Source organism: Streptomyces sp. NPDC020965 (assembly GCF_044333555.1).
GTDB lineage: Bacteria > Actinomycetota > Actinomycetes > Streptomycetales > Streptomycetaceae > Streptomyces.
Genome location: NZ_JBIRRE010000003.1, coordinates 284,272 through 340,939, shown reverse-complemented (window position 1 = coordinate 340,939; position 56,668 = coordinate 284,272). Strand labels below are relative to the sequence as shown.

General features: G+C 70.5%; 53 protein-coding genes (2 of these 53 running past the window's edge). 22 read left to right on the top strand and 31 right to left on the bottom strand.

The features are described from left to right. From tgmB to ACH4S7_RS11995, 3 genes are all read right to left on the bottom strand, one after another. Positions 1 to 291 carry the 5' end (the start) of an ATP-grasp ribosomal peptide maturase gene (tgmB, locus tag ACH4S7_RS12005; protein WP_398521014.1) on the bottom strand. 681 nt of this gene lie to the left of the window's left edge, so the window shows 291 of its 972 coding nt (coding positions 1-291); it begins with the start codon at positions 289 to 291; its stop codon lies beyond the left edge, outside the window. Next, complete coding sequence (locus tag ACH4S7_RS12000; RefSeq protein WP_398521013.1) at positions 291 to 467, bottom strand: hypothetical protein; 177 nt, start codon at positions 465 to 467, stop codon at positions 291 to 293. The genes tgmB and ACH4S7_RS12000 overlap by 1 nt, the downstream gene beginning before the upstream one ends. A gap of 561 nt (positions 468 to 1,028) precedes the next feature. Further along, entirely contained in the window at positions 1,029 to 1,208 is a 180-nt protein-coding gene (locus ACH4S7_RS11995) for a hypothetical protein (RefSeq protein WP_398521012.1), read from the bottom strand. A 409-nt stretch (positions 1,209 to 1,617) separates the two neighbouring features. Between ACH4S7_RS11995 and ACH4S7_RS11990 the strand changes: the two genes are divergently transcribed. The 5 genes from ACH4S7_RS11990 to ACH4S7_RS11970 all read left to right on the top strand — a co-directional run bounded on the left by ACH4S7_RS11990 (position 1,618) and on the right by ACH4S7_RS11970 (position 5,794). Continuing rightward, a complete protein-coding gene (locus ACH4S7_RS11990; RefSeq protein WP_398521011.1) occupies positions 1,618 to 2,862 on the top strand; it encodes a helix-turn-helix domain-containing protein in 1,245 nt (414 codons plus the stop codon). Between the two features lies 1 nt (position 2,863). Then, the gene (locus ACH4S7_RS11985) at positions 2,864 to 3,181 is read left to right on the top strand and encodes a 4a-hydroxytetrahydrobiopterin dehydratase (protein ID WP_398521010.1); all 318 of its coding nucleotides are present in this window, start codon (positions 2,864 to 2,866) and stop codon (positions 3,179 to 3,181) included. A gap of 365 nt (positions 3,182 to 3,546) precedes the next feature. Beyond that, a complete protein-coding gene (locus ACH4S7_RS11980) occupies positions 3,547 to 4,449 on the top strand; it encodes a MerR family transcriptional regulator (protein ID WP_398521009.1) in 903 nt (300 codons plus the stop codon). A 64-nt stretch (positions 4,450 to 4,513) separates the two neighbouring features. Then, positions 4,514 to 4,888: a VOC family protein gene (locus ACH4S7_RS11975; protein ID WP_398521008.1), complete on the top strand. Its 375-nt coding sequence runs from the start codon at positions 4,514 to 4,516 to the stop codon at positions 4,886 to 4,888. Positions 4,889 to 5,191: 303 nt separating this feature from the next. Continuing rightward, a complete protein-coding gene (locus ACH4S7_RS11970) occupies positions 5,192 to 5,794 on the top strand; it encodes a 2'-5' RNA ligase family protein (RefSeq protein WP_398521007.1) in 603 nt (200 codons plus the stop codon). A 127-nt stretch (positions 5,795 to 5,921) separates the two neighbouring features. On the opposite strand, the gene ACH4S7_RS11965 is transcribed toward ACH4S7_RS11970, so the two are convergent. Next, positions 5,922 to 6,383 carry a hypothetical protein gene (locus ACH4S7_RS11965; protein ID WP_398521006.1) on the bottom strand — a complete coding sequence of 154 codons (462 nt, stop codon included), beginning with the start codon at positions 6,381 to 6,383 and terminating at the stop codon, positions 5,922 to 5,924. A gap of 51 nt (positions 6,384 to 6,434) precedes the next feature. After that, complete coding sequence (locus ACH4S7_RS11960) at positions 6,435 to 7,760, bottom strand: hypothetical protein (RefSeq protein WP_398521005.1); 1,326 nt, start codon at positions 7,758 to 7,760, stop codon at positions 6,435 to 6,437. Positions 7,761 to 8,025: 265 nt separating this feature from the next. Between ACH4S7_RS11960 and ACH4S7_RS11955 the strand changes: the two genes are divergently transcribed. Beyond that, a complete protein-coding gene (locus tag ACH4S7_RS11955) occupies positions 8,026 to 9,429 on the top strand; it encodes a chloride channel protein (RefSeq protein ID WP_398521004.1) in 1,404 nt (467 codons plus the stop codon). 287 nt (positions 9,430 to 9,716) lie between these two features. Beyond that, on the top strand, positions 9,717 to 10,817 hold the full coding sequence (locus tag ACH4S7_RS11950; protein ID WP_398521359.1) for a magnesium and cobalt transport protein CorA: 1,101 nt from the start codon (positions 9,717 to 9,719) through the stop codon (positions 10,815 to 10,817). 67 nt (positions 10,818 to 10,884) lie between these two features. On the opposite strand, the gene ACH4S7_RS11945 is transcribed toward ACH4S7_RS11950, so the two are convergent. Further along, positions 10,885 to 11,091, bottom strand: coding sequence for a hypothetical protein (locus ACH4S7_RS11945; RefSeq protein WP_398521003.1), 207 nt, complete (start codon positions 11,089 to 11,091; stop codon positions 10,885 to 10,887). A 924-nt stretch (positions 11,092 to 12,015) separates the two neighbouring features. On the opposite strand from ACH4S7_RS11945, the gene ACH4S7_RS11940 reads away from it, so the two are divergent. The 6 genes from ACH4S7_RS11940 to ACH4S7_RS11915 all read left to right on the top strand — a co-directional run bounded on the left by ACH4S7_RS11940 (position 12,016) and on the right by ACH4S7_RS11915 (position 19,170). Continuing rightward, positions 12,016 to 12,204, top strand: coding sequence for a hypothetical protein (locus ACH4S7_RS11940; RefSeq protein ID WP_398521002.1), 189 nt, complete (start codon positions 12,016 to 12,018; stop codon positions 12,202 to 12,204). 85 nt (positions 12,205 to 12,289) lie between these two features. Further along, a complete protein-coding gene (locus ACH4S7_RS11935; protein WP_398521001.1) occupies positions 12,290 to 12,499 on the top strand; it encodes a hypothetical protein in 210 nt (69 codons plus the stop codon). Between the two features lie 96 nt (positions 12,500 to 12,595). Further along, positions 12,596 to 13,384 (top strand): hypothetical protein, encoded by a 789-nt coding sequence (locus ACH4S7_RS11930; protein ID WP_398521000.1) that lies wholly within the window; start codon positions 12,596 to 12,598, stop codon positions 13,382 to 13,384. A 276-nt stretch (positions 13,385 to 13,660) separates the two neighbouring features. Further along, on the top strand, positions 13,661 to 14,752 hold the full coding sequence (locus tag ACH4S7_RS11925; protein WP_398520999.1) for an LLM class flavin-dependent oxidoreductase: 1,092 nt from the start codon (positions 13,661 to 13,663) through the stop codon (positions 14,750 to 14,752). A gap of 2 nt (positions 14,753 to 14,754) precedes the next feature. Beyond that, positions 14,755 to 15,441, top strand: coding sequence for an FMN reductase (locus ACH4S7_RS11920; protein WP_398520998.1), 687 nt, complete (start codon positions 14,755 to 14,757; stop codon positions 15,439 to 15,441). Positions 15,442 to 15,603: 162 nt separating this feature from the next. Beyond that, positions 15,604 to 19,170 (top strand): ATP-binding protein, encoded by a 3,567-nt coding sequence (locus tag ACH4S7_RS11915; RefSeq protein WP_398520997.1) that lies wholly within the window; start codon positions 15,604 to 15,606, stop codon positions 19,168 to 19,170. A gap of 46 nt (positions 19,171 to 19,216) precedes the next feature. On the opposite strand, the gene ACH4S7_RS11910 is transcribed toward ACH4S7_RS11915, so the two are convergent. From ACH4S7_RS11910 to ACH4S7_RS11890, 5 genes are all read right to left on the bottom strand, one after another. Next, positions 19,217 to 20,494, bottom strand: coding sequence for a MerR family transcriptional regulator (locus tag ACH4S7_RS11910; RefSeq protein WP_398520996.1), 1,278 nt, complete (start codon positions 20,492 to 20,494; stop codon positions 19,217 to 19,219). Between the two features lie 152 nt (positions 20,495 to 20,646). Continuing rightward, on the bottom strand, positions 20,647 to 21,504 hold the full coding sequence (locus ACH4S7_RS11905; protein WP_398520995.1) for an ABC transporter permease: 858 nt from the start codon (positions 21,502 to 21,504) through the stop codon (positions 20,647 to 20,649). Next, complete coding sequence (locus ACH4S7_RS11900; protein WP_398520994.1) at positions 21,501 to 22,469, bottom strand: ATP-binding cassette domain-containing protein; 969 nt, start codon at positions 22,467 to 22,469, stop codon at positions 21,501 to 21,503. The genes ACH4S7_RS11905 and ACH4S7_RS11900 overlap by 4 nt, the downstream gene beginning before the upstream one ends. 303 nt (positions 22,470 to 22,772) lie before the next feature. Beyond that, positions 22,773 to 23,345 carry an NADPH-dependent FMN reductase gene (locus tag ACH4S7_RS11895; protein ID WP_398520993.1) on the bottom strand — a complete coding sequence of 191 codons (573 nt, stop codon included), beginning with the start codon at positions 23,343 to 23,345 and terminating at the stop codon, positions 22,773 to 22,775. A gap of 403 nt (positions 23,346 to 23,748) precedes the next feature. Next, a complete protein-coding gene (locus ACH4S7_RS11890) occupies positions 23,749 to 25,026 on the bottom strand; it encodes a dienelactone hydrolase family protein (RefSeq protein WP_398520992.1) in 1,278 nt (425 codons plus the stop codon). Between the two features lie 264 nt (positions 25,027 to 25,290). Between ACH4S7_RS11890 and ACH4S7_RS11885 the strand changes: the two genes are divergently transcribed. Beyond that, complete coding sequence (locus ACH4S7_RS11885) at positions 25,291 to 26,058, top strand: ABC transporter ATP-binding protein (RefSeq protein WP_398520991.1); 768 nt, start codon at positions 25,291 to 25,293, stop codon at positions 26,056 to 26,058. Continuing rightward, on the top strand, positions 26,055 to 28,523 hold the full coding sequence (locus ACH4S7_RS11880; RefSeq protein ID WP_398520990.1) for an FtsX-like permease family protein: 2,469 nt from the start codon (positions 26,055 to 26,057) through the stop codon (positions 28,521 to 28,523). The genes ACH4S7_RS11885 and ACH4S7_RS11880 overlap by 4 nt, the downstream gene beginning before the upstream one ends. Positions 28,524 to 28,650: 127 nt before the next feature. Here ACH4S7_RS11880 and ACH4S7_RS11875 read toward each other — a convergent pair whose 3' ends face one another. Both ACH4S7_RS11875 and ACH4S7_RS11870 read right to left on the bottom strand, forming a co-directional pair. Beyond that, entirely contained in the window at positions 28,651 to 29,292 is a 642-nt protein-coding gene (locus ACH4S7_RS11875) for a response regulator (protein ID WP_398520989.1), read from the bottom strand. Continuing rightward, the gene (locus ACH4S7_RS11870; protein WP_398520988.1) at positions 29,280 to 30,434 is read right to left on the bottom strand and encodes a sensor histidine kinase; all 1,155 of its coding nucleotides are present in this window, start codon (positions 30,432 to 30,434) and stop codon (positions 29,280 to 29,282) included. Before ACH4S7_RS11870 ends, ACH4S7_RS11875 begins: the two co-directional genes overlap by 13 nt. A gap of 385 nt (positions 30,435 to 30,819) precedes the next feature. Here ACH4S7_RS11870 and ACH4S7_RS11865 point away from each other — a divergent pair, with 385 nt between their 5' ends. Then, positions 30,820 to 32,286 carry an oxygenase MpaB family protein gene (locus ACH4S7_RS11865; protein WP_398520987.1) on the top strand — a complete coding sequence of 489 codons (1,467 nt, stop codon included), beginning with the start codon at positions 30,820 to 30,822 and terminating at the stop codon, positions 32,284 to 32,286. A 188-nt stretch (positions 32,287 to 32,474) separates the two neighbouring features. Here ACH4S7_RS11865 and ACH4S7_RS11860 read toward each other — a convergent pair whose 3' ends face one another. The 3 genes from ACH4S7_RS11860 to ACH4S7_RS11850 form a co-directional block, all read right to left on the bottom strand. Then, on the bottom strand, positions 32,475 to 32,912 hold the full coding sequence (locus ACH4S7_RS11860) for an SHOCT domain-containing protein (RefSeq protein WP_398520986.1): 438 nt from the start codon (positions 32,910 to 32,912) through the stop codon (positions 32,475 to 32,477). Positions 32,913 to 32,955: 43 nt separating this feature from the next. Continuing rightward, positions 32,956 to 33,555, bottom strand: coding sequence for a hypothetical protein (locus ACH4S7_RS11855; protein ID WP_398520985.1), 600 nt, complete (start codon positions 33,553 to 33,555; stop codon positions 32,956 to 32,958). Between the two features lie 113 nt (positions 33,556 to 33,668). Continuing rightward, positions 33,669 to 34,652: an alpha/beta fold hydrolase gene (locus tag ACH4S7_RS11850; RefSeq protein WP_398520984.1), complete on the bottom strand. Its 984-nt coding sequence runs from the start codon at positions 34,650 to 34,652 to the stop codon at positions 33,669 to 33,671. Between the two features lie 404 nt (positions 34,653 to 35,056). Between ACH4S7_RS11850 and ACH4S7_RS11845 the strand changes: the two genes are divergently transcribed. After that, positions 35,057 to 35,221 carry a hypothetical protein gene (locus ACH4S7_RS11845; RefSeq protein ID WP_398520983.1) on the top strand — a complete coding sequence of 55 codons (165 nt, stop codon included), beginning with the start codon at positions 35,057 to 35,059 and terminating at the stop codon, positions 35,219 to 35,221. 335 nt (positions 35,222 to 35,556) lie between these two features. Beyond that, on the top strand, positions 35,557 to 36,705 hold the full coding sequence (locus ACH4S7_RS11840; protein ID WP_398520982.1) for a hypothetical protein: 1,149 nt from the start codon (positions 35,557 to 35,559) through the stop codon (positions 36,703 to 36,705). 130 nt (positions 36,706 to 36,835) lie between these two features. Here the strand turns inward: ACH4S7_RS11840 and ACH4S7_RS11835 are convergent, their stop codons facing one another. From ACH4S7_RS11835 to ACH4S7_RS11825, 3 genes are all read right to left on the bottom strand, one after another. After that, positions 36,836 to 37,162, bottom strand: coding sequence for a hypothetical protein (locus tag ACH4S7_RS11835; RefSeq protein ID WP_398520981.1), 327 nt, complete (start codon positions 37,160 to 37,162; stop codon positions 36,836 to 36,838). 866 nt (positions 37,163 to 38,028) lie between these two features. Then, complete coding sequence (locus ACH4S7_RS11830; protein ID WP_398519435.1) at positions 38,029 to 38,418, bottom strand: hypothetical protein; 390 nt, start codon at positions 38,416 to 38,418, stop codon at positions 38,029 to 38,031. Further along, complete coding sequence (locus ACH4S7_RS11825) at positions 38,415 to 38,648, bottom strand: hypothetical protein (protein ID WP_398520980.1); 234 nt, start codon at positions 38,646 to 38,648, stop codon at positions 38,415 to 38,417. The genes ACH4S7_RS11830 and ACH4S7_RS11825 overlap by 4 nt, the downstream gene beginning before the upstream one ends. A 141-nt stretch (positions 38,649 to 38,789) precedes the next feature. Between ACH4S7_RS11825 and ACH4S7_RS11820 the strand changes: the two genes are divergently transcribed. The 4 genes from ACH4S7_RS11820 (at position 38,790) to ACH4S7_RS11805 (ending at position 43,157) form a co-directional block, all read left to right on the top strand. Next, positions 38,790 to 40,139 carry a tetratricopeptide repeat protein gene (locus ACH4S7_RS11820; RefSeq protein ID WP_398520979.1) on the top strand — a complete coding sequence of 450 codons (1,350 nt, stop codon included), beginning with the start codon at positions 38,790 to 38,792 and terminating at the stop codon, positions 40,137 to 40,139. A 191-nt stretch (positions 40,140 to 40,330) separates the two neighbouring features. Beyond that, complete coding sequence (locus ACH4S7_RS11815; RefSeq protein ID WP_398520978.1) at positions 40,331 to 40,519, top strand: hypothetical protein; 189 nt, start codon at positions 40,331 to 40,333, stop codon at positions 40,517 to 40,519. Between the two features lie 262 nt (positions 40,520 to 40,781). Then, positions 40,782 to 42,242, top strand: coding sequence for an IS21-like element helper ATPase IstB (istB, locus tag ACH4S7_RS11810; protein ID WP_398520977.1), 1,461 nt, complete (start codon positions 40,782 to 40,784; stop codon positions 42,240 to 42,242). A 333-nt stretch (positions 42,243 to 42,575) separates the two neighbouring features. Next, positions 42,576 to 43,157, top strand: a complete 582-nt coding sequence (locus tag ACH4S7_RS11805) for a restriction endonuclease (protein ID WP_398521358.1) — start codon at positions 42,576 to 42,578, stop codon at positions 43,155 to 43,157. Between the two features lie 177 nt (positions 43,158 to 43,334). On the opposite strand, the gene ACH4S7_RS11800 is transcribed toward ACH4S7_RS11805, so the two are convergent. The 12 genes from ACH4S7_RS11800 to ACH4S7_RS11745 all read right to left on the bottom strand — a co-directional run. Next, positions 43,335 to 44,324: a hypothetical protein gene (locus tag ACH4S7_RS11800; RefSeq protein ID WP_398520976.1), complete on the bottom strand. Its 990-nt coding sequence runs from the start codon at positions 44,322 to 44,324 to the stop codon at positions 43,335 to 43,337. Next, positions 44,321 to 46,621, bottom strand: a complete 2,301-nt coding sequence (locus ACH4S7_RS11795) for a hypothetical protein (protein ID WP_398520975.1) — start codon at positions 46,619 to 46,621, stop codon at positions 44,321 to 44,323. Before ACH4S7_RS11795 ends, ACH4S7_RS11800 begins: the two co-directional genes overlap by 4 nt. Next, on the bottom strand, positions 46,621 to 47,634 hold the full coding sequence (locus ACH4S7_RS11790; protein ID WP_398520974.1) for a hypothetical protein: 1,014 nt from the start codon (positions 47,632 to 47,634) through the stop codon (positions 46,621 to 46,623). Before ACH4S7_RS11790 ends, ACH4S7_RS11795 begins: the two co-directional genes overlap by 1 nt. A gap of 217 nt (positions 47,635 to 47,851) precedes the next feature. Beyond that, a complete protein-coding gene (locus ACH4S7_RS11785) occupies positions 47,852 to 48,553 on the bottom strand; it encodes a Crp/Fnr family transcriptional regulator (protein ID WP_398520973.1) in 702 nt (233 codons plus the stop codon). Between the two features lie 136 nt (positions 48,554 to 48,689). Continuing rightward, a complete protein-coding gene (locus ACH4S7_RS11780) occupies positions 48,690 to 49,325 on the bottom strand; it encodes an HAD family hydrolase (RefSeq protein WP_398520972.1) in 636 nt (211 codons plus the stop codon). A gap of 142 nt (positions 49,326 to 49,467) precedes the next feature. Continuing rightward, positions 49,468 to 50,625, bottom strand: coding sequence for a serine hydrolase domain-containing protein (locus tag ACH4S7_RS11775; RefSeq protein WP_398520971.1), 1,158 nt, complete (start codon positions 50,623 to 50,625; stop codon positions 49,468 to 49,470). Positions 50,626 to 50,891: 266 nt separating this feature from the next. Beyond that, positions 50,892 to 51,626 (bottom strand): DJ-1/PfpI family protein, encoded by a 735-nt coding sequence (locus ACH4S7_RS11770; protein WP_398520970.1) that lies wholly within the window; start codon positions 51,624 to 51,626, stop codon positions 50,892 to 50,894. A gap of 200 nt (positions 51,627 to 51,826) precedes the next feature. After that, positions 51,827 to 52,915, bottom strand: coding sequence for a DUF5937 family protein (locus ACH4S7_RS11765; RefSeq protein ID WP_398520969.1), 1,089 nt, complete (start codon positions 52,913 to 52,915; stop codon positions 51,827 to 51,829). Between the two features lie 36 nt (positions 52,916 to 52,951). Next, positions 52,952 to 54,484, bottom strand: coding sequence for an amidohydrolase (locus ACH4S7_RS11760; protein WP_398520968.1), 1,533 nt, complete (start codon positions 54,482 to 54,484; stop codon positions 52,952 to 52,954). A gap of 269 nt (positions 54,485 to 54,753) precedes the next feature. After that, positions 54,754 to 55,116 carry a MerR family transcriptional regulator gene (locus ACH4S7_RS11755; protein ID WP_398520967.1) on the bottom strand — a complete coding sequence of 121 codons (363 nt, stop codon included), beginning with the start codon at positions 55,114 to 55,116 and terminating at the stop codon, positions 54,754 to 54,756. Positions 55,117 to 55,819: 703 nt separating this feature from the next. Beyond that, complete coding sequence (locus ACH4S7_RS11750) at positions 55,820 to 56,128, bottom strand: SCO5918 family protein (RefSeq protein WP_398520966.1); 309 nt, start codon at positions 56,126 to 56,128, stop codon at positions 55,820 to 55,822. A gap of 288 nt (positions 56,129 to 56,416) precedes the next feature. Next, a protein-coding gene (locus ACH4S7_RS11745) for a DEAD/DEAH box helicase (protein WP_398520965.1) crosses the window boundary here: on the bottom strand, positions 56,417 to 56,668 show its 3' end. The gene runs 1,386 nt beyond the window's last position; the window shows 252 of its 1,638 coding nt (coding positions 1,387-1,638); its start codon lies off the right edge, out of view; its stop codon occupies positions 56,417 to 56,419.

Genomic DNA, 56,668 nt, shown 5'->3' with positions numbered 1-56,668 from the left:
AGCGGCGGCAAACCGCCGCTCAGGGAGGCTCATCTCCTCGGGGAACACAAATGCACCAGGGGCCCGGCAGTACACGGCCGTCACATCGGCCAACGGTGCTGTACGTCGACTGGTGCGTAACTCCCCCGACCAGGTGTGCTCCTGGTCGATGCGGGCGGACATCTCCAAATGCTCTGGAAAGTCCGCCGTGTCCATGCGGAATACCTCCACACCACGCTCGGCCAGGATCTGGACGATCCGGTCCGTCGGTGTGTCGTCGCGCGCTGCGATGACGAGAACGGTAGTCGGCATCAGTCCTTGGGCCCCTCGTCCAGCGGCGGCGGATTCTTGATACTGCCGTCCGGGATGGTCGCCTTGTGCGTACCCGCCATACAAGAGGCCAGCGTGCCTTCCAGGGTGAGTGAGCACTGCTGATCGTCGTCGTAGACGCTCTCCGGCACGACGGTCGCCTGGTGCACGTCCGGCACCCGGCCGAACCTCAGGATCCACGGCCGCGTCGCCGCACCGGACGGCCGCGCCGTGCTGTACGGAGTCAATCCGTCTTCCGGACCGACTGGAAACGCTTCTCGGGGATGAGTCAGGATGATTGTCATGGCAATCTCGCCTTCTGTCTTTGAGGCATCCCTGCGGCAGGGACGGAGAGGGGCGGGGACCGCTGTTCACGCCCCGTACCTCACGTCCTGATGTCCGCGTGTGTGTCGAGATGGTTGCGTCCCGCCGATGCCACGGGGCGCACCACGACAGCCCCCTGCCCGCAGGGTAGGTGCTGGGCCTGCGGGCGGGGTGGCGTCGGACTCAGTCGGGTGTCTGGGTGTCCGGTGTGGGGTTGCCGATGGCGGCGGTGATCTGGTCCGCCACCTCCGGGCGGAGCAACCCGAGGTCCACGAAGGCGTTCCCGGACGCGGTCACGACCGGCCTGATCGTCCGCCACACCCGCTCAGGAACCCCAAGCCCGGCCAGCGCCGATTGGAGCGCATCGGCCGAGGCCACCGCACGTGCCCGCCGATCCCGCCACACCACCATCTCCATCACCCACCACCGTGCCCGGCATCATGGCGACGGATCTCCACGCTGCGGTCCGTGGCCCGCGAGAAGTCCCCCGCCCGGAGTTCGCCGACGCGCTGCTCGGCGAGCACCGCGCACACCCCGCATTCGGCGACAGGCTCGGGCGGCACCAGCGGCAAGCCGAGATCGATCGGGGGACTCATGTACGTCATGTTGTGTCCTCCGCCCTGGAGCCCCAGCCGGCGGCAGCGAGTCCGCCTTGTTCCAACTCCGGAGACTCCTCTGACGTGTCGACCGAGCACCGACGGCAGGCGCAGGGCGGAAAGCGGAGAGATCCGGAGAAGGCGATGGTGGTGTCTGCATCGATTTGCATCTTGGGGCTGACGGGGCATCTCATCCCTCCGGGGCCCACTCGGTACACCGCGATTGTCATCATTCGAATGCTCCCGTCTGCCTCGATTGAGGGGCAATCAGCCGACGCCGGCATGTCCCTCCTGTCACCCGCTGATGATGGGTGGCAGTCGGAGTTGGTAATAGGTCGTGACGTGGCCATACGTGGCCATCTGGCGGCCACGACCGGAAGCGGGCGCGATGACAACACAGACTGGACGCATGGGACGCAACGACGCCCTCAGGGCGGCGCGCCTCCGGGAAGGCTGGCGCAGCGCCGATATGGCCGCCGATCGGCTCACCGCCCTCGGTCAGACGCTACTGGGCGACAACCACTTCAACATTTCGCCTCGAACCTGGCGCCGTTGGGAAGGTGGGCGACCAGGATGGCCATCAGACGAGACGGCGATCGTTCTGCACGATGCGCTGGGCCGGTGGCCCGAGGAACTGGGATTTACCACTCCACCAGGGTGGATCCGCCCCGAGCACCATCAAGAGGACGATGTGAAACGCAGGGCTTTCGCTTCGGTCACCGCCGCTGCACTCGTGTCCGGACCGGTCGCGCCACAGCATGTGGATCCCGCTTTGGTCGACTACTTTCAGCAGCAGTTGGAGGGGCACTATCGGGCCGATATGTTTCTGGGGCCCCATGACCTCATCGGCACAGTCAGCGCGCAGTACCAGCTCATTGACAAGCTCGTACGGTCCGCGAGGGGTGAGACCCGCCGTGCACTGCTCCGTGTCGGGGCGGCCTACGCGGCGCTCGTTGGATGGCTTTATCAGGATGCTGGTGACATGCAGGGTGCGCACTTCTGGAGAGGGGTTACCCAGGAGGTAGCGGTGCGATCCCGAGATGCTCACCTTGTTGGGTATTCATTGATCAACCAGGCACAGGTACGGACAGACCTCGGTGACGGGCCAGCTGTGGTTGACCTCTGTGAGGCTGCGTTGGAGGACTCGGGCCTGCTCTTGCCGAAAGTCCGGATCATGGCCATGCAGCAGCAGGCTCACGGCGCGAGCCTTATGGGTGACCGGAGCGCGGTGGACCGGCTCCTGGACGAAGCTGGTGTCCTGTTACCCCGTGTCGATGACGACTTCCCCTGGGGCAACGCGTGCCGCAGGACGCCCGGTTACCTCGAAGTGCAGCGTGCCACGTGCTACGGGCGTCTTGGACTGGGCACAGAGGCAGACGCACTGTGGCGGCAGGTACTGAACGTCGTGCCGGAAACCGCTCGCCGCGACCTGGGCGTCTATCTCGCCCGGCACGCCACTGCCGTGGCCACTGCATGTGAACCGGACCAGGCTTTGGAGATTGCTCGGACGGCCGCCGACATTGCGATGGAGACTCGATCAGCGCGCATGGCAGGTGAGTTGGCTACTCTAAGGCGGGCGATGCGGCCATGGCAGGATGCCCCGGTCGGCCAGGACCTCGCCGAGGTGCTGGCACCCGTGATCGAGAGGACCTGATGTGTCGGACGCGCCGGTCGCACTGACCGAGGCTGAGATCACCGAACACCTGGCGCAGGCCCCGGGCTGGCGGCGGGATGGCCACGAGATCACCCGCTCGTTCCGTATCCGCTACCACGGTGGTGTCGCCCTGATCGTGCACGTCGCCGACATTGAGCGACTGATCGGGCACCACGCCGATATCGACCTCCGCTGGGATCTCGTCCGATTCGGCATCACCACCCACGACGCGGGCCACCGCCTCACCGTTGCCGACTTCGACCTCGCCCACCGCATCGACACCATCGCCACCGCCCACGGAGCCGAACCGACGAGCTGACGCGCTCGTACACACCGAGCTCGACGCCGCCGATTCGGCTGGGAAATCCACAGTGGCCCTGAAGCCCTGCGAGATCAGTGCGGTCGGCTGAGTGAGTTCGCGGATCCTCGAATGCCCGATTCGACGGTGTCCCGTGCACCAGGGGCGAGCGACGACCGCTTGACCTGAACGTGCGGAAGGAACCGCCTGGCGGAGTGAGGGCCGAGGCTGAAGGCCATGGGCTGGGCGGGCCGCGAGGCGGGCTCACCACGAAGATTCATCTGGTGCGCGAGCAGGGACAGAAGGCGTTGTCCGGTTGCACCTTCCGTAGCGGCATGTGGTCCCGTGGACTCACCTCCCGACTCCTTGAGGAAAGATCCCTGCTCATGCCTCTGCCTTTCATGCCGCCTCGCCAGGTCAAGATCGGTGACGCGGCGGCCTTCGTCGGAAGCACGCCACGGGCGATTCGCCACTACCACGAGATCGGCCTGCTCCCCGAGCCTGAGCGGGGCGGCGACGACCGCCGCCGCTACGAGTACGAGGACATGATCCGCCTGCTGTGGATTCGCAAGATGGCCGACGCCGGGATCACCCTGGACGACATCCGTGACGCCTTCACCACCGGCACGGCTTCCGCCGGTGCGGACAGCGAAGAAGGCATCGCGGGCGTCCTGGAGCGGTTGGAGGGAACCCTCGCCGAGGAGGAGGCAAAATTGCGGCGGCAACGGACCGCCGTGCGGCGGATGCGCACCGAAGGCAGCCGGATGGGTCTGCTCTCCGACTTCGTCACCGAACGCCTCAAGAGCCTGCCCGAGGGCTCCCTGCGTCAGGCGGACCTGGACACTCTGCTGGTCACTGAGCGGATCTTCGGCCCGCTCGGCGCGGCCGTCCAGGCCACCCGCTTCATCGTCCTGGCCACGCATCCCACTCTGCGGGAGGAATCCGACCGTGTCGATGCCGCCGAGGAGGCACTCGATGACAGCGTCGCCGTCGATGATCCGCGGGTGGCTCAGGTGGCCGTCGAGCGGCACACCTTCGAAAGCGCCCTGCATACCGTCATCGAGGAGTCCGGCCTGGATGAGGACGACGATGCCCTCTTCGACGCCTGGGACACTCTGCACCCCCCTACCGCCGATGACGAGGCCGACTTCAGTCCTGGCAACCGGGAGGCCGGCTCCATGAGCGCGTTCGAAGCCATCGGCAAGATGCCCTACGACTTCTCCCCAGCCCGCCTGCGCTGCATGGAACTGGCCGAAGAACTGTCCGCCCAGGACTCACCCGCCGCCTAGGAGCGGCCCAGCACCGCTCCGGAGGCGATCCCGTGGGCCGGGCCGCCTCCGTACACTGACGGACATGGCATGTCGCATCAGTGAATTTGTCATCGACTGCGCCGACCCCGACCGGCTCGCCGCGTTCTGGAGCGAGGTCCTCGGCTATGTCGAACTCGGCCGGGACGAAGACGGAAGCATCGAGATCGGGCCGCCCGACGGTGGCCCGCGGCCCATCCTCGTGCTCAGCCCCACCAGCGCCCCGCGGCCCGAGAAGCTGCGGCTGCATATCGACGTCAACGCCACCGACCGCGACCAGGACGCCGAGCTGGATCGACTGCTCGCGCTCGGGGCCGGGCGGGCCGACATCGGGCAGACCGGGGACGAGAGCTGGTACGTGCTGATCGACCCGGAAGGCAATGAGTTCTGCCTTCTGCGCACCCGGCTCCAGCCTCTCTGACCGCGTACGGGTCCGGGCGCGCGTCAGCGCTCAGACCGGGGTCTGCTCCACGGGGATCCACAGCTCCGCGTCCGCCTCGGTCGCCTCCGATGACAGCCGGGTCCGCAGGATCTCGGGCCTGCCGGACCCGACATCCTGTGCCCGGTTCGGTCGGGTGGCCGCGGCAGGCCCGTACCCGCCACACCGGCATCAACCGCGACGACCCGCGCACCGTTTGCGCAGAATGTGTACGGGTACCCGGGGAGCCTGTGAACCTGGACCGAGCACCGAGAGCGCTGACGGGATGGAACCATGACCGTGCGGATGGCGAATCACTGGTGGTGGCGGCCCGGCTGGGGCCCCGGCACCCGCTTCTACGCCTGGCATCTCACCTTTGACGACGCCCCGGACGTCCACCGGTACCTGGCCGAGGCCCGTGGAGTCCTCGACGGCGTGCCCGGTCTCGACCTCGTCCCCGACCAGTGGCTGCACCTGACCATGCAGGGCGTCGGCGATGTCCAGGACGTCAGCCCGGACGACGTCCAGGCGATCTCTCAGGCCGCCGCCCGCAGAATCACCGACATCCCCGTCTTCGATCTCCGCCTCGGCGCGCCGATGATCACCCCCGAGGCGGTCGCGAGCCTCGTCGAGCCCGCCGAACCGGTACGCGCCCTGCGCGCGGCGATCCGGGACGCGATCCGCGAGGTCTGGCAGCGGGTGCCCGAGGACGAGGACGGGTTCGTACCGCATGTCTCGGTCGCCTACAGCAACGGAGACGGCCCCGCCGCCCCCGTACAGACCGCCCTCGACACCCTCGACGCCGAGCCGCCCACCTGCACGGTCACCCACGCCGACCTCATCGCCATCGGCCGCGACGAGCAGATGTACACCTGGGAGACCATCGCCCGCGCCCCCCTCAAGGACTGAGGGAGACCGGCACCCTGAGGACGGCGCACCCCGCAAGGACTGAGAGCGGATACAGGAAGCCGGGAACGCCCCCGAGGCCCGGGAGGGTCATCCTCCCGGGCCTCGGTCCTCCAGGAGCAAGGGCCTCCTAGTAGGTCAGGTCCTCGCGCCCGTCCGGGTGGTACACCGCCAGGGCCCAGATGATGAACACGTTGATCGCGATCATGATCACGGACCACACCGGCGCGTACGGCAGGAACAGGAACTGTGCGACCAACCCCAGCGCCGCGAAGAAGATGCCCGCGTACCGCGCCCACGCCGAGTTCTTGAGGACTCCCCAGCCGACGACCACCAGACAGATGCCGATGATCAGGTGGATCCAGCCCCATCCGGTCAGGTTGATCTTGTAGACATAGCTGCCGATCCGGCCGTAGACATCGTCCTCGGCTATCGCGGAGATGCCCTGGAGGATGGCGAGTACGCCGTCGCAGACCAGCAGGATGCCCGCGAAGACGACGCCGCCCGCCACCCAACCGCTGTTCCGGTCCGCGTCGCGGCCCGTGGTGCGTCTGGGCTGTGGTGTCCCTGTCGGCTGTGATGCGTGGCTCATGGGACCTCCCTTCATCGGCCCGTACGCCCTACGCGGACGGGAATTCGAGCCTCAGCCCGGATCCGTGCCGCCGCCATCGGGGTGCGTCCGTTCGGGTGAATCCGGGGGATCGGGGGATACGGGCACAGCCGGGTCGGCGGCCAGGAAATCGAGGATCGCGAGGGCCAGCAGCAGCGCCAGGGCCAGGCCGACGACGACCCAGCCGGTGGGGTGGCTCCACAGGAGGTAGGCCAGTACGGCGCCCGCGACCAGGGCCCACCCGAGCCAGGTCCGGTAGCGGCGGACCCAGGGGCCGACCGGGCCGGTGCGGAGGCCCGCGTGGGCGGCCGTGGCGCGGGTGGAGGCGAGGCCGGTGTGCCAGCGGCGGCGGACGCGGAGGGCGTGGCGGCCGGGGCCCGTCAGCCAGGCCGCGAGGGCGACGACCAGGCCCAGCGTCACCACCATCCGCACCGTCGTCCGCAGATAGCGGATCATGGTGTCGTACACGGATCCCGCCGCCGACGGCGAGACCGACGACGGCAGCGCGTCGAGATAGACCGCGCGGAACACGGTCAGGCCGACGCCGAGCAAGGCGAGCGCGAGGGCGACACCGAGCGCCCCCGCGACCACGGCGCGCCGCCTCCGTACCGCCAGCAGGACCCCCGCCACGATCAGCGCCAGGGCGATGACCGGCAGCCACCAGCCGGCCAGTTGGAGGACCCGGAACAGGGTCTTGACCTTGCCGATGTCGTCGGAGCGCAACACCGTCAGCTGGGTGTGGACCTCGGGGATCTTAGCGGCCACCGTCAGTCCGTCGTCGACCAGCCGTTGTTTAACCTGGTCGACGACGGGCCCCAGATCGATCTGTACGGAGTCGTCGGTGAGCTGGACCGCGCCGCCGCCGCTGCCGGTCAGCGCCTTGTCGACGGCGGCGTGCACCCGGCGGTTGGCGTCGGTCCAGAAGGTGGCGAACGCGTCGGACGCGGCCACCGCCCGCGCCTTGTCGTGGACGAAGCTCCGGAGCGCGCTCTCCAGCGCGTCCCCCAGCTTGCCGAGGGCCTTCGTCAGCCGGGGGCGGTCGGCGGGGGCCACGTCCGCCAGCAGGGCGTCCAGGTCGATATGGCCCATCACGGCGTCGGTCACCCGGTTCGCGACCGCCGACTGCACGGCCGGGTCGGAGGCGAGCGGCGCGACGGTGGCGACGTACCGGTCGGTGTCGCCGACCTCGTCCGCCGTCCAGGCCGCCACCGCGCCCAGCGGGGCGAGCACACAGCCGATCACGATCAGCAGGGCGGCGAAGAACGAGCGCACCCGGTGGTGGGGGCGGTGGCCCTTCTCCAGCGCGGCGACCCGCACCCGTAGCTGTGCCAGTTCGTTCTCGTCCGCCGTGGGCGCCATGGCTCCAGGGAAACCTCGGGGACGGCCCTCGGCGAGCCACGGTGCACCGTCCGGGTGGCCGCGCCTGGTCGGGCCTGGTCGGGCCTGGTCGCGCCTGGTCGGGCCTGGTCGGGCCTGGTCGGGCCGCAGGGTGCACCGGTCCGGGTGGCTGCATCTGGTCGGGCCCGCGCGCCGTTCGGGCTCGCGCGGTGCACCGGTGCGGGTGGCCTCACCCGTTCGGGCCCGCCCACGCGCCGCCGTGCCCGCCCCGGCTTTGCATGGGGGCATGGCCAAGGACGGAGAGACCGCGCCCGCCGGACCGGCGGCCCTCCGGGACATCCTCCGCAGCCGGGGCTATCTGCGGCTGTTGCTGCTGTCGGCGCTGCTGGGCGTGCCCATCGCGCTGGCCTGCTTCTTCTTCGTCAGCCTGCAACACTGGCTCCAGCACGCCGTATGGCAGGAACTGCCCCGGTCCTTCGGCTACGGACGGGCCCCCTGGTGGTGGGGGCTGCCGACGCTGCTGCTGGCCGGGCTGATCCTGGCGCCGATCGTCACCCGTATGCCCGGGGGCGGCGGTCATGTGCCGGTGCGCGGCCTCGGTGGGCCCCCGCTCGGGCCGGAGGCGCTGCCGGGGGTGGTGCTCGCCGCGCTCGCGACCCTGCCGCTGGGGGTGGTGCTCGGGCCCGAGGCGCCGCTGATGGCGCTCGGCAGCGGGCTCGCCCTCCTCGCCGTACGGTCCGCGAAACGCGCCGAGAACCCCCAGGCCGCGATGGTGCTGGGCACCACCGGGTCGACGGCCGCGATCTCCACCATCCTCGGCGGTCCGCTCGTCGCCGCCGTGATGATGGTGGAGGCGGCCGGTCTGGCCGGGCCCCAACTGGTCGTGCTGCTGCTGCCGTGTCTGCTGGCGAGCGGTGTGGGCGCGCTGGTGTTCACCGGGTTCGGGGAGTGGACCGGATTCTCCATCGGGGCGCTCAGACTTCCCGTCGTACCGCCGAACGTCACACCGGACGCCGGTGACTTCCTCTGGGGGATTCCGGCCGCGATGCTGATCGCCGTGGTGGTCTCGGCCGCGCACCGGCTCGGGTATCTGACGGAGGCGTGGACCGCCCGCCGGACCGCCGTCCGCACGGTGCTCGTGGCCGTCGCCGTCGGTGTCTGCATCACCGCGTACGCCCTGATCACCGGCCGCTCGCCGGAGGAGGCCGCACTCTCTGGGCAGGCGATGCTCGGCGAACTCGCCGCCGAACCGCACACCTGGTCGGTGGCCGCCCTCGTCGTGCTGGTGCTCTGCAAGGGCGTGGCCTGGGGCATCAGTCTCGGCGCGCTGCGCGGTGGGCCGATCTTCCCTTCGGTGCTGCTCGGCGCGGCGATGGGGGCGGCGTGCGCGGGACTGCCGGGGCTCGGCGCGACACCGGGGCTCGCGCTCGGCATCGCGACGGCGTCGGCGGTGGTGACCCGGCTGCCGGTCACCAGTTCCGTACTCGCGGTGCTGCTGCTGGGGGACGACGCGACCAATCAGATGCCGCTGATCGTGGTCTGCGCGGTCGTCGGATTCGTCACCGCGCAACTGCTGGAGCGGCGGCCGGAGCGGAAGGACGGCGGCGGAGGAGGGGATGGTGGCGGTGGTGGCGGAGGGGACGGCGGTGGCGGCGCCGACCGGGAGACAGCTCCGGCGCCGTCGAAGTGAGCCGCTCGTAGTCGGTGCTCCGGGAGTCGGTGCTCCGGGGCGTCGGTGATGCCGGCGGCCCGCGCTTCCCCGCAGCCGGTTTCCCGCAGCCCGGTGATTCAGCGGCCCGTGCTTCCGCAGCTGTGCGCTCGTGCTCCAGGGGCTCGCGAACGGGCGCGCGAACGGGCTCGTTACTGGGCTCGTCCAGCCCTCGCGCGTACGGCTCCGGGACGATCGGAACCACACCGTCCGCGACGCACCGGATGGCACACTGACGCCCGGTCCGCCGAAGGAGTCCCACCGTGCCGATGATCCGAAAACTGCGCCGTGTGATGCAGCGTGCCTACCGCCGTCCCACCGTGGACCTCAGCCACCCCCGCCGCTCTCCGCTGGGCGGCAGCGTCGTCAACTGCGTGGTCTACGCGAACGGGGCGCGGCAGCCCTGCGACGGCGACGCTGCGGTCGCCCTGCGACAGGTCCGCAAGAAGCGCGACGGGTTCGTCTGGGTCGGTTTGCACGAGCCGACCGAAGTCGAATTCGCCGTCCTCGCCGAACTGTTCGCACTGCATCCACTGGCCGTCGACGACGCGGTCCAGGCCCACCAGCGGCCGAAGGTCCAGCGGTACGACGGGGAGGGCGGCGGCGGCAGCCTGTTCGCGGTGTTCAAGACCTGCCGCTACGTCGAGCACGAGGAGCTGACGGCCGCCAGTGAGGTGGTGGACACCGGCGAGTTGATGGTCTTCGCGGGCACCGACTTCGTCATCACCGTACGACACGGTCGGCATGGTTCGCTCGGGCCGCTGCGCGAGGCGCTGGAGGCCGCTCCGGAGCAACTGGCGAAGGGGCCGGCCGCCGTGCTGCACGCCATCGCCGACCAGGTCGTGGACGATTATCTCGCCGTCGCCGACGCCGTGCAGAACGATATCGACGCGGTCGAGAACGCCGTCTTCACCGAGCAGGGCGTCAGGGCCGACGCCGGACAGATCTATCTGCTCAAACGGGAGCTGCTGGAGCTGCGGCGGGCGGTCGGCCCGTTGGAACGGCCGATGTTCACGCTGGCCACCACCTCGCTCCCGCCGGTCGGATCCGACATACAGCCGTACTTCCGCGATGTGGTCGACCATCTCGCCCGGCTGAACGAACAGCTCGGTGCGTACGACGCCCTCCTGGACTCCATCCTCCAGGCCCATCTGGCTCGGGTGACGGTCGCGCAGAACGAGGACATGCGGAAGATCACCGCTTGGGCTGCGATCGTCGCCGTACCGACGATGGTCTGTGGGATGTACGGCATGAACTTCGACCACATGCCCGAACTGCGCTGGACCTATGGCTATCCGCTGGTCGTCGGCGTCATGGCGACCGCCTGTCTGGTGATCCACCGCAGCTTCCGCCGCAACGGCTGGCTCTGAGCCAGTCCCGAACGGCGGTGAAGTGCTCCGCAGAGCCGTGCCCGGAGCCGTGCCCGGTCACGGGTGTTCAGAGGAGTGAGATGAAGGCGGTGAGCGTCACCAGGGCGATCAGGCATCCGTAGACCGCGAGGGTCATGGACCGGGCCTCGTCGGACGGGTCGGTGCGGCCCGCGCTACAGAGTCGGAGGGCTGAGACGGCGAGTAGGGCGAGGGCGGCCACGGAGAGCGTGGCGGCCATCGGTACCGGGAGGACGGCGAGCAAGGAATCTGTCACTCGGCGAACTTCTCACGGGTCATCAGTTCATGCACTTTCACCTACTCCGTACCGGTTCCTGACGGTGCCGTGTGACGACTGTGGTTCCTGTGGGGGTGCGATCGGACAAACGTCTAATTCACCTATCAGGGTGAAAGTTGGCACCTGTTGCTGTCTGTGCTCTTAACGTACAGATGTGGCGGGATGGGAGCAGTTCAGCGCACTGGGGATCGCGGCAATTCTGGGCTCGCAGGGGGTGGTTGGCGCCGACCTCGCGAGTGATGCCGCGACAGGATCAACAGGGTCGACATGGGCGACGACGCGTGCGTCCGGGCACGAGGCGGGTGCCGAAGCCGGGCCGGGGGTCGGTCCCGGCGCCGCCGATGCCGCGTCCGCGCCTGAGGCCGCACCCTTACGGGAGCTCCACCCCGCGCGAGTGGCGGGGTCCGCGTGGGCACCGGGTTCCGGACCGGCCGGCGCACGGCGTACGGATGGCTTCGGGCGTACGGACGATTCGAGGCGTACGGATGACTCGGGGCGGCCCGCGCGGGTCCCGGTGCCCACGCCGCGCGTCGGTGGCGGGTCCGCGTCGGTGGTGGCCCCCTCGCTCGCGGCGCCGGCCGGGGCGGGCTCGCGGGCAGCGAGCTCCGGGACGGGATCGCTGGCTGGGGAATCACCGGCTGCTCGCCCCCGCCCGGCAACCGAGGGAAAGCCGAGGGCCCACAGAAATCTGACGGGTCATGGAGTCCCAACGGGTCATGGAAAGCCAAGGGGCCACGGGCCAGCAGAACCGTTCCCCTTCGACATCTCCGTGTACTTCTCGGCGCCCGGGATCGTCTGCGGTTCGGCGGCCATATCCGTCCGGGGGCCTCGCCCCGTCGACGTGAGGGTGTCGGTGGCGGTCCATCTCTTCAAGCACTGCCCGCCGCCCCCGCCGCCCCCACCATGCCCGACGCCGACCCCCACGCCGACGCCTACGCCTACGCCTACGCCTACGCCGACCCCGACACCAACTCCCACGCCGACCCCGACTCCGACTCCGACCCCCTCCCCGACTCCCACCCCGACGCCGACGCCGACGCCGACGCCGGAGCCGCCCGGCACGACGCCACCGGCGCCCGCCCCCGAGCCTGACCCCGACCCTGAGCCGAGGGTCCCGGCGCCGATGGAGCCCGAGCCGAGGGCCCCTGAGCCCCTCCCTTCGGAGACCCGGAGTGTCGTGGCGCCGTCACCCCGGCCGTCGCCCCCCGCGCCACCGCCCGCCGCCGCGCCCCCGGTGTCGCCGACGGTGTACCCCGTACCCGCGTACCGCCCGCTCTCCGCCCGGCGTGAGGCCGACGGGACGCCGCTGGTCGTGCTGATGCTCGTCACGACCACCCCGGCCGTCTTCGCCGCCGTCTTGTTGCGGCCCCGGCGCAAGCGGGGCTGAGCGTCGCCCGTGCCGACGCGGGGCGCGCACCCGTAGATCCGTAGATCCACAGATTCGAACAGCGAAAAGCAAACAGCGAACAGAGACGGAGACGCCATGTCCGAATGGCTGGTCCTGGCCGTCGCGATGGTCGCCGCATGTGCCGTCGTACTCGCCGGCACCCTGCTCAGCCAGCGCAGACGCGTCGAGACGGAGGAGGCTGAGACAGAGGGCGGGGCGAAGAGGGAGATCGAGACGCCCGACGTCCTTGAGTACATGACGATGATGGTCGGCGTGGTCTATGCCATCGTCCTCGGCCTCGCCATCGCGGGCGTCTGGGAGGCCCGCAGCACCGCCCAGGACGAGGTACGGCGGGAGGCGCAGGCGCTGCACGAGATCACCCGGCGCGCCGAGGTCTTCCCGCTCGATGTCCAGGAGAATCTCCGCGCCGGGATCAATGACTACGTCTCGTACGTCGTCAAGAAGGAATGGCCCCGGATGACCGACGGTGACAAGCTGTCCGGCCGTGGCGCCGAGATGCTCGGGGCCGTACGGGCCGACATCGCCGAGCGCGTGCCCGGGAACCAACTGGAGGCACAGGCGTACCAGCCCATGATCGACCAGATCGCGGTCGCCGACGACGCGCGCAATGCGCGGGCGCAGAACGCGGGTGCGACCCTGCCGGGCGTCGTCTGGTTCGGGCTGATCATCGGGGCGCTGGTCACGGTGGGGCTGATCTTCACCATGCATATCGGCCGGAGTTACAGAGAGCTGCTGATCGCCGGCCTCTTCGCCGCGTTGATCGCGTTCCTGCTCTTCCTGGTGTGGGACTTCGACGCGCCCTTCGGGCGGGCGGGGACCGCGTCGGCCGACGCCTTCCGCCAGCTCTTCCCCGGGGCGACCTAGCCGGGCGGCGACGGGGCTCGGTCGATACGTTCGTTCGGATCTGGTGGGATCGGGCCTATACCCGGTCCCACCAGCGCGTATCCGGGTGGAACAGGGGCGGAATCGGAGTACCGGAGGCGCCGGGGGAAGGGGCCGGGAGGGGTGCGTGGCAGGGCTTCGAGAGGGGTCCGGAAGCGGCCCGGAGTAGGCACGGGAGGGGGCGGAATAGCCAGGGAGGGTCCTCCGTTATAGGGTTTGGTTCAACATTCAACCAAATGCCTTCGAAAGGTGGACCTCATGCAGTTCGGCATCTTCACCGTCGGCGATGTCACGACCGACCCGACCACCGGTCGTACGCCGAGCGAGCACGAGCGGATCAAGGACACGATCGCCATCGCCCTCAAGGCGGAGGAAGTCGGTCTGGACGTCTTCGCGACCGGCGAGCACCACAACCCGCCGTTCGTCCCGTCGTCCCCCACGACGCTCCTCGGACACATCGCGGCCCGGACCGAGAACCTGATCCTGTCCACCTCGACCACCCTGATCACCACCAACGACCCGGTGAAGATCGCCGAGGACTACGCGTACCTCCAGCACCTCGCGGACGGCCGCGTCGACCTGATGATGGGCCGGGGCAACACCGGACCGGTCTACCCCTGGTTCGGCCAGGACATCCGTCAGGGCATCCCGCTCGCCCAGGAGAACTACGCGCTCCTTCACAAGCTGTGGAGGGAGGACGTGGTGAACTGGGAGGGTAAGTTCCGCTCGCCGCTGCAATCCTTCACCGCGACCCCGCGCCCGCTCGACGGCGTACCGCCGTTCGTCTGGCACGGCTCCATCCGCTCCCCGGAGATCGCGGAGCAGGCCGCCTACTACGGTGACGGCTTCTTCCACAACAACATCTTCTGGCCCATGTACCACACCAAGAAGATGGTGGACCTCTACCGGAAGCGGTACGCGCACTACGGCCACGGCACCCCCGAGCAGGCCATCGTCGGGCTCGGCGGCCAGGTCTTCATGCGCAAGAACTCGCAGGACGCGGTCAACGAGTTCCGTCCGTACTTCAACAACGCACCGGTCTACGGCCACGGGCCCTCGCTGGAGGACTTCAGCGAGCAGACCCCGCTGACCGTGGGCTCCCCGCAGCAGGTCATCGAGCGGACGCTCGGCTTCCGTGAGGCGATCGGCGACTACCAGCGCCAGTTGTTCCTGATGGACCACGCGGGTCTGCCGCTCAAGACCGTTCTTGAGCAGCTCGACATCCTCGGCGAGGAGGTCGTCCCGGTGCTGCGCAAGGAGTTCGCCAACCTGCGGCCGGCCGGGGTGCCGGAGTCCGCACCCGTCCACCCGGCGGTCACCGCCGCCCGTACCGGCACGAAGGAGGCGTAACGATGACCACACTGAAACTGGTGGCCGTGTCCGCCGGTCTGAGCGTGCCCTCGTCCACCCGGCTGCTGGCGGACCGGCTCACCGACGCGGTGCGCAACGCGCTCGCCCGGCAGGGGCGGGACACGGAGGTCGAGGTCCGCGTGGTTGAACTGCGCGAACTGGCGGTTCCCATCGCCAACCACCTGGTGACCGGGTTCCCGGCGCCGGCGCTCGGCGAGGCGATCGACGCGGTCACGGAGGCCGACGGCCTGATCGCCGTGACACCCGTCTTCACCGCGTCGTACAGCGGGCTCTTCAAGTCGTTCTTCGACCTGGTCGAGCCGGACGCGCTCACCGGGAAGCCCGTACTGATCGGGGCGACCGGTGGCACGGCCCGCCACTCGCTGGTGCTGGAGCACGCGCTGCGTCCGCTCTTCGCCTATCTGCGGGCCGTGATCGTGCCGACGGCCGTGTACGCGGCGTCGGAGGACTGGGGCGGCACGGGCGACGCGCTCACCGACACCCTGCCCGTACGGATCGGACGGGCGGGCGAGCAGCTCGCGCGGCTGATGGTGGCCATGGCCGACGCGGTACGGACGGACGAGGCCGTGGGTGTCGTGGGTACGGATGGGGTCACGGGTACGGACGCGACCGTGGGTACGGAGGGGGCGGCGGACCAGGCGCCGATACCGGCGCTGCCGTTCACCTGACCCCGCGCCCGGCCGTGCGCGAACTGGCCGCCCGGCCGTTTGTGAGCAGGCCGCCCGGCCGTTCGTGAAGAGGTGAAGGTCAGGGGGCCGGTTCCCGGAGGCGGCACTGACAGCACGCATTCTCATATGCGGACTGTCAGTGCCGCCTCCTATGGTTTCGTCATGACCCCTGCACTCATCGGGCGCGACCGTCCCACGAGCGTCCTCCGGCACGAGATCGGCCGGGCGACGGACAGTCACGGCGGTCTGGTGCTGGTTACGGGCGAGGCGGGGATCGGCAAGACCGCGCTGGTCACCGACGCCGCCGATGAGGCACGGCGGCGCGGTGCGCTGGTGCTCGGCGGGACCTGCTGGGATTCGGACAGCGCGCCGGGGTACTGGCCCTGGGTGCAGGTCGTACGCGGGCTGAGACGGGCCGTCGGCGACGAGGAATGGGCGGCGGCCGAGCGGGCGGCGGGCGGACGGCTCGCGGTGCTCCTCGGCGAGGGGCCGTCCGGTGGGTCCCGGGACGGCGGCACTCCGCGTCCACCCCGGTCATTGGACTCTCCCCAGTCGCTGAACTCCCCCCAGTCACTGGAGTCGCTGGAGTCACCGAAGAGTTCGCCGGAGGTAGACGAGAGCTTCGCGCTCTACGACGCGGTGACGACCGCCCTGGTCACGGTCGCGCAGCAGCGGCCCCTGGTGGTCATCCTGGACGATCTGCACTGGGCGGACCCGGCCTCCCTCAAACTCCTCGAATTCGCCGCCCAGCACACCTGGTTCGAACGGCTGCTGTTGATCGGGACCTACCGTGATGTCGAGGTCGAGACGCCGGACCATCCGCTGCGGCGGCTGATCCTGCCGCTGTCCGCGCGGGCGGCGGCGACCCTGACCCTGACCGGGCTGGGCCGCGCCGAGGTCGGCGCGCTGATCTCACTGATCGCGGGCGCCGAACCGGAGCCCGAGGTGATCGACGAGGTGCACCGGCGTACCGGGGGCAATCCCTTCTTCGTGGAGCAGACCGCCCGGATCTGGGGCGGCGGCAGCCCGGTCAGCACGGTGGCGCCGGGCGTACGGGAGGCGGTGCGGCGACGGCTCGCGCTGCTGCCGGAGCCGGTGGGCGCGCTGCTGGAGACAGCGGCGGTGCTGGGCCGGGAGTTCCACCGGCAGGTGCTCGCCGGGGTGGTGTCCGCGCCCGTGCCGCAGGTGGACCGGCTGCTGGAGCGGGCGGTCGCCGCCCGGCTGGTGACCGTGCGGGAGAGCGGCCGGTTCGCCTTCGCCCACGACCTCGTCCGGGAGACGCTCTACGACGCGCTGGACGAGCGGCGGCGCGGCCTCCACGCCACCGTCGTGCGGGTGCTGGACGGGTCACCGGCGCTCAGCGAGAAGATCTTCCCCGCCGATCTGGCGCGCCACGCCTATCTCGCGGGCGACGAACTCCCCCGCGAACAGCGGGTCGAGGCGCTGCTGGCCGCCGCCCGGGACGCCTCCCGCAGGCTGGCGGGTGACGAGGCCGTGGGGCACTTCCGGCGTGCGATCGAGGCGGCCGGCGACGACAGCCGCAGAGCGGCGATGATCACCATCGACCTGGCCGCCGAACTGTGGCATCGGGGTGACACCGACGGGTGCCGGCGCGCCCACGAACAGGCGGTGCGGCTGGCGCGCGAGGTGGGGGACCCGGCGCTGCTCGCCCGGGTGGCGATCACCCTGCACCGGTACGGCTCCCTGCCCGGTGATGAGCCGGGCGACGTCGAGCTGTTGCGGGAGGCGTACCGCGCGCTGATCGACGGCGGTCACGACGATCCGACGGACCTCTCCCCGTACCGGATAGCGCTGGATCTGGCCGAGACCACTACGGCGCTGGCCCGCAGCGGAGCGGACGACGAGGCTTTGGCGTTCTCGCTGTGGGCGCGGCACGACACGATCTGGGGGCTGGGCACCTCGGAGGAGCGGCTCCGGATCGTCACCGAGATGATCGATGTCGCCCGGCGCGGGGGCGATGTGGAGCTGGAGCTCCATGCCAACGCGATGCGCTGGGTCACCCTGCTGGAGCTGGGAGACCCGCGCTACCTCGATCAGTTGCGTACTTTCGTCGCCCTCTCCGAGCGCTCCGGGATGCGCCGTCAGGAGATCAGCAGGAACGTCGACCGTTCGCTGGTGGCCGCGCTCACGGGTCGGTTCACGGCGGCCGTCGCCGGGATGGACGAGGTGGCGGCGGTCGAGCACGATCAGGAGCCGTTCGGGTACATGCTCACCCATATGCGGTGGGCGCTCGCCCTGCTCCGGGGGAGGTATGCGGAAGCGGCGGCGTTCGTCGCCGACCTGGACGGGTTGTCGCATCCCTTCCCGGCGCTGCTGGCCGGGCTCACGGCGGCCGACCGTGGGGACACGGCCCTCGCGCTGCACCACTTGGGCGAGTTGGAATCGCTGACGACTGATCTGCCCCGGGTGTTCGAGCCCCTGTGGATCCGGCTGCGGGCGCAGGTGGCGGCGGCCTCGGGTGACCCGGTCCTGATCGATCGTGCTCGGGCCGCCCTGCTGCCGTACTCGGGACAGTGGCTCGTCTCGCTCTTCGGATGTGACATCAGCGGTCCCGTCGATCTCTGGCTGGGGCTGCTCGACGTGGCCCGGGGCGATCGGGAGTCGGCGGTGGCGAACCTGACGGCGGCGTACCAGTCGGCCGACCGGATGCGCGCGAAGCCCTGGTCGGTACGGGCACGGGCGACGCTCCTCGACACACTGCCCCCCGGCGCGGTCCCCAGCGGCCTCGCCGAGGCCACGCGCCGGGACGCGGAGGCGCTGGGGCTGACACATCTGTTGGGTGGGGACGGGCGGTCGTTCGGGGACGGGCGGTTGGGCGAGGGCAGGTCGATGCGTGGGGACGGGGAGTCGGCGGAGTCGCTCACCACGAACCCTGTCCCGTCAGGAGGGGCGGGAGAGAGGGCGGGAGACCGTGTGGGAGAGGGGGCAGGAGACCGTGCGGCAGAGGTGACCGGAGAGGGGCCGGGAGAGGGGCCGCCCACAGCGCCGCTTGCCGGGGTCGGCCGTTCTGACGGGATCGCCGGGTCCGGTCACTCTGGCGAATCCGGTCGGTCTGGCGGGCGGGGTCGCTCTGGCGGGTCCGGTCGGTCTGGCGGGGTTGCCGGGTTCGGTCGGCGGGACGAAACCGCTGGGTCCGGTCAGCGGGACGAGCCCCCCGCGCCCGCCGAGCGGTTCAGCCGGGACGGCGCGGTATGGACGCTCGCCTTCGCCGGGCAGGTCGTACACATGCCGGACGCCAAGGGTCTGCGGGACCTGCACACCCTGCTCTCCCATCCGGGCGACGACCTCTCCGCCGTGACCCTGCTCGATCCCGCTGGCGGTGAGATGGTGATCGCCGCGCGCGGGTTCGGCGGGGATCCGGTGCTCGACGACGAAGCCAAGGCCCGCTACCGGCGCCGCCTCGACCGGCTGGACGAGGAGATCGACCGCGCCGCCGAACTGGGCGACGACCGCCGTGCGGCCGAGTTCAGCCGTGAACGAGCCGCTCTGCTGGACGAACTACGCACTGCGGCGGGTCTGGGCGGTCGCACCCGGCGTCTGGGGGACGAGGCGGAGCGCGCCCGTAAAACGGTCACCGCACGCATCCGCGACAGCCTGCGGAAACTGGCCACACTCCACCCCGAACTGGCCGCGCACCTGAGGGAGTCCGTCACCACCGGCGCCCACTGCTCCTACCGCCCCAGGCGCCCAGTGGATTGGCAGCTATGACCCCCGGCCGGTCCGTGCGCTCGGTCGGTCCGTGCGCTCGGCTGGCCTAATCCTCGGGCACCACATCCGCCACGACACAGGCGATGTTGTCGGGGCCGCCCGCGCGGTGGGCCAGGGCGATCAGCTCGTCGACCGCCTCGTCTGGGTCAGTGGCGGCTTCGAGTGCCCGGCGTATCTCGTCGTCGGCGACGGCCCTGAACAGCCCGTCCGAGGACAGCAGATAGCGGTCCCCGGCCTGTGCCTCGCACAGCCGCAGCTCCGGGTGGGGAGGTCCTTCGCCGCCGCCGAGGGCCCGCAGCAGTATCGTCCGCTGGGGGTGGGACGCGGCCTCCTCCTCGGTGAGCGTGCCCGCGTCGATCATCGACTGCGTGACGGTGTGGTCGTGCGTCATCCGAAGCAAGTCACCATTGCGGAGCAACTGGACCCGGGTGTCCCCGATATGGGCGAGCGCGAGCTGGGAACCGGTCCACACCATGGCCGTCAGCGTCGTACCGGAGCCGGCGAAACCGCTCACGGCGGCGTGGGCGCGATGGACCGCGTCCTCCAACGCATTCAACAGGTCGCCGATACGGCGGCCGACCGGAGAGGGCGAGGCGGGCCAGGAGGGTGAGGCGGGGGTGTCGGGGGCGGGTGAGGCATCCCAGTCACCCGACGACCCTGCGGAAGAGCCGCGCCCTGACGTCGGGCCGCCCGCTGCCGAACCGCCGGGGACAGCGCAGTCCCGTAGCGAACCGTCCCGTAGCGAACCGTCCCGCACCGAGCTGTCCAGTGCCTTCAGCGCGGCGATGGCGGCGGCGCTGGCGGGTGCTCCCTCGCTGCCGAAGCCGTCGGCGACGGCGAGGATGCGCGCGGTGGCGTATGCGGCGTCCTGATTGCTCTCACGGACCAGGCCAAGATCCGTCCGTGCGGCATATCGGATCGTGAGTGGGGTGAGCAGATCGGTCATCGTGCGGGTGTCCTTCCCTGGAGGCCGCGCCGGCCGCGAGGGCCGGGACAGCCGGTCGGCGAGGAAGACCGCCAGATCGCGGCGGGCCGAGGTCTCGGTCTCCACCTGCGCCCAGTACGCCCGGATGGACCGGGCGGCCTCGGCGGGATCGGACTCGTACAGATCGCAGACCTCTTGGACGGTGACCAGCGGCATCCCGATCCGCCGCAGCCACGCCACCAATCGGGCCCGCTCCAACTGCGTCGCGTCGTAGTACCGGTATCCGGTGTACGCATCGACGCTGGCCGGCGGCAGTAGTCCCAACTCGTCATAGCGGCGCAGAGCCTTGGCGGACAGCCTGGACGCGCGGGCGAATGCCCCGATGGTCAGCCGATCCATATGTCTCCGTCCTCCTCGCACCGGGGAGCTCCGCCCCGGCACCACCGATGCTGGAGCTTCCCCAGGGGAGAAGGTCAACACAGGGGATACGCGCGGCGGGCGCCCTCGTCCTGCGAGAACGCCCGCCGCCACCCCCGTGCCCCAGCTCGGACTCACTTGCGGTTGTAGAGCCGCATGGTGATCGAACCGAAGATGATCAGGAACAGTGCGGACCACCCCAGCGACCAAGCGATGTCCGCCGCCGGCCACTCGCCCGCCATCAGCTCCCGCACCGCCGTGGAGACATGGGTCACCGGGCTGTTGTTGACGAACGCCTGGAGCCAGCCCGGCATCGTCGCCGGGGAGACGAAGACATTACTCAGGAAGGTCAGCGGGAAGATCACCATCATGGAGACGCCCATGACGGACTTCTCCGTGCGGAGCAGCAGTCCGAACATCGTCCAGACCCAGGAGAAGGAGAAGGCGAAGACGATCAGCACCGCGACGCCCAGCAGCACACCGACGACCCCGCCGTCCGGCCGATAGCCGATGATCATGCCGACGGCCAGCATGACCACGGAGGCTATGAGATAGCGGACGGCATCGCCGAGCAGATACCCGACCATCGGTGACGGCCGCCAGATCGGCAGCGTACGGAAGCGGTCGAAGACTCCCTTGGTGATGTCGGTGTTGACCGCGATGCCGGTGTACATCGTGACCATGACGACGCTCATGGTGAGGATGCCCGGCAGCAGGAACTGGATGTACTCGGAGGCCGAACCGGCCAGCGCCCCTCCGAAGAGGTAGGTGTACATCACCACCATCATGATCGGGAACGCCGTCACATCGAAGAGCTGCTCCGGCACATGCTTGATCTTGAGCATGGTCCGCCAGCCGAAGGTGAGCGACGCGGAGAGCGCGCTCGGCCGTGGTGGACGCTCCTTGCTCACCAGCAGCGCTGCGAGGTGCTCCGCCTTCGGTGCGTCGAGCACCACATCGTCCAGGTCCTTGGTGGTCGTCGCGGTGCTCATGCCGCCCCCTTCTTGTCGGTCAGGGCGAGGAAGACCTCGTCCAGGCTGGGCTGTCCCAGCGAGAAGTTGTCCACGGTGATTCCGGTGCGGGCCAGCTCGGCGAGGGCCCGACCGGCCTGCTCGGCGGCGTCCTGCTCGGTGCCGTGTGCCGTGACCCGGGCGGTCAGGGCGACCGGGTCCGCGTCGAGCAGGACCTCCGCGCCCAGCGCCGCGGCCAACACCCGCTCGGCTGCCGGGCGCTGCGCGGCGTCCCGCAGCCGCAGATGGACGGCGCCGGCGCCGACGGACGCCTTCAGCTCGCCCTTGGTGCCCTCGGCGATCACCTTGCCGTGGTCAATCACGGCTATGCGGGAGGCGAGTTGGTCCGCCTCGTCGAGATATTGCGTGGTCAGCAGCACCGTGGTGCCCTGTGCGACGACCGCGCGCACGATGTCCCAGACCTGGTTGCGGCTGCGCGGGTCGAGACCGGTGGTCGGCTCGTCCAGGAAGAGCAGGTCAGGGGTGTTGAGGATGGAGGCGGCGATGTCGATACGGCGCCGCATCCCGCCCGAGTAGTTCTTCACCTGCCTGGCCGCCGCCTCGGTCAGGCCGAAGGCGTCCAGGAGCTGCTCGGCACGGATACGGGCCGCCGACTTGGAGTGCCCCAGCAGCCTTCCCAGCAGGATGAGGTTCTCCGTACCGGTGAGGTCCTCGTCCACCGAGGCGTACTGACCGGTGAGGCTGACCCGGCTGCGCACCGCGTCCGCCTCCGCGACCACGTCCTTGCCGAAGATCCGCGCCTCGCCGCCGTCCGGCCGCAGCAGGGTGGCGAGCATGCGGACGGTGGTGGTCTTGCCCGCGCCGTTGGGGCCGAGGACTCCGTAGACCGTGCCGGCCGGGACCGCGAGGTCGACACCGTCTACGGCCCGGTTCGCACCGAAGACCTTCACCAGGCCCTTGGTCTCGATGGCCAATTCTGTACTCATACGTCGGTTCCTTAGAGAAGGTCTGCGGTGATCTGTGGTGGAGGAGTTCTACGGGCGGAGGAGGTCTGTGGTGGAGAAGGTCGATGGGTCAGTCCTCGGACCTCGGAGAGGCCGCACGGTCTTCGAGGCGGTCTTTGAGGTCTTGCGGGGTTTGACTCGAACAGTCGTTGGAATTCATCGGTCGACGGTCAGGAAATTTCGGGGCGGTGAGCAGGACGCGGCGGTCAGGATGGTGGCCGACGAGGCCGACGCTGCGCTGTGGTGCGGTGCGGTGCGGTGCGGTGGGGTGGGGCGAGTGGCTAGCTAGGAGACGGAGGAGACATACGGTCGGCGTGCACGAGCCTCGCGCAGTGCCAGTCCCCACCAGCCGAGCTGGTCGAGCATGAGATCCGCCGCCCGGCCCTTGTCCTCCCATCGCTCGTCCATGAGGTTGATAGCGACGCCATTGCGCAGGGTCACGGTCTGTAGCTCGGTGAAGACCGAGCGGAGATGCTCGACCGCGTACAACCCAGACGAGCTGTGGCCGTAGCTGACGAAGGCGACCGGCTTTGTCTGCCACTCGTCGTAGGCGAAGTCGATGGCCTGTTTGAGGGAGGCAGGGAAGGACCGGTTGTACTCGGGGGTGATGACCACGAACGCGTCGGCACGGTCGACGCGCTCGGTGAAGTCCCGTATCTGCTCGGTGGTGCCTGCCGGGTAGTGGGCCGGGAAGTCGAAGTCGATCAGATCGATGATCGACAGCTCCAGATCCGTCCGCCCTCCGGCCCGCTCGGTGAACCAGTGCCCGACGCGCTCCCCGGCACGGCCCTCCCGCGTGCTTCCGATGATCACGGCGACACTCAGCGGGGGCGTCTCCCGCTCGTCCGACTCCCGCATGTGTCCGCCTCCGGCTCTGGTTTCGGCTCTGGTTTCGGCTCCGTGGCCCGGGCGACCCGGTCGAGCCGCCCTCACCCATCAGGCGCGAGATGCAGACGCCCGGGGGGGGGGGGGGGGGGGGGGGGGGGGGGGCGGCAACACAGGCCAGTAGGGGGTAGGGGGTTGGGGCCCGGGTTCAGGGGGGGGGCGGGCCCGGGCCGGGGGTGGGTGCGGCCCGGGGGCGGGCCCCCCCGCCGCACCCCCCCCCCCCCCACCGGGCGCTACTTCCAGCCGGGGGTCCCAACTTAACCCCCGCCCCCCCGCGCGTCTGCATCTCGCGCCTGTCGGACAAGCGGGGGAGGGGAGCGGAGGCCGGGATGCATCCGCCCCGGGCGCCGGGTGGGTGCCGGCGTGGGTGCCGGACTCAGATGCCGATGTCCGGTTGCTTGTTCACCACCAAGTTCTTGGGGATGGCGGGGAGCAGCCGTTCCTTCGAGACGATCTCGCGGATGGCGCGCGGGTCGGTGTAGATCGCGGGGGTGGTCGTCCGGAAGGTGACGGCGGGGCCGCCCTTGCGCAGGTTGCCACCCCGGGGTGTCGGGTCCGGGGCCCCCTGGGGCGTGGCCGTCGCGACCGCGGGGAGACGGTAGGCGGTGACCTTCTTGCGGGCCTGTGCCAGGAAGTCCGCCGTGAGCTGGGCGGTCTGGGCGCGGGCGGTGGCGGGCGCGGCGACCTTCGACGCCTTGCAGTCGCCGATTCCGCCCCCGGGGTCCGTCGGTGCGAGATTGCTGTTGATCATCCGGTGGCCCGTGCCCGCGAGGCGCACATCCACGGCGACCTTGGTCGAACCGGACCTGGCGAGCCGCTTCATGGTGTCGAGTCCGGCGGTGGGCGAGACGTCCTCGTCACACGCGCCCCTGATGTTGAGGACCGGGACCCGGTGCGTCGCCGGCTCGGCGTTCTCCAGCGGCTGGACGGCGACAGCGCCGAACAGCCCGGCGCGCGCGGCGGCCTTCGGGGACAGGACGTAACCGCCGCCCCGGCTGTGCCCGACCAGACCCACTCGGGAGGTGTCGATACGCCCCTTGAGACCGCTGACCCGCAGCCCGTGGTTGACGCCCTTGTTGAGGTCCGTGAGCAGCTTCAGATGGGCGTCGATCAGCGCGGTGTAGCCCTTCTCGGCGTTCGTCTCGCCGCCCCACCAGATCTCGGGCGATACGACATCGATGGCGACGGCGGCAAAGCCCTTGCGGGTGAGGGCCTCGACCATGTGCGAGAGCCCCACGTTCTGGCGCAGATAGTCAGGGCCGAGGCCGGGTGGGCGGGGCTTGCCGGGCTCGGCGCAGACCAGCGGCCAGGTGGTCTTTACGGGCTTGCGCGCGATGTAGGGATGGCCGGGGCTGACACAGTTGTGATGGGTGCCGTGCAGGACGACGACGACCGGGTGGGGGCCCTTGCCGCGAGGCATCCCGAGGAGGCCGTGGACCTGGCTGGGGTTCCCGCCCGCGCGGTCGGGGGTGATTCTGAGCAGCCCGGGGGCGAGCCGGTAAGTGGTCAGGGTCGCCTTGTCCCGGGCCAGGTCCACGGTCGCCGCCCTGGCGGTGGGTCCGGCGGGTGACGCGGCGGCTACGGCGGTCGACGCGAGGGTGAGACCGAGTGCGGTGGCTGTGGCGGTCAGGGCCAGGAGTTTCGAGGCGTTCACGGTCCGGAGGACGCGAAACCGGATGGATGCGTTCCACTCGGTGTTGGTTGGTTTTGGCCGCTTTTGGCCGGTGCGTGGAGCCTCTGTGGCGTGTGGCCGGACGGCCACCGGCGGGCGGCCGTCGCGGAGCCGGTGATCCGGTTCACCACAGCCCGAAGGTGTAGCCCGCGTCACCTTCGATACGGGTGCACGCAGCCTGGGCGAGAGGGCCCGGAATTCCTAGCGTTGTCGGTGAGACGGACGGTCACCGAAAGGGCGTTGGAAATGTTCTGGTTGCGACGTGGCGGCGCGACACTCGCCATGGTGGCCGAGCCGCTTTCGGCACTGACCCTCGACCGGGTGGGCCGGGTGTACGGAGACGGCCGGGCCGCGCTCGACGACGTCAGCCTCACCGTGCCGCGCGGACGCTTCCTCGCCGTCATGGGCCGGTCCGGATCCGGCAAGTCGACGCTGCTCCAGTGCGCGGCCGGACTCGACCGGCCAACCTCGGGCAGCGTACGGGTCGGCGGCACCGAACTCGCCGGTCTCGGCGAGGCCGCCCTGACCCGGCTGCGGCGCGACCGGATCGGCTTCGTCTTCCAGTCCCTCAACCTCGTGCCCTCGCTGACCGTCCAGGAGAATGCCGCCCTGCCGCTGCTCCTCGCGGACACCCCCGACGAAGGCCGCGCCCTCGCCGCGCTCGCCACCGTCGGACTCGCCGACCGGGCCCAGGACGCGCCCGACGAGCTGTCCGGCGGCCAGCGGCAGCGGGTCGCCGTCGCGCGCGCCCTCGTCACCCGGCCCGAAGTGGTCTTCGCCGACGAGCCGACCGCCGCGCTCGACCCCGACACCGCCGAGGTGGTGCTCGCCCTGCTCCGCCAAGCCGTGGACGACACCGGCTGCGCGGTCGTCCTGGTCACCCACGATCCGACTGCCGCCGAATGGGCCGACGAGGTGCTCTTCCTGGACGGCGGGCGGGTCGCGGGCCGGCTCGACCGGCCGGACGCGGGACAGATCCGGCAGGCGCTGCGCACGCTCGGGGATCGCCGGTGAACGCCGCCGTACGACTGCTCGCACGACGCTCCCTGCGCGCCCACCGCAAGGCATGGGCGGCCGTCTTCGCCGCCGTCGCCCTGACCTCCGTACTCCTCGGGGCCAGCGCCCTCACCATCGGTTCGGCCGCGCTCGGACACGCCAGGGTCGACCGGTACGCCGCCGCGACCGTGGTCGTCACGGCGGACCAGTCCGTCCGGCACACCGCCAAGCGGTGGGGCTCCAAGCCGGAGACGGCGCGGGCCGCGCTCACCGAACGCGTTCGGCTGCCCGAGCGGACCGTGGACCTGCTGCGTTCCGTCGAGGGGGTACGGGACGCCGTCGCGGACCAGATGGTCGCGCTGACCGTCGACGGCCGCCGTGCCGAGGGCCGCCCATGGACGGCCGCCGCCCTCGCCCCGTACACCCTGAGCGACGGACGGGCCCCGCGGCAGGCGGACGAAGTGGTCGCCGGTGCCGGGCTCGGCACCAGGGCGCGTACGGGGGAGCGGATCGAGATCCGTACGGCGGGCCAGACCCATACGTATCGGATCGTCGGCACTGCCCCCGGACCCGCCACTCTCTACCTCTCCACCGCCGAGGCACGGCGGCTCGCCGGACGCCCTGGAGCCGTGGACGCCATCGGCGTCCTCGCCGCACCAGGCGTCTCCACCGCCGCGTTGCACTCCCGGGTGCGGCACGCGCTCGACCGCGCGGAGATCCGGGACCTCGGCGCCGGTCAGTCCCCCCGGGCCCTCACCGGAGACGGGCGCGGTGCCGCCGAACACCTCGCCGTCGCACCGGCCCGGCAGGGGCTGATCGCCATGGTCGCCGCCATCAGCGGCACCATCCTCATCGTCGCCCTACTGGTGCTCGGCTCCCTCGTCGCCCAGGCCCTGCGCCAGCGCGCCGGGGAGCTCGCCCTGGTGCGCGCGGTCGGCGCCACACCGCGCCAGATCCGGGCCGCCGTCGGCCGGGAAGTCGTCCGGGTGGGCGCCGTGGCCGCCCTGCTCGGGGCCGTGTGCGCGGTCCCCGCGCACCTCGCGCTCAGCGCGTGGCTGCGGTCCCGGGGCGTCCTGCCCGACGGGCTCGAACTGGCCGCGCCCTGGTGGCTGATGACCGGCTCCCTCGCCACCGCCGCGCTGACCGTGGGCGCGGTCCGCCTCGTGGTGCCGTTCGCCCGTACCGGAGAGCCATCCCCCGCCCGCCCGGGAGACGGACGGCGGATCACCGGGCTGATCCTGCTCGCCGGCGGTGCGAGCGCGGCGGGTACCGCGACCCTCCAGAGTGGTCAGGCCGCCGCCGCGATGATCGGCACGGCGACGGTGACGATGGTCGCGGGATGCGCGGTCCTCGGACCATGGATCGCGCGCGGTGCCCTGGCCCTGCTGGGCCGGCCCCTCCGTGGCGCTGGGCCGGCCGGCAGGCTCGCCGCCGCCGCGTCCCGCGCCAACGCGGCCCGCCTCGGCGCCGCGATCACCCCCATCGTCCTGATGACGGCCTTCGCCGCCGTCCAGCTCTCGGCGGGCGCGACCATGCAGCGGGCCGGTGACGGCCAGGCCGACCGCGCCCTCCGTGCGGAGTACGCCGTCACTGGCGTCGAAGCGGCGGCCCTGCGGGGCATATCGGGCGTGGCCGTGGCGACGGACATCCTGCGCAGCACCGTCGTCCTCGCCGACACCGTGGCCGGCACCCCCGAGCTGGCGCGGCTGCCGGTTCTCGGCGTCACCCCCGCTTCGCTGACCCGCACCCTTGATCCGGATGTCGTCAGCGGCTCCCTCGACGGGCTGCGGCGGCCGGGCACGGTGGCCGTCGGCGCGGACCGGGCGGAGGCCCTGGAGCTGAGGCCCGGTTCGACGGTGAGGCTCCGCATGGGTGACGGCGTGGAGCGACGGCTGACGGTGGCGGCGGTCTACGAGCGCTCCCTCGCCGTCGGCGACTTCCTCTTCTCCCGCGACGAACTCGCCCGCCATATGACGGCGCCCGCGCCCGCCCGGGTGCTGCTCGCGACCGCTCCCGGCACGGACCCCGGGGCGCTGCGGGCCGCCGTGTCCCGTGTCGCCGGGGCCTGGTTGGACACTGACCCGGCACCTGAGCGCCTCACCTCCGAGGAGGACCGGGCGGGCTCGGCGCTCAGTGTCGTGGGGGTGGCGGCGATCGGCGGCCTCACCGCCGTCACCGTCCTGACCACCCTCGCGCTCATCACCGCCGGCCGCCGCGACGAACTCGTACTGCTGCGCCGTGTGGGCGCCGGCAGACGCCAGCTCCGTGCCATGCTCCGGGCGGAGGTGGCGATGGTGACGGTGACCGGCCTCACGGTGGGCACTGCGGTCGCCTTCCTACCCCTGCTGGCCTTCGCCCTGACCGCCGCTGACACGCTCCCGTACCTCCCGTCCCCGCAGGCGGCGGCGATCGGTCTGACGACGGTGACGATCGCCTACGCGGGGGCGCTGATACCGGCGCGGCGGAGCCTGCGGCGGGAGTGACGCGAGTGCCGCGGGGCTCAGGGGCTGAGGCTTTGAGAAACTCGGCCCCAGGAGCCCAGGAGCCCAGGAGCCGAGGAGCCGAGGAACCGAGGGGCCCAGGGGCCCCGGAGTCCGGGGCTTGCGGGGCTCAGGCGTTGAGGAAGGCGAGGACCGCGCGTACGCGCCGATGGCCGCTGTCCGTCGGCGGCAGCCTCAGCTTCAGGAACACATTGCCGATGTGCTTGTGCACCGAGCGCTCGGTGATCACCAGCATCCGGGCGATCGTCGCGTTGTCATGGCCCTGGGCCATCAGTTCCAGCACTTCGCGCTCTCTCGGCGTCAGCGCCTCCAGAGGGTTGTCCCGGCGTCGGGACATGAGTTCGGTGACCACCTCCGGGTCCAGCGCCGTGCCCCCGGCCGCGACCCGGTCCAGCGCGTCCAGGAATTCGTCCACCCGTCCGACGCGGTCCTTCAGCAGATAGCCGATGCCGCGCGCCCCGCAGCTGAGCAGCTCGGCTGCGTAGGTCTCCTCCACGTACTGGGAGAGGACGAGCACGGGCAGCTCCGGTAGCTCCTTCCGGGCCGCGACGGCCGCGCGCAGGCCCTCGTCCCGGAAGCCGGGAGGCATCCGGACGTCCAGCACGGCGACATCGGGTCGGCGCTCCAGCAGCAGCGGCAGCACCTCCGGGCCGGTCGACGCGACCCCGACCACCTCATGGCCGGCTGAGGTCAGCAGCAGGATGAGACCCTCCCGCAACAGGGCGTTGTCCTCGGCCATCACCACGCGCACGGCAGCTCCACTTCGATCACGGTCGGACCCCCCTTGGGGCTGGACACTGCCACGGTTCCGTCCAGGGCGGCCACCCGGCGTCGCACGCCGAGCAGTCCGGAGCCGCGACCCTCGTCCGCGCCACCGTGTCCGGCGTCCCACACCGAGATGTGCAACCGGCCACGCTTCCGCCGCAGTTCCACCCCCGCGGGTAGGGAGCCGCTGTGCTTGGCCGAGTTCGTCAGGGCCTCGGCGACGACGAAGTACGCGGCGGCCTCGACGGCGGCGGGCGCACGCGGGCCGTCCTCGATCCCGCCGGTGTCCACGGACACATCGAGTCCGCTGCTCGCCGCGAGGGCGCGTACCGCTCCGGCCAGTCCTCGGTCGGTGAGGATCGGCGGATGGATGCCACGGACGACGTGCCGCAGCTCACCGAGCGCGGACTCCGCCTGCGCCTGGGCCTGCTCCAGCAGCCGCATCGAGCCGGCGGGGTCGGCTTCGTACGCGCGGCGGGCCAGGCCGAGACGCATCGAGAGCGCGACGAGATGCGCCTGGGCGCCGTCGTGCAGATCCCGCTCGATGCGGCGGAGCTCCGCGCCGTGCGCGGCGACCGCGTCCGCGCGGGTCACGGTGAGCTGCTCGACCCGGTCGGTGAGGCGTTCCTTGGACGACGGCAGCAGCAGCGTGCGTGACCAGTGCGCCTGCAGATCGGCGAACCGTCCGATCATCGGCAGCAGGACGCATCGGCGCCCGGCGAGCCCGTACCAGAACCCGTCCACGAGGAGGGCGATGGGCCAGAGCACCAGGGCCGCGTAGAGCAGGACCATGCCGTAGACGAGTTGGGCCACGCCCCATTCGAGGTCGCGGTAGGTGCCGGGGTCGTGCACGGCTGCCCGGACCCGATCGGTGAGTGTCCCGGTCAGAGGCGTGTAGTCCTCCGGGACGGGGCGCCCCGACCACGCGGCGGTACGGCGGCGCTCCAGACCGGCCAGTCGGCGGAGGGTGAGGACGGACTCGGGCAGCACGCCCGCGCCGATGACGGTGACGGTCAGCACCACGGTGAACATGGCCACGCCGATCATCAGATAACAGAGCAGGCTGACGCCCGCTCCGGCCAGCAGGTGGAGCGATGCCCTCCCGGCCGTACGGACCTCCTCGCGCATACCCGCAGCCTAGGCGACAGTCACAGGGCTGTCGGTGGTGCGCGCTACACCCCGCTACGGGGGCTGGCACCGCTGACCGGGCGTTCGGGATCGGGAAGTCTGGATACCGTCGCCGATCGACACATCCTTCACCACATCCTTCGGCGCACCCGCGCACCCGCGCACCCGTCGCACTCGGGCGCCTCCCCTGCCTCAAACAGGCCGCCTCGAAGGAGGGAATCACGCCCGAGCCGGACCGGCAGCGGTCGGTAAATCACCCTGCACAGAGGGGAATTACTAACATCCATGCATATCGTACGACTAACTCATCATGCGTTTCACGGCAGTCTCGGAAGAGCAGATCGGTGGGCGGCGAGGACACTCACGCGCATCGAGGAGTTCATCAGTGGAAAGCACCGCTCTTCCCCAACCGGATCCTCCGCACCCGGAGTCCCTGTTCCGGAGCCACCTCGGGGAGTGGCGCATGCTGCTCGTCGCATGGCGGCTGCTGGTCCTCCAGACCTCGCATCCGGTGGTCGGGGCGGGCACGGCGGAGCACTCCACCTACCGTGCGCATCCCTGGCGCCGGATCGAGCACACGATGGGCAGTGGCCAGCGGCTGGTCTTCGCCGACCAGGACACCCTCCTGCGCGAGGTCGCCCGGCTGAACCGGGCGCACAAACGCATCATGGGCACCGACGAGCAGGGCCGGGCCTACTCCGCCCACGACCCGGCCACCCGCGTCTGGATCCTGATCACCCTGTACGAGTCGGTCGTGGCCATGCGGGAACTGTCCGGCGACCCGTTGACCCCGGCCGAGCTGGAGCGGCTCTATGCCGAGTTCCGGCAGATCTGTGCCCCGTTCGCACTGCCGGACGGTCTGCTCCCGGCCACCGCGGCCGAGGTGCCCACCTATGTCGACACCGTCGTACGGGAGCGACTGGAGCTGAATGCACCGGCCCGTTATCTGCTGTTCGACATGCTCCGGGAGGCCCCGCGGCCGAGGCGGTTACGTCTGCTCGGACCGTTCTGGCCGCTGCTGCGCCCGCTGATTGCCGCGGCGATGACCTCGCTGGCCCTCGCGGACCTGCCACCCGCCTACCGGGAGCGGTTCAAGCTCCCCGTGTCGCGCCGTCACACGCTGTTCTCCCGGCTACTGCACCACGGCGCGCGCCGGATCGTGACCCGGCTGCCGGACCGCTGGCGATATCGCTCACAGGGGCCACGGGAGTCCAAGGGATCACATGGTGCACCGGGGTCGCAGCGGTCGGCGGGCGGTGGGACGCGGGTGCACATCCCAGGACCCCGACACGCAGCCGGCCCCAGGCGGTGGCACCGCGATGGACGGGGAGCCCGGCTGGCGCAGTTCTTCAGCCAGGTGCTCGACCAGACCGGCGACGGGTTCGTCGGTGCTACCGACCTGCGGGCGATGGCCCACAACATCTGCTGGCAGCTCGAACTCGACGACGACGGCGAGGACAGGCTCTACGCGGCGTTCGACGTCTGGTGGCAGCAGTTGCGCCGGAGCATGGACACCGACAGCAGCGGGCGGATCACCAGAGCGGAGTTCGTGGCGGCCACCCTCGCGGCGTGCGACCGGGACCCGGAGTATCTGGAACAGGGGCTGAAGGTCGCGGTGCGCGCCGTCTTCCGGGCGGCGGACTCCGGAAGGAGTGGATTCATCGAGGCGGACGAATACCGGGTGGTCTTCGGCACCCGCTCTCACCCGGCCGAGCTGTCACACGGATTCCGACAGTTGGACCGGGACGGGGACGGCAGGCTCACCGAAGACGAGTTCGTCGCAGGGTTCACCGAGTTCTTCACCTCGCGCGGATCGCTGACAGCGGGCACTCAGCTCCTGGGGCGCCCCTGAGGAGCGCCTGACGGGCGTTCGCGACCGGCACCCCCGCGACCGGCCCGCATGAGCGCCCCCCCCGCGACCGGCACCCGCGAGAGCCGGTCGTGCTGAGACCCGGTCGTGCCGAGAGCCGGTCGCGCTGAGAGCCGGTCGCATTGAGAGCCGGTCGCATTGAGCGCCCGTCGCACCGAGGACAGATCGCGTCAGGAAAGGATTTTGGTCTTAGCCTTCTGGAACTCGTCGTCGGTGATCGCGCCCCGTTCCTTCAGGTCCGCCAGCCGGGCCAGCTCGTCCACATGGCTGCCACCGGCGCCGCTACCACCGCCCCCGCCACGACCGGCATCGGCGGCTCCGCTCGTCCCCGCTGTCTCCCGGATGTACGACTTGAACGCCGCCTCGCGCTCCTGCGCCGCCGCGACCTCGCGCCGCCCCATCGATTTGCCCCTGGCGATGATGTAGATCAACACCCCCAGATACGGCAGCACGATGACCAGGATCATCCAGCCCGCCTTGGCCCAGCCGCCGAGGGAGTGATCGCGGAACAGATCACCGATGACCTTGAACAGCAGGAAGAGCCACATGATCCAGAGGAAGAACCAGAGCATGGTCCAGAAGAGGTTGAGGAGGGGGTAGTCGTCCACGGTCCTGCTCCCATCACCCGGGGCGTGCCCGGGGTTCACGCGCTCAGTACCGCAGCGCGGTTCCGATCTCCGTCTTCACCTCGCCGGACAGCGTCCGGTTGCTACGTGCGGTGGCGGTTCCGGACTTCCCTGCGGCCACGTCCGAGACGGTGACCACGACCGTGTCCAGCAGATTCCCGCCGCCGTCCGTGAAGTTGACCTGCACGGCGAATGACTTCGTCGCGTCGGCGGTGTTGTCCACGGTGATCCGGGTCGTGGTGCGCCCGCCGTCCGTCGTGGGTGCGCTGAGCTTCACCTCGTCCTTGGCGTTCACACCGTCCTTGACGCCGTTCAGCTTCTGCTCGGCGGCGGCGGTGGCCGACGCCACCGCGGACGACGCGCGCGAGGCCGCGGAGGAGGCCGCGTCGGTGACCCGGCCGCCCACGGATGCCGCCGCGGAAGCGGCTCTGGACGCCACGTCCGATGCCACGTCCGACGCCGTGCCGGAGCCGTCGGAGCACCCGGCCGCACCACCGGCCAGGGCCGCCACCAGCACCCCGTAGGCCATGCCGCGTTTCCACTGGCCGCCCATGGCGTCCGCCTCCTCTGTCGCCCGCTGCTCGTTCCAGTGAAGGAGGGACCACGCTCCGTCGCATGTCGGCATGGGCCGGACGGGTGCACGGGTGCACGGGTGCACCGGTGGAGACAGGTGGAAATAGGCGGAAACAGGTGTGGGTGCCCCCGGCAGGACCGGGGGCACCCACACCGTGGGGTGGATCAGTCCTCGGCCTGCTGCCGCTTACGGCCGTTCAGGACGAGCGCCGTGCCCGCGAGGAGTGCCACTCCCGCCAGTCCGCCGAGGCCCGCGAGGGCCTTGGTGCGGGTGCCGGTCTCGGCCAGTGCCGACGATCCGCCGGACCTGGCCGTTGCGGTGGCCGCCTCGCGGATCTGCTTGGTGACGATGTCCGGATGGGACATCATCGCGACGTGCGAGGAGTCGATCTCGATCGTGTGCGACTTGGCGCGTTTGGCCTCGAAGCGCTCCAGATCGGGAGCGATGGCCTTGTCGTTCCTGGCGACGATGAACCAGGACGGGATGGTCTTCCACGCCGCCTTGGTCGCGTTCTGCCCGAACCCGGCCTGCGCGACGGGCCGCTGCTCGACCGCCATCAGCCGGGTCTGCGACTCGGGCAGGTCGGCGGCGAACACGGCGTGGAACTTGTCGTTCTGGATGTACAGGTCCGTCCCGCTGGTCGTCCCGTCCGTGTACGGGACCGGTCGGAGCGCGGGCCCGAGGTCGCTGCCCGTGAACTTCGTGGACAGCGTGGCGGGGTTCTCGCCCACGTCCGGCATGAAGGCCGAGACGTAGACCAGCGCCTTGACGTTCGGGTTCCCGGCCGCTGCCTGGCTGATGACCGCGCCGCCGTATGAGTGCCCGGCGAGCACGATCGGCCCGTCGATGCTCTTGAGGATGCTGGCGACGTACGTCGAGTCGCTGAGCACGCCCCGAAGCGGGTTCGGCGGCGCTACGACCTTGTAGCCCTGGTGCTGGAGGCGTTCGACCACGCCGTTCCAGCCGGAAGCGTCCGCGAACGCGCCGTGCACCAGCACCACTGTCGGCTTGGCGCCACCAGTGTCCGCGTCACTCGCGACGGCGGGTCCGGCACAGAGCACGGTCGAGGCGACGGCCAGGGTGAGCGCGCTCGTGCGGGATATGAGGCGGCGGTTCAGCGGACGGTGGGACGGGGGCGACACAGCCATGATGATCTCTTTTCTCCGGTGGGGAGGCTGTCGACCTCAGCGTTTTCGAGCCGGACCGATCGCGCACGCTCCGGAGCGCGCGCGGGTGAACGCCCGGATCGTCCGGGTGAACGGCCGGACCGTCCGGGTGATGGCACCGGGCGCGGCGTTACACCGGACGTCCCGCCTCATGTCGTCCGTATGTGAACCCGATCGAGGGGTACGCGTAGGTCGGGATGGCGGGAGCGCCGGAGGACCGGTCGCGATCGACATCGAATTCGTGAACGCCAGTAGTACGGACGTGCCACCAGTACGAGCCTTCCGAGCAGCGGAAACAGTGATTTGTTCCACCATCTGGTCCCTAAGCTCGAACCGTTGCTCCCCGACACATGCTGGTGCGCTTCGTACGCGTAAGGAGACGACACATGCGGACATCCACCAAGGCACTGCTGGGCGCTACGGGCTCCGCCCTCATCGGAATCACCGCCGTCACCATCAACAACAGTTCGCTGCTCTGGTTATGGGGGGCGTGGGCGGTGCTCGCGATCGTGACGGCCGTCGCGGTCGTGCGCGAGCGCCAGAGCGTCTGACGGCGGTCGGAGCACTCCAGCTCCTGAGCCCCGAGCACCTGACGCCGGCCCGTCCGGCGCCCGGGAGATCCGGATCACGCGCTCCGGATGTCCCGACATCCCGCGCGTACCGTGCCCCCTGTTCCTTCGCCCGAAGGGCCAGGGGGCACGGTGTTGTCCCGTACCGACACCACTTCATCGTGCAGTTCAACATCGTTGCTCGGCACCACTGTTGGCGTCTGTTCGGGCTCGCCGAGTCCCCGCTCCCGACCCCGACCGGTGCCAACCGGCGCACGGTCTCACGTCTTGTTCCCCGCGTCTTCCGCCGTCCACCCGGGCGCGACATAATCCGGCTCATGGCGATCACCGAGACCGGAGGGCCCGCTCCCGTCCGGCAGACGACCCAGGCCGGACCGGTAGCCCTCATATGCCTGTTCCTCAGCCTCGGCATTCTCGGCGCTGGGCTGGTCTCTTTCGTCGTCTCGGTGGTCAATGAGCACCTTCAGTTGCTGTTCACCGCGCTCGGGCTGGCCGCGTTCGCCGTCGTGAGCCTCGTCGTCATCGGGTGCCGACGGCCCAAGGGGGCGGTCGAGCCGCAGCGAACCGCCCTCGCGCTGATCGAGAGCCGGCGTGCCCTCAGCAGCGAATCGGGCGATATTCCGGTTCAGTTCGAGCTGACGGTGGCGCCGGACGAGGGCAGGGCCTACCGGGTCGGTGTCCGTCAGTACATCAATCTGGTCGATGTCGGCGACTACCGGACGCGCGGCATCGTCGTCGTCACCTACAGCCCCGAGCGGCCGTGGAAGGTCCAGATCGTCACCGAGCCGACGCCGGAGTGGGCGCGGCGGGCGGCCGAGGAGCGGATCGACTCCGCTCCCGAATCGACCAAGGCGGTCGAGCCGGCGTCGAGTTCGGGTGGCGGCATCGTCGGGTTCATCGGGTTCTTCCTCGGGGCCGCGGCGGCCGTCGTCCTGCTCATGCGGGCGGACATGTTCATCGACGGCATCGGCCGCACCGATGACAAGCCGAGCACCTCGACCAGTTCCAGTTCCAGTTCCAGTTCCAGTTCCAGCGGCACCATCACGTCCACGGCCACGCTGTCGTCGTCGATGACGGCCAGCGGAACTGCGTCATCGGACTCGATGCGTCGCGACGGTGAGATGCGCCGCGCCGCCACTGCCCTGATGAAGGGGATGGGCACCTCCAGCGCCGTGAAGCTCAGCATCGAGGAACGGGTCATGGCCGTGACGGGCGGATTCACCCGGGACAAGGGCGCTGATCCGCTGATCGACATGCGGGCGCTGCCGTACGAGCGGTTCCCGGGGCTGGTGCGCGCGGCCCGCACCGGGTTGGGCATCAAGGACCCCACGTTCTGGCAGATCAACTTCAAGCACCACAAGAAGACGGAGGCCCTGATCGTGCATGTGACGGTCACCAAGGGTGGTGCCTCCGCGTCCCTGGAGGCGGACGCCAAGGGCAAGATCACCAAGCGCTCGTCCCGGTGACGGGCCCGGTGCCGTCGCAGTCCAGCCCTTGCCCCGACTCCTCCTCAGCCGTCCGCCCGGCTCCTCCGCGCGTCCTCGCCTGTCCGCCTGTCTCCAGCCTCAGCTTCACCTTCGACGGCGGGCGGCCGGATCACTCGGTCAGCCGCTTACGCCGCATATCGTGCAGCTCGGACCCGCTCCGCAGGAACGGCCTGGCGCCCCCCCGGCGCCCGCTCGCCGCCGAACCGCGCGGAGCTTCCTCGTCACCGGTCTCCTCCGCCGTCTCGGAGTAGGCGGCGGTCACCCGCCCGCAGTCGTCACAGTGCCGACTTCTCATCGGCCGGTCGCTGAACGGAGCCGTACTGTCGAGCACCCAGGTCGCGAGCGACCCGCACTCGACGCAATTCGGCTGATTCACCTGGGTCATCGTCAAATGGGTCGGAATGCCGCTCGTGTTGAACAGGGAGTCGTCAGCCACAGCGCGCCCCTTCGCCGGAGTCGGAGCTCCATCCTGCCCGACGGCTTCGCCCGATGTGGCGGTCTTGCAACACCCCGTGACCACACCGTCACCGCACCCGTTACCGCACTTCGTAACGTTTCCGCCGCTCAGATACCAGCGGGGTTGCACCCGGAGCACGGCACCTTGAACGGCTTCCCCGTCCTGTCATGCACCATCACCACCAGACGCAGCCCATGACACACCGCGCACGGCGCTGCCCCGCGCCGCCCGGCCGTCTGTTGCACCTCGTGCACGAAGAACCTAACGGCGTCCTCGTACCGGGCATCGCTCCACTCGTTCCCACCCTCGTCGTCGCACATCTCCCCGCCCCTCTCCGTGGCAGTCGCCTCCCACGGATCGTCGCCCAAGCGCGCCCGCGCGCACTGCGGTTGCGGCCGGCGCCACTCTTCCGAGTGGCCGCCGCTATCGGGCGCGGCCGAGGCCCGTCGGTAATCTGGGCGGGATGCGGAGGTTCAGCCCGGTTGGTGCCTGGATGAGGACGCGCCTTGGTCGTGTTGTCCGTACGGGGCGGAGTCGGATGGTGTCGTCCAGCGGGGCGTACGGGCGGATGAAGGCGCAGTCCTCGCCCCGGAGCGGGGTGTGGCGGTCGATGATGTGTTGCGGGGTGGGGGTGGTCCACGGCAGCGCCCAGGGATTGACCGGGAGCGGTACGGGCGGGAACCGGCCGCTGTGCCGCCCCTGAGCCGGAAGTAAGAGTTCCAGCACCCGGAGCAGGGCGCGCTGGATAGCCTGACGCATAAGTCGATCAGCTCCTGATCAAGCTGTGTCGGCGAGCCCCGCCAGGCCGTTGCTGCGGCCTGGCGGGGCGTTCCTGTACGGGGGCGTTAGAAACCGGGTGCGCGGCGGTGGAGGCCGGCGATGAGTGCGTCGCTGAGGGGGTCGGCGAAGGCGTAGCTGCATTTGCCGGGGTGCCCGTGGAAGAGGGTGCACGCCTCGTCGCCGTAGCCGCTCATACCGCCCTGGCCGGGGCAGTCGGGCCGGATGAAGACGGCGTCCGCGTCGTGGCCGTCGATCCATATGGCCCACATCTCGCCGTGCCGGGCGTCGTCGAGCTGCCAGACGAGATCGAAGTGAAAGCCGGGCGGGTGCGCTTCGAGCCTGCACCGGAGATGGCTCACGGCGTCGGCGAGGTCGCCGTTCCCGATGGCCCGCATGTCTCCGTGCAGGCCGGACGGGACCTGCGCGAAGGCCCCGCAGATCCGGGGCCCGTTCATGCCTCGGACTCCGGCGCGGCGACGGGCCGGTCGTCGTGCGCGGGATGTCGACGCAGCAGTACGCGACAGTCGACGGCGGTCGTCTCGTCGTTGACGCGAGTGGCCGCGTCCAGCTTGTCGTGGAGCCGTCGGCACGGCAGGCACCCGTCAGAGACCGCTCGGCGCGTTATGGCAATGGTCGAATCCGTCGCATGCTCAACGAGACCAGAAGCCTTCTGCTGGTCGGTCATCTACCGCCATCCCTTCGCCGCATTCGGTGCCATGCCCTTCCTCGCTCTAGGCAACGCCACGGCTACACAGAGCGGTACCGTGGCGGGACGGGTCAGGGTCAAGTGGCTCAAGCGGAGTTCGAACCGTAGGAGTTGAGGTCAGTGGCGGCGCGTGAACCGAACCACCGTCTTCACCGTCTGTACCGGGAGACCGGCTGGAATCTGCGGCAATTGGCACAGGCGGTGAACCGTGCCGGCACAGAACGAGGCACGCCCCTGAAATACCGACAGCAGTCGGCCCACCAGTGGCTCGGGGGCCACCCTCCGAAGGAGGAGAACCAGCCGCTGCTCATCGAGGCACTGTCGCGGAAGCTCGGGCGGACCATTACCTACGCTGAGGCGGGATTACCCCAACCGTTCTGCCGGCCGGAGAGCCATCTCGGCACGGCGGAGGAGATCATCGACCTGGGCAGCAACGATATGCTCCCCGGCCGCCGTGGCGTTCTCGGCGCGAGCCTCTTCTCCGTGGCGCTCACAGTGCCGAACTGGGCGGATGTGGTGGGCAGGATGGAGTCTGTTCGGTCCGGCGTGACTCCGCGTATAGGAATGCCGGAAGTGAGAATGGTCGTCGCCATGACCGAGCGGATCTCGGAGCTGGACGACCAATTCGGTGGGCGGTACGCACGACCGATGGCTGCCGCATTCCTGGTCAACGCCGTCGCCCCGTATCTTCGGGCTGATGCGGTGAGCACGGTCCGCAAGGCGATGATGTCGGCCGCGTCGGATCTCTGCTATCTCACCGGATACATGGCCGTGGATGAAGGCTTCCACGGCCTCGCCCAGCGGTACTACCTCAAGGCGCTGGAACTCGCCGGAGCGTCTGAGGACCATCTCACCTATTGCACGACGCTGCGTGGAATGAGTGTTCAGGCGGTCGATCTCGGGCACGGCCGCGCGGCGCTGCGACTGGCCGACGCCGCCTCCGCCGCCGCGCCCCAGGCAGGCCCGCGGATGCAGGCATTTCTCGCCGGGCAGCAGGCGCATGCCGCCGCACAGGTTGGCGAGCGGGCGGCGGCCCTGGATCACCTGCGGGTCGCGGAAATCGCGATGGACAAGGCCGAATCCAGGGAGAGGGTATTCGGTTCCTACGACCCGTCGTCGCTGCACTATCACACGAGCCGAGTGCGATTCGAGTTAGGAGATATGCGTGGTGCGGTGGAGGCGATGAGCCAAGCCGACACACTGCGCTCTGCCGCATATCGGCGGACCCGAGTGAACCAACGCTCCCTGCTGGCGGAACGGCAGTTCGCCATCGGCCATCTCGAAGCAGCCTGCTCCACCTGGAACAGTGCACTGGATGACTACTCCTTCGTCCAGAGCGGACGAGTGGATCAGCGCGTCCGGACCATGTTCGGGCTCATCCGACCGCACCTCCGTAACCAGGCCGCCAAGGCCCTCTACGAACGTGCCCGCACGATCACCCCCGCGTCGGTCCAGCCGCGCGCCGTTTAGCGGGGCCACCGGTAGGGCCATGGATGCAGGTGCCGGTGCGGGCTCCTCGATCCGCCCGCGACCTGGCGGGGAGGGTGTAGGGGCCTACACCCTCAAGCAGGGGGGTACCGCGCTGTCCCCGGCGGCGGTGGACCAGGCAGGCTGGTGTCCGTCACCGCGACACCCCGCCCACCGGAATCCAGGAGATCCCCATGAGGTCCGCCCTCTGGCTGCTGTTCGCCATCGGCATCGCCACGAATGTCTACGCCAGCACTTTCGCCGACGTCGGCGGAGCAGCGGACATCGGCCTCCGGGTCGTATCCGCGGTCATCCTGCTGATCGCGGGTACGGGGCTGTGGCGGACCCGCGCGAACCGGACCCACGAGAACCGGGCGCGGTAGGCGGGCAGCGGCGGGGTGGCCGGGGGCGCACTCTCCCGTACCAGCGCTGTCGTGGACGGCGTGGGGGCGCGACCCTCCCGTATCACCGCGATCGTGGGCGGCGGCGGGGCGCGACCCTGCCCCGTATCCGGTGTATCCGACTGTGTTGATACGACAGTTGCTCACTCGCCCGAGTGCCACCGGTGCGCGGCGGGGACGCATTCGTGACGCCGTTTCCCCTGTGTCGTTGAGGGCGTGTACTCGGGCCGGGCCCGTCTGCCCCATGACACCGTTGGAGATGCCCTTGCTCGGCCACGAACTGCCCAAGCCGACCAAGCAGGACTTCAGAAGCTATGCCGTATCGTCCCTGGGATACGCGCTGTTCGCCACCCGATGGCTCCAAGCACCCCTGTATTTCGGCCTGGTGGCCGCCCAGGGCGTGTATGTCTACAAGTTCTTCAATGAGTTGTGCCGACTGGTGCTGCACGTCGTCGGCGGCAATGTGAACGAGACCCACGTCATGCTGGCGGTACTCAAGCTCGTCGACGTGGTGATGATCGCAAACCTGTTGATCATGGTGATCGTCGGGGGGTACGAGACGTTCGTCTCCCGCATCGGCCTCCAGAACCACCGCGATCAGCCCGAGTGGCTCTCGCACGTCAACTCCAACGTGCTCAAGGTGAAGCTCGCCACGGCGATCGTGGGGATCTCCTCGGTCCACCTCCTCCAGATGTTCGTGGACGTCGACCACACCTCCCACCACTCGCTGCTCTGGGGGACCGTGATCCATATGGCGTTCATCGTCTCGGCCGCGATCCTGGCGTATATGTCGGGTCCGATGGAGTCGCACGGCGTGGGCCACGGTGTCGGCCGCCGCGGCAGGTCCGCTGCCCGCCCGCCCCTCTCCGAGACCGGGCCGGAGACCGATCAGGAGACTGAGCCGGAGACCGAGCCGCGAGCGGAACGGCGAGCGGAACCGGAGATGGGCCAGCCGGCCACCGGCCATAGCACCACCGGCCATGGCACCAGCACCAGCACCATCACCGGGACCGGCACCGGCACCACCGGTGCCCCAGTACCGCGTGACCTCATCCCCGCCCAGAACACCGGCCCCGTCCGCGAGTCGGGCGATCCGCGCGGCTCCGAGACCCGTATCCGCGCCGCCGGATTCCCCGCCCGTAAGTCGCTGGAGGAGTTCGACCGCGAACACCAGCGCTCGCTCGACTGGGAGACCGTGGCCCGACTGGGCAAGGCCGACTTCGTACCCGACCACGGGAACGCGGTCCTCCTCGGTCCGCCCGGCACCGGTAAGACACATCTGGCCGTCGCTCTGGGCATCCGGGCCTGCCAGGCCGGACACCAGGTGCGGTTCGCCACCGCCGCCGAGTGGCTGACCCTGCTCTCCGACGCGCGGTCGGCCGGCCGGCTGAAGGAGGAGCTGGCCCAACTGGACCGTTACGACCTGGTGATCGTGGACGAGATCGGCTACGTCGACCTCGACCGTGAGGCGGCGGACCTGCTCTTCCGCTTCGTCTCCCACCGCTACGAGCGGGCCTCGATCATGGTCACCGGCGACAAGCCGTTGAGCCGCTGGAACGAGGTCTTCGGCGATACTCCGGTCGTCTCCGCGTTGATCGACCGCCTTGTCCACCACGCGGAGGTCCTCACGCTCACGGGCAGCAGCTACCGGCTACGCGGCCGTGACCTGGACCGGGTGCCCGCAACCGCCACCGACATCCACTGACCGCCACGTCCAGCCGCTGCCACGCGCCCACCTCCTCCGCCCCGGGCGCCGCCGAGACGGTCTTCCGCCGGGGCATCGAACTCTCCACACTCATCAGGGAGGGGGGCGTGAGCGATGGCGAAGCGAGTCACCAGAAGCGGACGGGGGCCCACCGGAGGAGGCCGCAGACCCACGGGCGCCGGCCGCCGCCCCACCGCCCGACGATCCTCCACGGCGCGTCGGCGGCCCACGGCGGCCGGTCGGTCCCCGGCCCGTGGCCGTGGGCGCGCGCGACGGAAGAACGCGTACGGCACCGGTGCCCTGGCGCTGCTCGTCCTCGCGGTCTCGTGGCGAGTGGTCTGGCCGTACGTCCTGGTCGCGGTCATCGTCGCCACCCTCTGGTGGCTCTGGCGCACCGACCGGCTCCACCGAGCGGGCGACCGCGCCCGGCGCGAACGGGACCGGTCGCTCACCGGTCTGCGCTCGCTGACCGAGGTGGACGCCCTGACCTGGCAGCAGTTCGAGGAGTACGTCGCGGCGCTCTGCCGCCGCGACGGCTGCACCGAGGTCGAGGTCAGCGGGAAATCCGGCGATCTGGGCGCGGATGTCGTCGGCTTCCTCCCGGACGGGCGCCGGCTCGTGGTGCAGTGCAAGCACTACGCCCCCCACCGGTACGTCCCCAGCGGTGATATGCAGAAGTTCGTCGGCACCGCCTTCCTGCACCACGGGGCGGACGCGGCGGTCTACGTCGCGACCTGCCCCTTCAGCCGGGCGGCGCTGGACCTCGCGGTGACGCACGGCATCCTCGCCATCCACCGCGACCTGCTCGGCCAGTGGAACACCGGCACCCCACTGACGGCACTGCTGCCGCTCAACGGGTCGGGGCAGGGGGACCGGAGGCACCGCAGACGGTGGAAGCGGACCTACGGCGGGTGAGCCCACCCTCCCGCCGCGGTGCCCGGGTCACCCGGGCCGAGCCGGTTGGCCGAGCCAGGGGGCCGAGCCGGTTGGCCGAGCCGGGGCCGAGCCGGTTGGCCGAGCCCGGTGAGCCCGCCGCCGCGGCCGGTCACCCGGGCTGAGCGACTGAGCCGGTCCGGTGAGCCGCGCCGGGGCTCACGCCGGCCGGTTCGACACCTGCGGGCCCGTCCAGCCATTGATCGTCGGGCCGGCCTCGGGGCGGACGGCACTCCGCTCGGGTGCTGCCTCATCCCTCGCGGGGACGGGCCGCCCCAGCCGCGCCAGTCGGTCCCGCAGGAGTTCGGACAGCTCCGTCTGTTCCTGCGCGGTCAACTTCCCGAGCAGTCCGGCCACCTCGTCCTCCCAGCTCCCGACGCCCTTGAGGAGTTCCCGGTTGCTGACGGACCAGTCCAGGACCTCCTGCACCTGATCCGGATGCCGGTGCAACCAGAGCGCCGCCAGCCACACCGGTCCGCCGCGGACCGCCTGCGCGCAGAACTCGTACTCCTCACGGCGGTTGGCCGACCAGGAGTACGGCAGGCCGACCTCACCGGACTGCCCCAGCCGCAGCTCGTCCTCCGCCTCCCGCGCGTGCACACCGGTGATGCGGTACGAGAGACCCGAGTCGTTCAGGTACTGCGGTGCGGACAGGTAGTACTGGATGTCGGCCGCACCGAAACCACGGCCCTCCCCGGCATGGACGCCCTCCAGCCGCCGCAGGTGATGGCCCAGGCTCCGGCACACCATGTTCCAGCCGTCGGTGACCCCCGCGCGGACGACCTGCACCGGATCGTGGACCCACCACAGCACTCGTGCGTCCACGGCCTCGGAGCCGTGCGCGGTCGGGAGGGTGATCCTGCGCGTCGCGGTCTCCTCGCCGAGACGCACATGGAAGGCGCATTCGTAGCCGCGCAGCCGTCCGGGAGAGGGGGCCCATCCCGGCCGGGACGTGCCCGTAACGGGTTCATGGGGGGACGGATCGGCGACGGCGTCACGGCGCCCGCGGCCGAGTAGGCGGTACTCCCCGTGCCGGTCCCTCAGCACCAGCGCCCGGTCCAGCCGCCCGGTCCAGCGCTGGCGCAGGATCTCCCGCCACGGTGCGTGGCCGGCCCGGACGTAGACGCGATCGTCGGTCTCGTACGTCATGAGGTGCTCCCCTGCGCGTAGGGGCCGCCCCGCGGGGTGCGGGGCGGGTCCAGGTCGGCGCGCCATTCCTCCAGGGCGTCGCGGACGATGCCCCGCCCGGCCAGCTCGGCGTCCTCGTGCCGGTCGATCTCCACGAAGAGGCGTAGCTCCCCGAGCCGCATCTCCCTCGCGAGCACGGTGAGCAGCAGCTCCACCGCCGCCTGTTGCCCGTCGCTCCACACGGCCGTACGGCACCAGTCGACGAGCCGGTGGGACGTCCGCTCGAAGGTCTCGTCGGTGTTCAGCGCCCGACGGATCAGTTCGATGATCGTCTGCGCGAAGTCGCCCTCGTCGAGCAGCTCCGCCTGGAACCACGCTGCCTCGTGCAGGAGCGGGGGGAACGCCCTGAGCGCCAGTTCGGCGGCGCTGCCCTCCTGGTCGGTCCAGGCGGCCAACTGGCCGAGGACCAGATGCTGATTGCCAGCGGCGAAGAGCGCCCACAGCGCGGTCCGTACGGCGAGGTCGACACGGGTCTCGTGGTCGTCCCGCTCGTTCCGGGGGCCGCCGGGCAGTCGGCGCAACAGGCGCATGGCGAGATCCGGCCGGGAGATCCCGAACTCGGTGCCGCAGGTGTACGCGACGGTCGAGCGCAGTTGCCAACTCTGTGTGGTGCTCCACTGGGTGAGCCGGTACTTGACCTCGGTGGCGAGTGTCGGGTCCGCTGCGGCGACGCCGAACGCGTGGGCGGCCATGGCGCGGCTGCATTCCCGTTCGGATTTCGCGAGTTCGCGGATGTGTCGGAGTGCCGTGCGCCCGCCACCCCAGGCCGCGGCCATACCCATGACCCGCCCGACGGGCTGGGTCATGTCCCGGCGGTCCTTGACGTCGTCCAGCCAACTGGTCAGTACCGCGGACAGTTGGCCGTACTCCCGCCACACATGCCGCAGCACGGTCTCCGCCTGCCGGTGCCGGGTGAAACGCACCGGCTCCACCGCGTAGCTGAATCCGTAGCCCCGCAGGACCTCGCTGGGCGCTCGGCGCGCCCGTACGGTCCGCAGCAGTTCCTCCAGCGACTTGCGGAAGACGAACCGGGGATTGGGCCGTGACTCCGCCCGCCGCCCTCGTTCCCCGTGGCCCCCGCCGTCGTCGGACGCGTCGGTCGCGGGGAGTACGGAGTGGAGGCGCCCGTCCGCGACCGTGAGGAGCCGGTCCGCCTCCTCCCGCACGATCCGGTGGTCGAGACCTTCGAAGACGCAGGTCGAGAGGAGGAAGGCGAGACCGTCCGCGTCATCGCTGAGTTCCCTGATCAGGTCCGGCACCTCCTCCTCCGCGAGGAAGCTCAGCCGGTCCCGGATGTCGCCGGGACCGGTGTCGTCGGCGTCGCGGGGGCTGGTCAGCGCGGCGACCAACTCGGCGACCTGGGCGGGTACGAGTTCGGGGACGAGCAGTTCGTCCAGCAGTCCGGGTTCCAGTGCGTCCAGCAGCCGGCCGCGCTCCACCCGGTCCGGTACCGCTGCTTCGAGGCGGGCTGCGAAGACGGCACGCGGCGGGGGCGGCTGACAGTGCAGGGGAGTGACGTGGAGATCCCGCTGGAGATCCCGGACGAGGCCCGGATCATCCGGCAGCACGATCACCATGCGGGCGTTGGCGTCAATCAGCCGGCGACGCAGATTGCCCAGCATCGCCGCCTTCCACGGGTGGGTGGGCAGCAGGCCGTCCACGAGGTAACCGCGGGCATCGGGGTGGGTGGGGCGCCAGGAGGCGAAGTCCATCTCACTGTCGACCGCCCGCAGTGCCGTGCTGTCGCCGCTGTGGCGGTGCAGCAGGTTCAGGGCCGCGGTGCGGCGGCCGGTTCCCGGTTCGCCGGTGAGGAAGAGGACTCGGCTGTCCAGGGTGGTGAGCGCGGCGGCGAACCAGGAGGGTTCGGCGAATCCCCGCCGCGCGTCCTGGATCTCGGCCGTGGAGATGGGCCCTTCGTGGGCCTCCACCAGGCGGTCACCGGGTCCGGTCGGGCGGCCTTCGTTCGCCACCCGCTGGCCACCGGTCACGGCTGCCGCGACGTTGCTCCCCGGTGCGTAGATGATGGGGGAGTATCCGCCTCCGGCGCCGGAAACGACATCCCTCAGTCCACGGACGAAGCCGTACGGGTCCGGGTGGCCCAGCTCGTCGTACGGGTCCTCGTCCTCGTGCTCCCCGGGCTCCTCGTGCTCCTCGTGCGGCGGATCGGCGTCCGCAGGCGGCGCCGCACCGGTCGGAACCGTGTCCGACGGGGGCACGCTGGGGCCACCCGGCTCCGGAGGTTCGTGCTCGCCGGACATCAGTAGCCCACGTTCTTGTCGCCGTGGACCGTGTCGCCGCCCTGATCCCCGTGGACCGTGCCCGCCTTGCTGCCGCCGATGTGGTCCCCGGCGATGTGCGTGCCACTGGTGTGGGTGTTGTGCACACTCTGGCCACCGTGCACGGTCCCCTGGTTCACATTTCCGCGGTCGGCCCTGATGGAGACCCGGCCGGCAGCGGTCTTCCGGGGGCCGCCGTCGGCGGCGGTCTTCCGGGGCTTCCTCTTCCGGTCGCCCCGGTTCTCCCGATCGCCCCGGTTCTCCCGGTCCTCCCGGTCCTCCCGGTCCTTCTTGTCCTCGATCACCCGGTCACCCAGGATTCGGCGGTCGTGAAGGGCCCCGGAGGGCGCGGGCACGTAGAGCCAGGCCCGCTGCTCGAACCGCTTGCCCTCCACGGTCGCCGGTACTTCCATGAAGTGGTCGAGATGCCGCCCCGTGTAGCCGCTGGCCACCGCGTCCTGGTAGCAGCGGTCGGAGAGGATGGCGGCGACCTGGGTGATGTTCTCGCTGGAGGCGGCGAGCATGGCCTTCACGGGACGTGAGTCGAGCAGCCGATGAGTGTCGTTGCGCGGGGTGCCGTTGCCGTCGTACTCCCCACCGTCGTCGGGCAGCGGCCCGATGTGCAGACTGACCCGGAGACGGATCCGAACCGCTCCCACCGAGTGCACATTGAACTCGGTCAGTACCTCCTGGAGGGTGCCGAGCCAGGGGTGGATGACGAACGGCATGTGGGCGGGGTCGAAGCCGAACACATAGCCGTCGCCGGTGGCGTTGGGGAACCTCCGCTCCGTCCAGACCTCGGTGAGCCCGGCGCGGTCGAACGACGAGTGGAGGAGCTGGGGAATGGTGCGGCTGATATGACCGTGCTCGATGGCCGGGTACCCCGTGAAGTCCTTGGCGTCGACGGCCAGGACGCCTCGGTACGGGGGGAGGAGCCGGCTCCGGGTGTGGGGGGCGGCGCTGGTCGCGGGCAGCGAGGGGTGACGTTCGGACATGAGGATTCCTCCGCGGGACGGGGCACCGGGCCGAAGGCCGGCCGGGGGGCATCGGCGGGACGGTTCGTCCGCGCCGTGCACTTCGAGACTCGCGGAGGCCGCCGCCCCGCTCCGCACCCGCGGTGCGGATGGCCCGTGACCGGCGTCACATCGTCCAGTCGGGATGTAGGCGTGGGCTGCGGGCCGTGGGCCGTCCCAGGGAGGTGCGCGTGTGTGTTCAGCCGTCGAGCTCGGCGGCGGTACGGCGCAGGGCGGTCAGGTCGCTGATCACGATGTGACCTCGCCGAGTGACCACACCGCAGGACCGCAGGTCCCCCAGTAGATCGGTCACCGTGTTCCGGGAGATCCCCAAATGCTGGGCCAGTTCCTCCCGCGTCAGCGTGAGGTCCGGGGAGAGTTCGGCGCAGGGGGCGGGCCAGTCGGAGGTGTCGGCGATCCGCACCAGGGTCGCCGCCAGCCTGAGCAGCGGGTCGCCGCCCGCGATGGCCCTGGTCGACTCGTGCACCCGCGTGATCGCGTAGCGGGCCAACACCGGTCCGAGGTTGTTGTCGTCGATGAACCGCTCGAAATCCGCCTTGCCCGTGACCGCGACCCGGCAGCGGGAGAGCGTCGCCACGCTCGCCAGCCGTCCGCCACCGGTCTGCACGGCCATCTCCCCCAGGAGTTCCCCCGGTCCTCGGAAGGCCAGCAGGGAGAGTTTCCCGTTCCGCTCCGTCCGAACGACTTTGAGCCGGCCGCTGAGCACCGCCAGGACATGGGTGCCGGCCTCGCCCTGGTGCAGCAGCGTCCTCCCGGGCGGGTGCCACTGGGTGTGTGCCTGTGCGATCAGCCTGCCCCAGACCTCTTCGCCGGCCAGATCGCGCAACGTCTGCGGAGTCGAACCGTCTGACTCCCCTGGGGGGTATGAGAGTTCGGTCATGGGTCGACCCTAGGAAGCCGCCTTGCACACCACAGCGGATTGGGATCTTTAGCCATAGATTGAGCCTTCTCGGCCATTCCGAGAGAGCCATTCCGAGAGAGTCGTTCCGACTGGTCGGCCGGCTGTCGGGGATCGGCTAACGCAGTAGCGGCAGGATGTCCCGCAGGTCGTCGGTGTCGACCACATGGTCCGCCACCGCGCGGGCGTCCGGTGTGGCGTTCAGGGCGATGGTGGTGCCCGCCGCGCGGAACAGCGACACATCGGAACGGGAGTCGCCGACCGCCGCCACATCGGCGAGCGCGACGCCGTTCGCCCGGCACCAGCCGTCGACGAAGGTGACCTTGCCGTCCTCGGACATGTGTCGGGAGACCCGGCCGGACAGCACTCCGTCGTTGATCTCCATCCCGACGCCCGATACCGCGGCGAACCACGGCCGGTGTTCGATCGCCTCGGAGACGAACTCCCAGGCCAGGGTAGCTAGCAGTAGGGTGCAGCCCGCGTCGGCCAGTTCGGTGAAGGTCTCCTCAAGCCCGCCTATCCAGGGTGCGTCCCGCAGATGGTCCCGTATCTGCCCGGTGGTGGTGCCGGCGAAGAGGGGGGCCTCCCTGGTCGAGTACTCGTGATGGTCGATCCCGTACTCGGCGTAGAGGCGTTCGAGTTCCTCGACGGCGGTGAGGTGCCCCATGGCGTGGGCGAGGAGGAGGGAGCCGGAGGTGTTGCGGAGCAGGGTTCCGTCGAGATCGAAGGCGATCACGGGGTGGCGGAAACTCATCGCGGGATGTCACTCCTGAAGCAGCGGTCTGAACAGCGGTCTGAACAGCGGTCTGAAGCGGCGGTCTGAAGCGGCGGTCCGAACTCGCGCTGGACGATGGCGTGGTCCGCGCCGATCATCTCGCATACGACCGGCGGGGGTGTCAGGCGTCGGCGGCGTACCGCCAGAAGTCCCGCATGAGATCGGTCGGTGTCGGCCCGGTCAACTCGCGCTGGGTGAGCAGGATGGCGACCCTGCCGCTCGACGGGTCGAGGTGCGCGGCGGTCCCCGTACCGCCGACCCAGCCGTAACGCCCGGGTACGTGCCAGGGATCGAGGGCCGTGACGTCGACGGAGCCGCCGAACCCCCAGCCCTGGCCCTCCAGGAACAGCGCCGCCGCCTCGCGCTGGGCCGGCGTCAGCCGATCGGTGGTCATCCGCCGTACCGACGCGGATGACAGCAGCCGCCGCCCGTCGGCGGTGGTCCCCCCGGCCAGCAGCATCCGGGCGAAGGCGTGCCAGTCGTCGGCGGTCGAGACCAGCCCACCGGCGCCGGACGGGAATGCGGGCGGTTCGCTCCACTGCCCGTCGGGGGCGTCGACCAGGTCGAACCCTCCGGCCGGGGCGGCCCGGTAGTAGCCGGTGAAACGGTCGAGCTTGTCGGCGGGGACCGAGAACCCCGTGTCGACCATGCCGAGCGGCTCGAACAGCCGCTCGGCCATGAACTCGGGCAACGGGCGCCCGGTGACCCGGGCGACCAGTACGCCCTGGATGTCGGAGCAGGTGTTGTAGAGCCACGCCTCGCCCGGCTGGTGCAGCAGCGGAATACGGGAGAGCGCCGCCATCCAGGCGTCCGGTTCCGGGACCTCCGACGGCTGCGGCGGCCCCTGCTTCAACTCGCTGAAGAGCAGGCCCACTACGGGTAGCGAGAAGTCGGACGGGAAGCCGTAGCCGGCCCGGGAGGTGAGCAGATCGAGCACGGTGATCGACCGGGCGGCCGGGACCACGGCGTCCACCGGCCCGGCCGGTGTGCGCAGCACGACCGGGGACGCCAGTTCCGGCAGCCATCGTTCGACCGGGTCGTCCAGGGTGATCAGGCCGTCGTCGGCCAGCAGCAGCACGGCCGCAGCGGTGAGGGGTTTGGTGATCGAGGCGATACGGAAGATCGAGTCCCGGGCCATCGGGGTGGCGCCTTCGACATCGGCGGACCCGGTGAACCGCACATCGACGACGGGCCGGTCTCCGCGGGAGATCAGGGCGACGGCTCCGGGCACCGTGCCGTCGCCGATGTGGGCCTGGAGGATGCTGTGCAGATCGGTCATCCAGCCACCTTCTCCCGTCCGCGGCCACCGGGTGGAATCCCACCCGGGATTTCCGGCGCCGACCCACCCGGGCGCGCGGCCATCGACCCCGTACGGGCCAATCGTGCACGTATGGCGGCCCGGTGAGTGGGTCTCAGACCCGAACGCGATTCTCCATGCGGTACGTGGTTCTCATGGCCGTACGTGATTCTCGTCGCCGCAGGTGATTCCCGGACCCGTACGCCTTGCCCGCCCGTACCCCTCGCCCCGCCGTCCCCGGGGTCCGGTCAGTCTCCCGTCCGCAGTACCGTCCCCCGGCGCTCGAACTCCAGCAGGTACTCCACATCCGTCGCCGCCTTCGATCCGAGTTCCCGTTCGAGCAGCCACAACGATCCGTCGATGCCCGAGCTGACGCCGCCCGCGCACACCAGATCGCCGTCGTCCACCGTTCGGACGTTCCGCACATCGGCCCCCTGGTCCCGCAGGTACTGCCGCGCGCCCTGGTGTGTCGTGCAGGGCCGACTGCCGATCAGACCCGCCTCGTGCAGCACGATCACTCCCGTACAGACGCCCATCAGGGTCAGCGACGGCCGGGCGGCGCGCCGCAGCGCGCGTGGCAGGACGCCCTTCTTGATCTCCGCCCAGATCCCGGCGCCGTCCCGTCGCCGGAAACCGCCACCGGGCACCACCAGCACATCGGCCGCCTGCGGTCGCCAGGCTCCGGGCACTTCCCACTCCGTGCCGAAGCTCCCCGTGACCCGGCCGGGGCGCCCGCTGGTCACCAGCTCGACGGTGACGGGATGCCCCATGGCGGCGGCGCCCGCGAAGACCTCCAGCGGTCCGAAGAGGTCGAGTTCCTCCACTCCGTCGAACGCGACGATCTGGACCCGCAGGGGGCGGACTGCGCTCCGGCCCGGTGCGGCGGATTCGGCGGCGCTGGCGGCGGTCGCCGCGCCCATGGACAGCGCCGCTCCGGCGCCGGCCGCGGTCAACAACGCGTCTCTGCGATTGATCGGTGCCACGGTGAAGACCTCCATCGGCCGGTACGGGCATCTCCCGTCCCGCTGTGGAGAGTTGGTCGCGGTACGGGACCGGAAAGTTCCCCGCGAGCCCGGGATATGCGCTTGTGCGCGAGCGGCGGTGAGCTGTTCAGGAGCTGGGGGCCGTTCCCGAGGGTCGGCGAGCTGGTCAGGAGCTGCGGGGGCACCGTCTCCGTCCGCGCTCAGAACTGCAACGCCGTGGCGACGTCCCGCCCGATGTCCTCGACGGCGGCGAGATCGAGCCCGTAGTGCACATAGCGGCCGTGGCGTTCCACCCGGACGAGCCCCAGATCGCGGAGCGTCCGCAGATGGCGCGAGACCTGCGGCCGGGTCATCGACAGTCGGTCCGCCAGATCCGCGGTGGTCATCGACTGGCGGGCGATCAGCCGGCAGAGCCGTACCCGCCGTGGATCGGTCAGCGCGAGCATCCGGCGGCGGGCCAGGGTGACGCCCACCACCCGGGTGTCGACCGGGAAGTGCACGACGGCGGGCAGGCCGGGTTCGTTCTTCACGACCAGATGCGGGGCGCCGAACCGGGTGGGGATGAGCAGGACCGGCGTACGGAGTGGCGTGATTACGGCGTGATGCACCTTGTCGAAGATGACCCGCAGCGGCCCGCCCCCGGACTCGGCGAGCCGGGCGCTGGACGGACTGAGCGAGAGCAGCGCAGCGGCCGGCCCGTCGTCCGCGAGCCGCTGCCGCACCCGGTGCGCGGCCCGGGTGAGGAAGGGCTCGGTCTCGGCCCACAGCGCGCCGAAGAACACCGGCCGGCAGAGATCCAGAAACCCGAGGACGTCCGCGCGCAGCGCCTCCGGATCACGCAGGAGGTCCTCGGCGAGGCCGAGATGTGGCTCCGGCAGCCCGGATGCGGCATGGCGCAGCGCGGCGGCCTGGTCGGGCTCGTGCCGCAGGCGGTCGAAGGTGAAGCCGTGGTAGCCACTGGCGCAGGAGTACGCGGTCAGTTCGGCGAACTGGTCCAGCGGCAGCCGGGTCAGTGTCGGCGCCGGAGCCGTACCGCCGCCGCCCGTTCCTTCGAGCCCGGTGTAGAAGCCACGCCAGCGCAGCGCCGTCCACAGCGGCGCGAACCGTCGGAGTCCGGCCCGGAAGGCGGGCGGTGCGGTACGGATGACCTCCTCGGCCCAGGGTGCGCGGTCCGCGTGGTGCGCGTGCTCGGTCAGCACGTGCAGGCAGGCGGCCAGCTCGGCGAGGGGCGATACGACGACCGGGAAGCGGCCGGGTACGGCCCCTTCCAGGACGATCACTACCGACATGGCGGGAGTGTACGGGGGGTTCCCGTACCGACCCCGCTACTTCCGGCTCCCGCGCCCGCGCCCACGGTCCGCCCCCGCCTCCGTCCCCTTACCCGTACCCGTACCAACTCCCCTACTTCCGGCTTCCGCCCCCGTCACGGACCCGGCCTCCGTCGCAGATCCGGTCTCCGTCACGGACCCGGACCCGGCCCCCGTCATGGACCCGGACCCGGACCCCGCCGCGAACTCGGCCCGCGCCGCCGCCAGGAACCCCGAATCCGCCAGCAGGTCGGAGACCACCCGCGCCAGCCCGACGGCGGCGATCCCGGTGCGGTCATGGGCGAGGGAGGTCACCGATGCCTCGCGCATGGCGTCGGAGTGGCTCGGCGTTCCGAAGTCGGCGGTCTGGACGTACGGGTGGATGACGGGCATGAGCTGCGAGAGGTTGCCGATATCGGATGAGCCGGCCGGGGAGTCCGCGTCGCCGGGGCCGATGGCGACACCCAGCGCGCGGACGGTGTCCCCGAACCGTTCAGCGAGCACCGTGTTGTTGCGGCGTTCCGCGTACATGGGTCCGGTTTCGGACAGCTCCGCGTCGGTCTCGGTGGCGAGCGCGGCGCCATCGGCGGCCTTGCGGACGCGTGCGACGAGGGCCTCCGTGGACGCGACGGTGCTGTCCCGTACATAGAGATCCACCACGGCTCGGGCCGGGACCACGTTCGGCGCCTGCCCGCCGTCCGTCACGATGCCGTGCACCCGGGCGGTCGGCGGCATGAACTGGCGCATCGTGTCGAGCGCGCCGAGGAACAACTGCGCGGCGGCCAGCGCGCTGCGCCCCTCCCACGGGGACTTCGCCGCGTGCGCGCTCACACCGGTGAAACAGACCCGCAGATGCGCGGCGGCCAGCGCGTGCTGGGTGGTCATCGAACGGTCGGCGGGATGAAACATCACCGCCGCGTCGACCCCGTCGAACACCCCGGCATGGGCGAGCCGCACCTTGCCCGCGCCGCCCATCTCCTCCCCCGGGGTGCCGATGACGGCGACGGTGCCCGTGTGCCCGGGCTGTGCCCGCACCACCGCGATGGCGGCGGCGGCACCCCCGGCCGCGATGAGGTTGTGCCCGCAGCCGTGCCCGACGCCGGGCAGCGCGTCATACTCCACGATCACGGTGATGTACGGGTCGGGGGTGCTGCCCTGGTGCGTCGCCACGAAGGCGGTGTCCACACCCCCCACCGGGGCGGTGATCTCGAATCCCGCCTCCGCCAGCCAGCGGGTGACCACCTGACTGGCGTGGTACTCGGCGAACTTCAACTCGGGACGGCCGTGAATGGCGCGGCTCACCGCTTCCATGCGGGGGTACAGCGCGGCGACTTCGGCGGTGAGGGCCTGTGTGGTGGCCGCATGGTCGCCGGCGCCGGCGCCGGCGCTGTCGCTGCCGGGTTCGTGGCCGTGCTCGTCGGCGCCGGTGTCCCCCTCGATGTTGGCGCCGACCTGGGCGTTGGCCTGGGCGTCGGTCTCGGCGTTGGCCTGGGCGTTGGTCTCGGCGTTGGCCTGGGCGTTGGTGTTCTCGGACATGCGAACTCCGCTCATGGGACGATCCATGAGCTGAGCCTGCGCCCACCATTGGCGCTCCGGTCCTGGGTTACCGCGCCCCAGGTAACCCCCGGCTCCGAGGGGACCGGTCCTCGCCCGTCAGCCGGCGCTCGGAGGCGGCGACCGGAGCCGGCCGCCCCGAATGCGCCCCACGCCAGGCCCCGGCCGCCCGAGCACTCCACCCGGCCGCCCGAACACGCGACCCAGTTGGTTCAGCTCACCCGGCCGGTTCACTCAGCCCATCCAGCTCAGCTCACCCGGCCGGTTCAGCGCGGCCCGTCGGCGGTTTCGTTCGCGGTTTCGTTCGCGGATTCCTGCGCGGCGCGCCGGTACTCGGCGTTGATGCGCTGGGCGTCTTCGAGCTGGTCCTCAAGGATGACGATGCGGCAGGCGGCCTCGACCGGAGTGCCCTGGTCGACCAGCTCACGGGCGCGGGCAGCGATCCGCAGTTGATAGCGGGAGTACCGGCGGTGCCCACCCTCCGAGCGGAGCGGCGTGATGAGGCGGGCCTCCCCGATGGCTCGGAGGAAGCCGGGAGTGGTGCCGAGCATCTCGGCGGCTCGTCCCATGGTGTACGCGGGGTAGTCGTCGTCGTCCAGGCGACCACCGAGCGGAGTATCTGCTGTCATTCTCACCTCGTTGTGCAACGCGTCGAGGGGCCCCGGTGCCGTACGGCACCAGGGCCCCGAAGGAAATTCAACACCATCCGTCGGCTCTACTGCCGCGCCGACCGTCTGTTTCCGCTACGCCGCCCGGGGAGAAGGGCGGGAGTGCGGGTTCGCTGCTGCGGGACCGGGGACCACCTTCCGTTTCGGGGCCGTGCGATACCCGGGCACGGATCCTGCCCACCCGGGTCGATCCTGATGGCGTCTGCTTCCTCCGTTCTTCCTCGGGAGCGATCCGGTACCGAACCGGACCACATGGACTGCGGGTCATGCTGTCGGTGGCCCCTGAACCATGGGCCGCCCAGTGCGGTTGCCAGTCCCGTCACCGTTTGCGAACTACCTGGCTTCGGAACTCCACAGCCGCACTGACCTGCGTACTTCAATCCACCACTGCCCGCCAGTTCATGTCTGCCGGGCCCTTGGTCGTCTCTGTCTACGAGAGAAACCCTAGCCACAGGATCGGCCAATGTCTACCGTGGCGAGGTGAGATTTTGCTGCGCTGGACGAAGAGAAAATCGGTGGTGCGCGCAGCCGGGCCGCACACACCCCTACGGCCTGACTCCCGGGTCACCCGTACGGCCCCGGTATATGGATGAGGGCCCGACCGGCAACTGCCGGTCGGGCCCTCATCTGTCTACCGATGTGTCGGTTGTCCGCTCCCGTGAGGTCAGGCGGAGACGGGAGTGCCGAGCATCGCCGAAGCCGTCTGGAGCGGCGTACGGGCGGGTTCGGGCGCGTCCTGGGGCAGGCTGCGGCAGGTGAAGCCGAGGGCGCTCATGGCCCGGGTGACCTCGGCGGCGGAGAAATCGCGTCGGTCCTGCCGGGTGACGACCTCACCCACCTGCTTGACGGGGTAGTGGCGACGGCCGATGACCACCGAGTCACCCGTGATCGGCTCGGGCTTGACGCCCTTCATCGACTCCAGCACGCCGCTCTTGGTCAGGTCGAACGGGAAGCGGGCGATAACAACGCGCATGATGCCTCACAGGGAGAGAGAGGAAGGGACGAGCTGACCGGAGTGGCCTGGTCAGCGGGAGAGAGCGAGAACGCCCAGTGTGTGACCATGCTCGCCGATGACGGGCGCGGTCCCGAACCGTTGCTGTCGCATCATGCGCTCCACTTCGGCCGTCGTGTTCACGGGGGCGGTCAAAAGTCGGTTTTCGCCGACATGTCTTTGAGGGTGGGGCTGTTCTGGGTCTGCCATGTCTGCCAGATCTGGAAGCCCTGGAAGCCCTGGAAGACCCGGCAGGTCTTAAGGGAGACCTTAGGCCGCCGAGTCGGCGGTGGACTCGGGCCGGCCCGTACGCCGCCCCGCCTGCCCGCCGCGGTCCTGCTGGCCGGCGCGGTCCTGCTGGGCGGGTCGGCCGGAAGCCGGTCGGTCCTGAGCCGACCGACCCTGCGCGGGTCGGCCCTGGCCGGGACGGCGACCGCGCCGGGTACGGGAGCCGCCACCGTCGCGTCGGGTGGTGCGCTCGCTGACCGGTGCCGTGATGACGACCGGCACGCCCGACGGAGT

Bases quoted from the DNA above. Each gene is read 5' to 3' on its own strand.
- ACH4S7_RS11995 (WP_398521012.1), bottom strand. From the start codon at position 1,208: ATGAGTCCCCCGATCGATCTCGGCTTGCCGCTGGTGCCGCCCGAGCCT.
- ACH4S7_RS11990 (WP_398521011.1), top strand. From the start codon at position 1,618: ATGGGACGCAACGACGCCCTCAGGGCGGCGCGCCTCCGGGAAGGCTGG.
- ACH4S7_RS11980 (WP_398521009.1), top strand. From the start codon at position 3,547: ATGCCTCTGCCTTTCATGCCGCCTCGCCAGGTCAAGATCGGTGACGCG.
- ACH4S7_RS11975 (WP_398521008.1), top strand. From the start codon at position 4,514: ATGGCATGTCGCATCAGTGAATTTGTCATCGACTGCGCCGACCCCGAC.
- ACH4S7_RS11970 (WP_398521007.1), top strand. From the start codon at position 5,192: ATGGCGAATCACTGGTGGTGGCGGCCCGGCTGGGGCCCCGGCACCCGC.
- ACH4S7_RS11965 (WP_398521006.1), bottom strand. From the start codon at position 6,383: ATGAGCCACGCATCACAGCCGACAGGGACACCACAGCCCAGACGCACC.
- ACH4S7_RS11960 (WP_398521005.1), bottom strand. From the start codon at position 7,760: ATGGCGCCCACGGCGGACGAGAACGAACTGGCACAGCTACGGGTGCGG.
- ACH4S7_RS11955 (WP_398521004.1), top strand. From the start codon at position 8,026: ATGGCCAAGGACGGAGAGACCGCGCCCGCCGGACCGGCGGCCCTCCGG.
- ACH4S7_RS11950 (WP_398521359.1), top strand. From the start codon at position 9,717: ATGATCCGAAAACTGCGCCGTGTGATGCAGCGTGCCTACCGCCGTCCC.
- ACH4S7_RS11940 (WP_398521002.1), top strand. From the start codon at position 12,016: ATGCCCGACGCCGACCCCCACGCCGACGCCTACGCCTACGCCTACGCC.
- ACH4S7_RS11930 (WP_398521000.1), top strand. From the start codon at position 12,596: ATGTCCGAATGGCTGGTCCTGGCCGTCGCGATGGTCGCCGCATGTGCC.
- ACH4S7_RS11925 (WP_398520999.1), top strand. From the start codon at position 13,661: ATGCAGTTCGGCATCTTCACCGTCGGCGATGTCACGACCGACCCGACC.
- ACH4S7_RS11920 (WP_398520998.1), top strand. From the start codon at position 14,755: ATGACCACACTGAAACTGGTGGCCGTGTCCGCCGGTCTGAGCGTGCCC.
- ACH4S7_RS11915 (WP_398520997.1), top strand. From the start codon at position 15,604: ATGACCCCTGCACTCATCGGGCGCGACCGTCCCACGAGCGTCCTCCGG.
- ACH4S7_RS11910 (WP_398520996.1), bottom strand. From the start codon at position 20,494: ATGGATCGGCTGACCATCGGGGCATTCGCCCGCGCGTCCAGGCTGTCC.
- ACH4S7_RS11905 (WP_398520995.1), bottom strand. From the start codon at position 21,504: ATGAGCACCGCGACGACCACCAAGGACCTGGACGATGTGGTGCTCGAC.
- ACH4S7_RS11900 (WP_398520994.1), bottom strand. From the start codon at position 22,469: ATGAGTACAGAATTGGCCATCGAGACCAAGGGCCTGGTGAAGGTCTTC.
- ACH4S7_RS11895 (WP_398520993.1), bottom strand. From the start codon at position 23,345: ATGCGGGAGTCGGACGAGCGGGAGACGCCCCCGCTGAGTGTCGCCGTG.
- ACH4S7_RS11885 (WP_398520991.1), top strand. From the start codon at position 25,291: ATGTTCTGGTTGCGACGTGGCGGCGCGACACTCGCCATGGTGGCCGAG.
- ACH4S7_RS11870 (WP_398520988.1), bottom strand. From the start codon at position 30,434: ATGCGCGAGGAGGTCCGTACGGCCGGGAGGGCATCGCTCCACCTGCTG.
- ACH4S7_RS11855 (WP_398520985.1), bottom strand. From the start codon at position 33,555: ATGCCGACATGCGACGGAGCGTGGTCCCTCCTTCACTGGAACGAGCAG.
- ACH4S7_RS11850 (WP_398520984.1), bottom strand. From the start codon at position 34,652: ATGGCTGTGTCGCCCCCGTCCCACCGTCCGCTGAACCGCCGCCTCATA.
- ACH4S7_RS11845 (WP_398520983.1), top strand. From the start codon at position 35,057: ATGCGGACATCCACCAAGGCACTGCTGGGCGCTACGGGCTCCGCCCTC.
- ACH4S7_RS11840 (WP_398520982.1), top strand. From the start codon at position 35,557: ATGGCGATCACCGAGACCGGAGGGCCCGCTCCCGTCCGGCAGACGACC.
- ACH4S7_RS11830 (WP_398519435.1), bottom strand. From the start codon at position 38,418: ATGAACGGGCCCCGGATCTGCGGGGCCTTCGCGCAGGTCCCGTCCGGC.
- ACH4S7_RS11825 (WP_398520980.1), bottom strand. From the start codon at position 38,648: ATGACCGACCAGCAGAAGGCTTCTGGTCTCGTTGAGCATGCGACGGAT.
- ACH4S7_RS11815 (WP_398520978.1), top strand. From the start codon at position 40,331: ATGAGGTCCGCCCTCTGGCTGCTGTTCGCCATCGGCATCGCCACGAAT.
- istB (WP_398520977.1), top strand. From the start codon at position 40,782: ATGACACCGTTGGAGATGCCCTTGCTCGGCCACGAACTGCCCAAGCCG.
- ACH4S7_RS11800 (WP_398520976.1), bottom strand. From the start codon at position 44,324: ATGACGTACGAGACCGACGATCGCGTCTACGTCCGGGCCGGCCACGCA.
- ACH4S7_RS11795 (WP_398520975.1), bottom strand. From the start codon at position 46,621: ATGTCCGGCGAGCACGAACCTCCGGAGCCGGGTGGCCCCAGCGTGCCC.
- ACH4S7_RS11790 (WP_398520974.1), bottom strand. From the start codon at position 47,634: ATGTCCGAACGTCACCCCTCGCTGCCCGCGACCAGCGCCGCCCCCCAC.
- ACH4S7_RS11785 (WP_398520973.1), bottom strand. From the start codon at position 48,553: ATGACCGAACTCTCATACCCCCCAGGGGAGTCAGACGGTTCGACTCCG.
- ACH4S7_RS11780 (WP_398520972.1), bottom strand. From the start codon at position 49,325: ATGAGTTTCCGCCACCCCGTGATCGCCTTCGATCTCGACGGAACCCTG.
- ACH4S7_RS11775 (WP_398520971.1), bottom strand. From the start codon at position 50,625: ATGACCGATCTGCACAGCATCCTCCAGGCCCACATCGGCGACGGCACG.
- ACH4S7_RS11765 (WP_398520969.1), bottom strand. From the start codon at position 52,915: ATGTCGGTAGTGATCGTCCTGGAAGGGGCCGTACCCGGCCGCTTCCCG.
- ACH4S7_RS11760 (WP_398520968.1), bottom strand. From the start codon at position 54,484: ATGAGCGGAGTTCGCATGTCCGAGAACACCAACGCCCAGGCCAACGCC.
- ACH4S7_RS11755 (WP_398520967.1), bottom strand. From the start codon at position 55,116: ATGACAGCAGATACTCCGCTCGGTGGTCGCCTGGACGACGACGACTAC.
- ACH4S7_RS11750 (WP_398520966.1), bottom strand. From the start codon at position 56,128: ATGCGCGTTGTTATCGCCCGCTTCCCGTTCGACCTGACCAAGAGCGGC.